The following is a 57,528-nucleotide window of genomic DNA, read 5'->3' as shown; positions in this document are numbered from 1 at the left end:
TGTATTTAAGAGATAATAGCTATATCCCGTAGTAACCGGAACACCGGCGGTAATGGCCTGGCCTGTTGAGCTGGTGTTGTAATACGTTACCGTTCCATCTACCAAGCCTTTAAACAACCTAAAATCTACACCTCCTTCATAACCAGTTGTAATTTCGGGCTTTAGGTTATTCGAAACCAACGTGCTGTTTGGTGTATAACCGGTGCCATAACCATATCCAGTTTGCGAATCGAAGGTAGATTGCAGCGAATAGGCACCACCGTTTGTGGTATTGCCCACGTTTACGTTACCTACTTTTGAAACACCGGCCCTAATCTTCATGTAATCGAGCACTTTGTTGTTTTTTAGAAAGCTAAAGGCATCAGTCGGAATAAAAGATAAATCAGCGGCTGGATAGAAAAAAGATCTGTTTGCGGGTGCCAAAACAGAAACCCAATCGTTTCTACCGGTTAAATGCAGATACAGGTATTTTTTGTAACCCACCGTTACATCGGCCCATAAACCGTACTGGCGGGTATTGTAATTGGTTTCGCCTGCCGATGGTGTTCCTGTAATATTACCCAGGTTATACAGCTCATCAACCTGTAAGCCACTGCCCGATGCGTTAAGGTATTTATAGGTATAACTTTTTAATGATGTTCCGATCAAGGCATTGAAAGAAAAATCCTTTACATCTTTTTTAATGTTGGCAAAAAAATCAGTGCTGAAATTGCTTGTGTTCAGCATCTCATCACTTACACCACTGCTTTCGTTTGTTTTGGCCGAATGATCTAGCGTATACTGGGTATAGGTATAGCCGGCAGTACTGTTTTTGTTTTTATAATAACGGTTGGTAATGGCAGCCCTGTAGGTAAAATCCAACCAATCGGCAGCTTTGTATTTTAACTCCAGCAATCCAGTTAAATAATCGTTTGTGGTATTTTGCCTGTAATTATCTATTGCCCAATAAGGGTTTTCGTAATAATCGTTATAATAATTATCCGGATTGCCCCAGCCACTTGCATCCTGCCAATTCGAATACTGCAGCAATGGAATCTGAGCCGGTGTATTTAAAAGATTATTGTACACGGTAGAAGTTGCACTGGTAATGTCGTACTTGTTCTGGGTGTAGCTGGCATTATAATTTGCGGTAAATCTTTTTGTAAAGTTCCTTGTCCCGTTAAATCTTATCGCTGCCCGGGTATACTGATCTTTTGGTGTAGTGCCAGAACCATCTAAATATTGTGCAGATAAATAAGATGAAGACTTCTCATCTGCCGCAGAAATTGAAAAATCGGTCTGGTTTGATACACCTGTATTCCAGAAATTGTATTTATCATCTGTAGCCGAATAAGTAGCATATTGTTGTGCACCGCTTTCGGTTACACGTCCAATTGGTCTGGTTGTTCCATCAAAAGCTGGTCCGTACTGTTGGTTTTCAATGGCTTCGTAAACCTGTGCACCTGATGTTGAGCCCGATCCAAAGCTATTCTGCAACAGTGGGTAAAAGCTAACCTGCTCCAAAACCGTGGTGTTGGATAGTTTAATTACCGGCGTACCTACTTTACCTTTTTTGGTCGTGATAATTAATGCACCGTTTGAGGCATCCGAACCATACAGAGCCGCGCCACTGGCACCGTTTAATACCGTAATATCGTCTATATCATCAGGATTTAAATTGCCTAAAATAGCATTTGGTACAACAGCACCATCCAATACTATTAGTGCTTGGTTATTACCCGTAATAGAACGGTTTCCCCTTAGCACCAATCGGTAGCTTGGGTTAACGCCACTACCTACGGCATTAATCTGCAAACCTGGCACTTTACCCACTAAGCCCCCTGCTATAGTTGGCGATTTACCTGCAGTTAGCGATTCGCCATCTATCCTTGTAGAGGCATATCCCTGCTCACGTGCGGTTCTTTTAATACCGCCGGCCGCTACTACAACTTCATCCAATGTATTTACATCCGATTCGAGTACAACATCAATGTTACGGGCATTTACATTCTGTTCTCTTGTTTTGTAACCGATAAAAGTATACACCAACGCCTGACTGCCAGAAGGCACTTTGATGCTGTAGGCACCGTTGGCGCCAGTGGTGACGCCATTGTTTGTTCCCTTCACTTTAACACTCACCCCCGGAATTGGCAGGCCATCTTCTTTGGCCGATACCACCCCGGTAACCGTTCTCTCTTGCGCAGAAACTTTTGTTACGAGCAAAACAATAAAGAACACCAAACACTTTAGTAGTTTTCTTTTCATTTACATTTTTAGTTTAATAAGTTAATAATGTGTTTGAAAAACCAATCGTAGCAAGAACCACAACAAACCCAAATGGCCTGTTCAAATGAAACCTGAAAAATGATTAGTTTAATTTTCACTGTATCCGGAAAAATGAGCGGTATTCCGGTCTGTTGCGAACAATTGCAGCGATTAATAATTCAGCCACTAATAAAGAAGAAAGGGAACAACTAAAATATTAAGAACCGATAGAACTATATTTTGTATCGATAAATCATTTTAACATTGTTAAATGACATTTTTTAGCAAAAAAACCGCAATATTTTGTTAAGAAGCTAAAATTTGAGTCAGTCACAAAACTTTTAATAGCAAAAAAAAGCCCCCTTAATCATATTTCTCAAACAAAAACCAAATAACTTTGCTCAACGACACTAAAGCATCATCCAAAACCGACAAAACACAAAAAAAATGGGTAAAAAACCATTACCAAACCCCTAAAAATGTACTTTATTACAATCAGTAAAACATTGCGCTTACTCTGCGGTAAATAATTAAATTCGCTGTTGTAAATCCTTTTTAAACATGAAACAAATTGCAGTTATTGGATCTGGTACCATGGGAAATGGCATTGCCCATACTTTTGCCCAGTTTAATTACCAGGTAAACCTCATTGATATTAACCAGCCTGCCCTAGATAAGGCATTAGCAACCATAGGTAAAAACCTCGACAGGCAGGTAAGCAAAGGTACCTTAACCATCGAACAAAAAGCGGTTACACTTCAAAACATAACTACTTTTACTACCATTGAGGAAGGCGTAAAAAATGCAGACCTAATTGTGGAGGCCGCTACAGAAAATGTAGAGCTGAAATTAAAAATCTTTAAAGATTTAGATCAATATGCACCAGCGCATGCTATTCTGGCTTCTAATACTTCATCTATTTCCATTACGCAAATTGCTGCTGTAACCAAACGTGGCGATAAGGTAATTGGTATGCATTTTATGAATCCCGTTCCAGTAATGAAATTGGTAGAGGTAATACGTGGTTATGCTACAAGTGATGAAACTACAAACATCATCATGTCGCTTTCGCAAAATTTAGAGAAAGTTCCGGTAGAGGTAAATGATTATCCCGGTTTTGTGGCCAACCGAATTTTAATGCCCATGATTAATGAAGCCATTTATACCTTGTACGAAGGTGTTGCCGGCGTTTATGAAATAGATACGGTAATGAAACTTGGCATGGCACACCCAATGGGTCCACTACAATTGGCCGATTTTATTGGTCTCGATGTTTGTTTGGCCATATTAAAGGTATTGCATGATGGTTTCGGCAATCCCAAATATGCCCCATGTCCGTTATTGGTAAACATGGTTGCAGCCGGTAAAAAAGGCGCTAAAACCGGCGAAGGCTTTTATCACTACACAACTGGATCGAAAGAACTGATCGTTTCGGATAAATTTAAAAAATCCTAATTTTTTTAGCATTTAATTTTATATTTGCTGTATGAATGAGAATCTTGATCCAGAAGCAAGCAACCTAACCCCAACCGATCGTGATATTGAAAGGGTTTTAAGGCCACAGGCTTTTGAAGATTTTACCGGGCAGGAAAAAGTGATGGAAAACCTGAAAATTTTTGTTCAGGCAGCAAAACTTCGCGGCGAAGCCTTAGATCATGTTCTGCTACATGGTCCTCCGGGCTTAGGTAAAACCACCCTCTCTCATATTATTGCCAACGAAATGGCTACCGGTATTAAGGTAACCTCAGGACCGGTTTTGGATAAACCAGGCGATTTAGCGGGATTGTTAACGGGTTTGGATGAAGGCGATATTCTTTTTATTGACGAAATACACCGATTATCTCCATTGGTTGAGGAATATTTATACTCAGCCATGGAAGATTTCAAGATCGATATTATGCTCGAAACAGGGCCAAATGCCCGTTCGGTACAAATTTCGCTCAATCCTTTCACCTTAGTTGGGGCAACCACGCGCTCTGGTTTATTAACTGCTCCATTGCGCGCCCGTTTCGGTATAAATGCACGTTTGGCTTATTATGATGCAAAGTTGCTCACCACTATTGTTTTGCGTTCATCAGAAATATTAAAAACGCCCATAAGCGATGAAGGCGCATACGAAATTGCCCGACGTAGCCGTGGTACACCCCGTATTGCCAATGCGCTTTTACGTAGAACAAGAGATTTTGCCCAGATTAAAGGGAACGGCAACATCGATACCGAAATTGCCCGATATGCTTTAGATGCCTTAAATGTTGATGAACATGGCTTAGATGAAATGGACAATAGAATCTTGGTGACCATTATCGACAAATTTAAGGGCGGACCTGTAGGTCTGAAAACCATTGCCACAGCTGTTGGCGAAGATGAAGGAACAATTGAGGAGGTTTACGAACCTTTCTTGATTCAGGAAGGATATATTATGCGTACTTCACGCGGCAGAGAGGTAACAGAAGCCGCCTATAAACATTTAAAGAAGATCTTTCCAGGGCAAACCGGTAAGTTGTTTTAAAATAACCCAATGCGTCATTTCGAACGGAGCACAGCCCTGAATATTCCGGGAGAGAAAGCTAATTCAGCTGCTTCGGATTTCTCCACTTCGGCCGAAATGACGTCCATATAAACAACTGATAATCAGTATAATTTTTAGCACGTAAAAATTCAGACGTCATCTCGATCCGATAGCTATCGTATGGAACGCAGTGGAATGGAGAGATCTATATCGAGACAGATTAGCTTCGCTGAGCACTTCATTGCACCCGACAACTATCAGGTCCAGTTGAAATGACGGTTACTCTAAAGATTCTACACAATACCTATCCCCGCTATCCGTAATCTGAGGAAAAAGAAAATCTATATGAACATTTGAAGCCTTTTGGTGTTCATCATATAGAAAAATCAAACAGATTATGAATATCGAATTACGTAAACTAACGCTCGAAGATTACGCAGACCTTAAAGAATCTATGCTGCAAGCTTATGATAGCATGGGCGGTTCCATCTGGCCAAAATCGAGCATTGCAAAACTTTTAAATATTTTCCCTGAAGGGCAACTCTGCATCGCTGTTGATGATAAAGTGGTGGCCTGTTCGCTTGCCATTATAGTAGATTACGATGAATATGGAGATCGGCATACTTATAAATTAATTACCGGCGATTATTCTTTCTCTACCCACAATCCAAATGGAGATACCCTTTATGGAATTGAAATCTTTGTTCACCCCGAATACCGCGGACTCCGCTTAGGCAGAAGATTATACGAAGCGAGAAAAGAGCTGTGCGAAAGTTTAAACCTTAAAAGCATAATTGCCGGGGGAAGAATTCCGGGATATCATACTTATGCTCAAGAACTGAGTCCGAGGCAGTACATCGATAAAGTAAAAGCAAAAGAAATTTACGATCCAACGCTTACTTTCCAGATCTCTAACGATTTTCACGTAAGGAAAGTGCTTAAAAATTACCTCCCAGGCGATAAAGAATCTAAAGAATATGCCACGCTTATTGAGTGGAACAATATTTATTATCAAGGTGTAGATGCCTCAGCGCGTTCTGCCATGACCATCCGATTGGGCTTAGTGCAGTGGCAAATGCGTTTATTCCCGGATATGGAATCGTTTTACGAACAGGTAGAGTTTTTTGTTGATGCAGTAAGCGGCTATAAATCAGATTTCATCATGTTTCCCGAACTGTTTAATACGCCTTTGCTCCAACCATACAACAACCTGCCAGAAATTGAAGCCATGCGCAAGCTTGCAGAAAAAACGGAAGAGATTGTTCAAAAAATGCACGAATATGCCTTGAGCTACAACGTAAACATCATTACGGGCAGCATGCCCCTACTGGACGATGGCAAACTTTATAACGCCACTTACCTTTGCCACCGCACCGGTAAAATAGATGAATACCGAAAAATACACATCACACCGAACGAGCAAAAGTATTATGGAATGATTGGTGGGGATAAGGTACAGGTTTTTGATACCGATTGTGGTAAAGTGGGCATTTTGATCTGCTACGATGTAGAATTTCCTGAATTAAGCCGTATTTATGCAGATCAGGGCATGCAGATTTTATTTGTACCCTTTTTAACCGACACCCAGAATGGTTATACGCGTGTTCGCCATTGCGCACAGGCCAGGGCTATAGAAAATGAATGTTATGTGGCCATTGCGGGCTGTGTGGGTAATTTACCCAAAGTAAATAATATGGATATCCAGTTTGCACAATCGGCGGTTTTTACCCCTTCTGATTTTGCATTTCCTACCAATGCGATAAAAGCCGAAGCCACGCCTAATACCGAAATGGTTTTAGTGGTTGATGTTGATTTACATTTATTAGATGAGTTGCACCATTACGGTACGGTAAAGGTTTTAAAAGACCGAAGAAACGACCTCTATCAGGTTAAACTGTTAAAATAGCGTTAAAAAGAAAATGCCGGTCACATCACTAACCGGCATCTTTCATTCAAATCTAAAGCTAATTATTTTCTCATGGCAAACCATACGATGAGGCCAATGATAATAAGAATTGGTAAAATCCATTTCAGCGCCTGCCCTGCACCATTCTCATCTTTTTCAGTAACGGCAGGTTTTGCGGGCCCTGGATCTTGTTTATGACTTTCATAATCTTTTTCAATAGGTTTAGGAGCTGCTCCTGTTTCCGTATGTTTTGGATCTATATTTTCCATTATTTTATACGTTAATGTCTTCTCTTTTCAAATCAAATTCGATGTTGAAGAACGATAATTAATTAATTTAGTTTCTGTATTTAGAACAACCTATTAGTGAAAATGTTTTAAATAGAAGCCTTATCTTTGCAAACTGGTGTACAACAATTCTGCAAAATATAGTCAACTGATAAAAGATGAAGCACTGCGTTTGGGCTTTTTGGCCTGTGGCATATCCAAAGCCGAATTTTTGGAGGAAGAAGCACCCCGGCTCGAAAAATGGTTAACCCAAAACCACCACGGCGAAATGAAGTACATGGAAAACTACTTTGATAAACGCCTCGATCCACGCTTATTGGTTGATGGGGCTAAATCGGTAATTTCCTTATCCTTAAACTATTACACAGAAGAAAAACAAGCAGACCCTAATGCGCCAAAAATCTCTAAATATGCATACGGCCAGGATTACCACACGGTGATCAAAGATAAGCTGAAAGAACTGACCCATTTTATCGAAACACATATTGGAGAAGTTTCGGGAAGGGCCTTTGTTGATTCGGCACCGGTTTTAGACCGCGCTTGGGCCAAAAAATCAGGAATTGGCTGGATCGGCAAAAATTCTAACCTCATCAGCAAAACCAATGGATCATTTTTCTTTCTCGCCGAATTAATTATAGACCTGGAACTGGATTACGATCACCCCTATCAGGCTGATTACTGTGGAAGCTGCACACGCTGTTTAGATGCCTGCCCTACAGATGCCATAATTGCCCCGCAGATTGTTGATGGTACTAAATGTATCTCCTATCTGACCATCGAACTCAAAAATGAAATTCCGAATGAGTTTAAAGATAAAATGGACAATTGGATGTTTGGCTGCGACATCTGTCAGGATGTTTGTCCCTGGAACCGTTTCTCCAAGCCCCACAGTGAGCGCGCTTTTAATGCGGAGAACGGATTGCTTGAATTGAATTCAAAAGACCTGACAGAAATTACAGATGATGTTTTTAAAAAGGTTTTTAAAGGATCGGCAGTTAAACGCACTAAATATGCTGGTTTAAAGCGGAATATCGATTTTCTGAAACCCAATAAATGAGAAAATTAATTACAATCTGTTTGTGGCTCCTAATGGTCACATCTGTAAATGCTCAAGTGCTTAAGCTAAAAAAAAGAAAACCCAATGCATTAACTGGTAAAGCATTTGCCTTGAGTATAAGCGATAGTACTTTAAGCTTGATGGATCGCGAGCAGCTCATTTTCAGAGAAATTAAAAATGGGAATGTACCCGATTTTTTGAGGAAGCTTGTAAAAATCGAAACCGGGTGGACCAATAATGGCCAAACCTATGCTATCTGTTATTACGTACTCCCCGATTACATGGCGATTGGTAATAACGAGGACTTTTTCTATGTACCGATGACGCCTATTTTGGCGCAAAAAGTGGCCCATCTCACCAAATGTTTATTGCCTACTAAACTTTTGGTCGACCGTATTTATGCCGAATCTAAAATTAAACTGGCTCCGCAACCGATAGCACCCACAAAAGCAATGACAACCGTACCCGTTTTTATTGCACATACTGATTCTATATTGAAACAGTTTGAATTAAAATTCCTCAACCGTCAATCTGGTGAATTGACAGCTGGAAACAAAAAAGACGTTATAATTTCGAATAAAATTTATGGAGAAAAAACGCCGAGGGTAGTTATTTATGGCTGGCACAAATTAGATGGAAAAGCAATTCAGCCCGTTTACAATAAACACACTAACACATGGGCCGATTATAGCCATGGCATTAGGTTAATCCAAAACAAAATATACGTTAACCACAAAAAGGCCTCTCTTAAAAAAGTTTTAAGAGAGGCCGTCCTTTGCCCTATTTTTAGCGATGAAGGGATAATAAATAAACCTTACTATCCTCTTTTCAAATCTTATTAATCTTCGTTCAATTATTATCTGCTGTTATAACTTATTATTGATGATTTTCTAGTTTACTGCCGTCACCCTGATCCGATAACTATCGGATATATTTCAGGGTCTATCCTGGCAGGAAAGATGCTAAAACAAGTTCAGCATGACGATCGACTTAGCCAAAAAGATTAAAAATTGTCATTACAAATAAAATATCAATAGGACTCAGGCTATTAGTTTACAGAAAAACTGTTGTCGCTTTTAACCTTATCTGGCGTATGCGGATTTCCCATCACTACTTTAGCCAATTTTTTGGTGGTTTTCACCTCAATGGCAACCTGCTTATTTCCACTTTCCCAAACACCGATTGTACTGTGGTTATGCGACGTTGTACCATCATCATAATTTAAAGCTAAATCAATTGGTAAAGGCTTGGTTCCTTTGTTTTCAATGGTAACGGTGTATCCGTTTGTAGTTTTATCTACTGCTTTTATGGCCATATCGGTAACGCCGCCTTCAAAAAACCAGGCTTTCCAAAACCAGTTTAAATTTTTACCGCTACCTTCGTTTATGCTATTAAAAAAGTCGTATGGCATTGGGTGTTTGCCGTTCCAGTTCCTAATATAGGTATGTAAAGCCTTGGTAAACAGTTCATCGCCTAAATAATCCTTAACAAACAGATAAGCTAAACCTGGTTTTGGGTAAGAATTGGTAAACGATCCAGATCCTTTCAAATCAGGGGTTAATGTCATAATCGGTGTATCGTCTTTTCCACCCGAAGATGAAGCCGTTGGCTGAACGCCATATTCATCTACGATAGTAGAATCTATCATCGGAGAGATTAACCACTCGCCAATGGTAGCCCAGCCTTCATCCATCCAACCATATTTGGTTTCGTTTATGCCCATGTAAAAGGGGAACATGGTATGAAAAATTTCATGGTCAGTAAGGGTAATGGCATCCACGCGGTTATCAACCGGGTTATCGTTCACCATCATTGGGTATTCCATCTGGTCCAGGCCATCAAATATCGTTTCGTGGTTATAAGGAAATGGCCATTTCGGAAAACTGTAGCTCATGGCATGTACAGTTTTGCGGGCAAAATCAATTACCTCGTAATAATCTTTATGTTTTGGATTAAAAACAGCATCAACACGGGTTCTTCTTTTGGTTTTAGGGTCTACCACCAAGCTGCTCGATTTCCAGAGGTAATGGTCGCTCAAAGCAAACACAAAATCAGTTACATTTTTAGCTTCAAATTTAAACGTATTGAAAGCATTGGGCTGGGTTACCTTTTTGTCAGCCAGATCTTTATCCGTAATTACATCTATGACCGCATCATTTTTTTCAGCAGATAACAGCCTAGAAACGATGTCTTTCTGAAAAACTTCTGATGGATTTTTTAGGTCGCCGGTTGCCCAAACACCAAAACCTCCAGGCACTGTAATGGATGCATTAAACTGATCGAAATCATTGTAAAACTCTTCAGCTCCGGTATATGGAAATTTATTCCAGCCATCTACATCATCGTAAACGGCTATACGTGGAAAGAAATACGCTACAAAATGCGATCCCTCATCTACTTGACCGGTACGCATATGTGATCCCTTATTTAAAGTATAACTATAATCGATAGAAAAAGAGATTGTTTTACCTGGCAGCACCGCCGTAACATCAACCGTCATATTGGTTCCGTCTATTTTAAAATTGGTAATGCTTTTTCCATTTGCAGCCAGCTGTGATATCGCTACACCCTCTCCCAAATCAGATTCGGCAAACTTCGCTTTTCTCGGTATTCCCTTTTTATAAAGATTGGGATAAAGCTTAAACCATATTTCTTTCAAAGTATCAGGACTATTGTTGGTATATGTTACCTGTACTTTACCTTTTAACAACCGGCTAGCCGGATTAAAATCGACCGCCAAATCGTATTTGGATGTATTTTGCCAGTAATTTTTACCTGGCTTTCCATTGATGTTCCTGGTTTCCTTTTGATACGTTTTGGTAAAAACAGGCTCAATTGGCAAGGTTGTTTGCGCACTGGCATAAACGCTGGCACACAATAAAAAGCTTACTATTTTAATATATTTCATTGCTTAATTTTTAACCACAGATGAACACAGATCAACACAGATTTTTATCACAAAGCTAATAGCCATTCATCATCCTCTTAATCTCAACTCTCGGTTTCCCAAAATTGATTAACAATCCACATCTTCTATTGCAGGCAACTAAATAGTTCATCAACTGTGCTTGATGAACCTCATTTAATTCTTTTATCGCTTTAATTTCAACTATAATCTCATCTTCAACAACTAGATCCGCAAAGTACTCACCAACAATTTGGTTGTCGTAAAAAACAGGTAAGGGCTGTTGTTTAATTACAGAAAAGTTTGATTTTACTATTTCTAAAAACATGGCATTTTCATAAACCTTTTCAAGAAAGCCTGAACCTAGGGTATTCGAAACAATATAAGCTGCTCCAATTATTTTCTCCGTTATAGAATTAAGCCTATCCAAATCAAACAACTATCTGTGTTTATCCTTTTTATCTGTGGTTCAAATAAATTTATTTACCAAACTTCATTTTCAGTTGTTCCAGCATATCGGTATTAATGGGTTCTGCTGGTTTTTCTGGTTTAGGTTGAGGTTTTTTCGGGTATGGCGGTTTCTGGGCTGCAGGGATACTGTTTTGAGGCCTCACTGTCTTGTTCTCATTCTTTTTGGCGTTAAATTTTGCCCACTCCTCATCCAGTTTTTTCTTGGTGTATAGCGGAAAATCGCCCTGTTTCATCCAGGCATAATAACTTGGCTCAACAGAAAATACCTGGAAGGTCGTTTTGCCCTTATGTTTACCAAAATTAAAGCACACTTCATCATCATCATTATAAACCAATCTTCCGGCAAAATCTACCGGTTTATTAATATTGGTAAAAACGTGCAGGGCATCTACATCATTCACAACCGGAACGCTCTTTACACCTTGTTTATTTTCAAATTCTGTTTCCTTGTACATTTCTAACTGCCCAAGCAATACCTTATATGTGGCTATTACATCGGCTTCTGCAGCGTGCGCATTAACCAGATCTTCCTGGCAATAAAATTTGTACGCTGCTTTTAAGGTACGCTGCTCCATTTGGTGAAATATGTTTTGCACATCAACAAACTTGCGGTCTTTCATATCAAAATCCACTTCAGCCCTTAAAAATTCTTCTAAAAGCATCGGGATATCAAATTTATTTGAGTTATACCCTGCCAAGTCGCTTTCGCCAATAAATTCGGCAATCTCTGCTGCCAAAGTTTTAAAAGTTGGTGCATCTGCAATATCTTCATCATAAATACCGTGTATTAATGAAGTTTGCAACGGGATTGGCATTTCGGGATTTACACGCCAGGTTTTAACAATTTCAGAACCATCTGGCATAGCTTTTAAAACTGCAATTTCTACAATTCTATCGGCTCCAACATTTATTCCAGTAGCTTCTAGGTCAAAAAATGCTAAAGGGCGTTTTAAATTTAATTTCATTTCGTTTGATGTGAGATTGGCGACATTAGATATGGGATCGGAATGTCAAATTCTTTTTTTTCAAAAATGCTAAAAAGGTTTCATTAGTTAGGTAAAAGCCCTTTAATTAATTATAAATTTAATTTTCAAATTATTTTAGAATATTGATCGGTACCACTAAATTGCGGCAATTTACATACGCTCTAAATGAAAAATACATTAATTTTAGTACTCTTACTTTTCTTATCCTTAACTACTAAAGCCCAGAACTTTAATTACGGTGCCATTACTTTTGATGACTATGAATTTGATAGAAAAACAATAGACAGTAATGCCAATGCCGTTGTTCTAAAAGAGTTTGGTACAGCTTCCATCCAGCGCGATGACAATACGGGCAGTTTGGAGCTGATTTTTGAGCACCACGTTAAAATCAAAATCTACAACAAAGAGGGCTTTAAAGAAGCGAATATCATTATTCCAACCTATAAAGACGATACGCGGGAAGAAACCATCAGCGATTTAAAGGCTTCTACCTTTAATTTTATCGGGAACAGTTTTATAGAAACCATAATGGATAAAAAGGCTGTTTTTACCGAAAACCGATCGAAATACACCCGTTTAACCAAATTTACCCTTCCAAACCTTAAAGAAGGTTCGGTAATAGAATACAGTTACCGTTTAAAATCGCCCAACCTTTTTAATTTCAAAACCTGGGAATTTCAGGGCGATATCCCCAAGGTAATCAGCGAATATCTGGTCTACATTCCAGGGATTTATAACTACAACGTTTCTTTGCGCGGTTTCCAAAAATTAACTGATCAAAAAGTAGAACTCAGCAAAGAATGTTTGCGCTTATCGGGTGCAGCAATAGATTGCTCGAAAATTACTTACCTCATGAAAAATATACCCGCTTTTATTGAGGAGGATAATATGACTGCGCCGAGCAACTTTAAATCAGCTATTTATTTTGAACTTTCGGATGTTCAGAACCTGAACGGCGGCAAAACTTCTTATACCAAAACCTGGAAAGATGTAGACTATGAACTTACGTCAGATAAATCACTAGGCTCGCAAATGAAAAGGAAGGATGTTTTCAAAGATCTTATTCCCGAAATAACAAAGGGCACTACCGATGATCTTGAAAAAGCAAAATCGATTTTTTATTACATCAAAAAGCAGATCAAGTGGGATAATTATTATGGTAAATATGCGCAGGATAACATTAAGAAAGCGCTCGAATCGAGATCGGGAAATGTTGCAGATATAAATTTGAGTTTAATTGCAGCGCTCTCTGCCGCAAATTTAGATGCCGAAGCGGTTATCCTATCAACACGTGATAACGGTACGGTAAATAAACTGTATCCGGTAATCAGCGATTTTAATTATTTGGTAGCCAAGGTAAATATAGGCGACAAAAGTTACCTTTTAGATGCTACAGAACCGCTTCTACCCTTTGGTTTGTTGCCACTTAGGTGTATAAACGATCAAGGCAGGGTAATCAATTTAAAAAAACCATCGTATTGGATCGATTTAAAAGCCAGTCAAAAAACGGTTACCAATTACATCCTCAGCGGAAAAATGACAACCGATGGAAAGATTTTAGGCACGCTTACCACACATTCTTTGGGTTACGCCGCCTACAATAAACGAAAAGACATTCTGCGTTATAGCTCTGCTGATGAATATGTAGAAAAATTGGACGAACGCTTAACCAAAATCAAAATCCTGGAACACCAGATTTCTAATCTGGACAGCGTAGAAAATGTATTGACAGAAAAGTACGAGGTAGAGTTTACGGTTAACGATGGGTCTAATAATAACCAGTTTTACTTTAGTCCCTTCTTTATTAATCCGATATCGAAAAACCCTTTTAACCTGAACGAAAGAACCTATCCAGTAGATTTAGGTGCAGCATCAGACGAGCGGATTACCATTCATATTGCCTTACCGGAGAAATACCAATTGTTAGAAAAACCAAAAGATATGGCCATTGCTTTGCCCAATGCCGGCGGCAGATATTTATTGCAGACCAATTTGGAAGAAGATAGAATATCGTTGAGCCAGATTTTACAGTTCAACAACGCTATTTACCAGCCAGAGGATTATCTTTTTTTAAAGGAATTTTACAGCAGGATTATCCAGAATCAAAAGACAGAATTTTTATTAAAAAAGTAAAGCAGATGAAATTTTTAGGTGCCCTTTATTTTTTACTGCTAACCTCTTTTATCGGTTTTGCCCAGGATAATTATGATACCGATCTTATTCCGGCCATTATGCGTAACCGTGCCAATGCCTGTATCCGGACCGATGAAACCACAATAGATATGCGCTCGCCGGATAATGTAATGATGAACGTTAAAAAAGCGATTACCGTTTTTAACCAGAACGGTGAAGACGAAGCGCGGTTGGTGATTTATTATGATAAAAACATCTCAATAAAAAGTATAAAAGGCGAAGTTTATAATGCTGTAGGTAAACCGGTTACCAAATTTACCCAGAACGATTTTAGCGATGTAAGTGCAGCCGATGGATTTTCGCTTTTTGTGGATAGCCGCATCAAACATTATCTCCCATCGGTAAATCAGTACCCTTATACAGTTGTTTATACTTATGAGGTGCGGAATAAACAGAACCTTATTATCCCTGATTGGACCCCAAAACCGGCAAACGACGTTTCAGTAGAAAAAAGCACCTATACTTTTATCTGTAAGCCAAACGATCTGGTTAGGATAAAAACACAAAATTACGCTGGGACACCAGAGGTGAGTACTGATGAGAAGCAGAAAAAAACAATATGGAAGGTAAGCAACGTGCCTGCTGTTAAAACAGAACCTTACAGCCCCGATCCTGAAACGTATAGCACCAACATCCAGATTGCCCCACAAGATTTTACCTATTACAACCATAAAGGTTATTACACCAATTGGCAAGAGCTGGGCAAATGGATATATGCCGATTTGCTTAAAGAGCGGACATCGCTACCTACCAGCACCATGCAAATGGTTAAGGACCTGGTAAAAACTGAGAAAACAGATAAGGATAAAGCACGCAAAATTTATCAATATTTACAGGAAAAAACCAGGTATATCAGTGTTCAGATAGGTATTGGCGGTTTTCAGCCCATTGCGGCCAGCGAAGTAGACCGTTTGGGCTATGGAGATTGCAAAGCCCTGGTAAATTACATGCAGAGCTTGCTCAGTGCTGCAGATATCGAATCTTATTATTGTGTTGTAGAAGCTGGTTCGGAGAAAAAAAGCCTCAATGCCAACTACGCCAGCATGGCACAGGGCAACCACATTATTTTGTGTATGCCTTTAAAAGGCGATACCACCTGGCTGGAGTGTACCAGTCAGAAAATTCCATTTGGCTTTTTAAGCGATTTTACCGACGACAGGATTGTACTGGCCTGTACGCCGGAAGGAGGCAAACTGTTGCATACGCCCAAGCTAACCACAGCGGCAAACCTGCAGATCCGCAATGCACAGTTAACCATCCAGGCCGATGGAAATGTTACCGGAAAAATGAATACCGTTTATTCAGGTGCGCAGTACGATAACCAAGAATCACTTATCGGGAAACCGCTTACTGAGCAGCACAAACTATTAAAAGAAGCTTACAATATCGATAATATTGATTTTGAATCGGTTAGCCTTCATCAGAATAAAGATATCGATCCTAAATTAACAGAAGAAGTAAGCATTAACATCAGAAATTATGCTCCCTTAAACGGAAACAAAATGTTTTTGCAGCTCAATGCCTTCAACATCAAAAAATCAGTACCCGAAATCAGAAATAGAACCTTACCGGTGTACATTAACCGTGGTTACACAGATGAGGATACCATTGTTTACACATTGCCCGATAATGTAGATGCCACGCTGATATTGGCTAATGATAAAACATTTAAAAGTGTTTTTGGCCAGTACATCAGTAAAACCAGCATAACGGGTAACAAACTAACTTATTACCGTAAATTCATTTTAAACGATGGCACATTTCCGGCTGAAGGATATGCTGAATTTTCTAAATTTATTAATGATGTAAATTCTGCGGATTATTTAAAACTTGCGCTTAGCTTAAAAAAATAATGCCTAGGGCAATACCAATAATCATGATGAGGTACATTAAGATTTCTGTTGATGCAAAGCGCTTGTACTTTGTCCAGAAGGAATAATCATTTTCTTGGTTGGGCATCTTGTGAATTTATGCCGCAAAAATAACTAAATAGATTTAATTTCGGGTTTGTAGGTTGTAATCTGTTTAGCCATTCCCTTAAATAATACGATATGGAAGGGCCACATGGCATACCAATATAGCCTGCCCCATAAACCCTTTGGCCTAAATGTAGCTATTTGCGATAAAAATGCCTTTCCATGAAATTCTATTAGTTTCAGCTCGAGCCAGGCCTCACCCGGTACTTTCATTTCGGCGTACAACAATAATCTTTTGCTTTTTTTATCTGCTAGCAGCACACGCCAAAAATCCAGTACATCACCTGCCTGAAGATCGGTATTGCTTGTTCTCCCCCTTCTGGTACCTACCCCGCCAAACATTTTATCCAAAAAGCCGCGAAATTGCCAAAGCCAATCCATGTAATACCAGCCCCTATTGCCGCCAATGCTCCAAATATTTTCGAAAACTTCCTCAGCTTTCCGTTCAAACGGCATTTTAACTTTATATTCCAAAGTCCCATTTTGAGGCACTTTAATCTGGTCCATAAAATTAGAATTCAGGTAACCGCGGTTTAAAGCATCTTTCCAGCTCGAAACGATAGAATTCTGATCGATTTTTTCGAAGGCCAGATGCAGTGATTCCTGGTAGGTTAAACAATTTCTTGGTACCACATCGTGAATATGGCTATCCTTACAAACCACTTCATTTTTCATGCTATCTACCAAACTTCTGGCCAACGAGTAAGGCACTGGCGTAATCATGTTCAGCCAGAGCGAAGATAATCTTGGCGTTAAAACCGGAACGGTAACAATCCACCTCTTCAGTCCACGGGCTTTGGCATAACCCAAAAGCATTTCCCGATAGGTTAAAATATCTGGTCCACCGATATCGAAAGTTTGGTTGTAGGCCTTTTCGTTATACAACACCCCAGTTAAATAAGCTAAAACATCACGGATGGCAATGGGCTGACAGCGGGTTTCTACCCACTTGGGCGTAATCATAAAAGGGATCTTTTCGGTTAAATCCCTGATGATTTCGAACGAAGCACTCCCTGAGCCGATTATTATGGCAGCCCTTAAAATGGTACAGGCTTTACCCGATGATTTAAGCTTTTCTTCCACCGCAAGGCGAGAACCTAAATGAGTAGATAAATGTTCATCGTTGGCAATGCCTGTTAAATAAATAATCTGCTTGCAATTCGTCTTCTGTATTGCTGCCGAAAAATTTTCGGAAGATGTCTTTTCCATATCCGAAAAACCGCCCTGACTGGATGACATGGAATGTACCAGATAATACGCAACATCTATATCTGCAGGGATTTCGTTTAAACTTTCTGCCTGGAGTAAATCACCAGCAATAACCTTCACCTGATCGCTTAAATCAGATGCGGATATAAACCTTCGCTTATCGCGCACCATACAAACCACCTCATGCTTTTCTTCGAGCAAAAGCGGAAGTAACCTGGTGCCGATATAGCCATTTGCCCCTGTTAGTAGAATTTTCATGATCAAGCAGTTTTAGAGATAACAGCAAATAAAAGGCTTTGTTAGGATTATCGCGCAGATTAGGTAAAAAATTCATTCCTAAAAGCTATATATCAAGGTTTTAAGTCACCTGATTGTAAAACCAGTTGTATTTCTTGTACTACAAAATTGATCTGGGCAACATTTACGTATTTCATCCGTATAAATAACTCATTATCATACTATACTGAATGAAGAGACACATCCTGGGCATTGCTACGGTTTTATTAGCGGGTATGAGCATTGTCGGAACAAGTTGGAAAGCCGTGGAGCTTCCACAAACACAGCAACAAACAGTAAAAAACATCAGTGCTGATAGCCTCTACAGCCGGTACATCCTAAATCTATACCGCACGGTACATTTAGATTCTGCAGGCTTAAACGAACAGGTTTTTGAAAAAGCGTTAACTGGTTTCTTCAACATGAAATATTCTGGTTTGCTGCACGAAAAATCGATTTTGACCATTGCCGATTTTGATCAGGAGAGCACTAAAAAACGGCTGTATATCATTGATTTAGAAAAGAAAAAGCTTTTGCTTAACACTTGGGTAGCACACGGACAAAACAGTGGTGGCGATAAACCTGCCTTCTTTTCCAACCAAATCAATTCCAATCAAAGCAGTTTGGGTTTCTATTTAACCGGCGAGGTTTATTTTGGCAAACACGGCCGTTCACTCAAATTAGATGGCATGGACCAAGGCTTTAACAATAATGCGAGAGAAAGATCCATTGTGGTACATGGTGCAGCATATGTTTCGCAGCAAACCATTAACCAATTGGGCAGATTGGGCAGAAGTCAGGGCTGCCCTGCGGTTCCCGCTAAATTGGCCAATCAGGTTATCAATACCATTTCCGATCGTACGGTACTGTTTATCAACAATTCAGACCAGTATTATAACTCCGCATTTTTAAACGAAACATTGGCCGCCAGTGTAGCTTTAAACCAGGAAGAGGTTTTAGCGGCCCAGGTTGATTAGTATTTTTTGATCTGTTTAGCATTGAGGTTTTTGGGCAGTAACCAGATGAAAAAGGGTTTACAGTTGGCGAGCAGATCCCAAACCCAGCGGTTACTGTCTACACCCTTTTCGCCACAATCTACAATCTCGGCACGTTTCAATAATTTACTTACCAAAGCTTTAATCCATTTGATCTGAACCAAACGGTTAAATGATAAGCCCAGATAATCGCAATAAACATGCACCAATATTTCTACAATTAAAGAGTTGTTGGAAATAGCCAGTGCCTTTCCAAATTGTGCCGCATAATCGGCCTTAATCGAATTTACCATCAGCTCAAAACGTGCATTGGCCTTTCCATCTATAAACCGCCAAAGCTCAGCATTGCTATACACCCTGATTAAACCAGGCTCGAGCCTAACTTTAACCTCACAATCAGCCAATTCGTAAATTCTATCCATTCAGTTGAAAATCATTTTAGGGGTTAGATCAATTAAATACCCATTTGTTAATTAAATTAATAAAAATATATAACCCTATCATTGACAATGTTATCGGCCAATTGTTTAGTCTAAATGGGGGTTAATAGCCATTGTGAGTAATTTTTTTAATCCTTTGCCGATATTTTGAGCATATTTGGGGTTTGAAAAGATAAGCCGATTAATGAAGATTGTAATTGCAGAAAAGCCCTCTGTTGGCCGAGAACTTGCCAAAGTTTTTGGAGCAACCACCAGAAAAGATGGATACATTGAAGGTAAAGGATATTCTTTTACCTGGGCATTTGGGCACCTTTTACAATTGGCACCACCACAGGATTATGGCTTTATTGGCTGGCGGAAGCAACATTTGCCCATGCTGCCCCAAAAATTTAAACTGGCCATTCGAAAAATAAAAACCAAGGATGGCTTTGTTGAAGATCCGGCCGTAAAAAAACAGCTCGAAACCATTAAAAAGCTTTTTGATGAGGCTACTGAAATTATTGTGGCAACGGATGCCGGGCGCGAAGGCGAACTGATTTTCAGGTATATTTATTATTACCTAAAATGCAAAAAACCTTTTAAGCGCCTGTGGATCTCATCACAAACCGACGAAGCCATTAAGGATGGATTTAGAAATTTAAAACCCGGGACAGATTACGATACTTTATTCAATTCGGCACATTGCCGGTCAGAATCTGACTGGTTGGTGGGCATGAATGCTACCCAGGCGTTGAGTATTTCTGCAGGTAATAGAACCGTACTTTCGCTGGGAAGGGTGCAAACCCCTACCTTGGCCATGATTTGCGCCCGTTTTTTGGAAATCAAAAATTTTGTACCGCAAACTTATTATCAGATCAGCATTCTGCTCAGCAAAGAAGAACAGGTTTTTAAAGCCATATCTACCTCGAATTATAAAGATAAGGAAGAAGTTGAGAAACTATTTGCACTGGTAGAAGATGTGGCTTCAGGATTTGCTACTGGGGGTAACATTACGGCGGTAGAAGCCAAACCAAGAAAAGAGCCGCCACCGCTTTTGCACGATTTAAGTAGTTTACAACAGGAAGCCAATAAGAAGAAAGGCTATACAGCCGATCAAACCCTTAACATTTTACAGAACCTGTACGAGAGCAAACTCGTATCTTATCCACGTACGGGCTCACGTTATATTGGCGATGATGTTTATGCGGGCGTACCCGATCTGATTGCGAAATTTACCGACCACCCTGATTTTGGCAAGCAGGCACAGTTTCTACAAACTGTTAGCTTAAATAAAAGAAGTGTAAACGCGAAGAAAGTAACCGATCACCATGCTGTTTTGCCAACAGGCGAGCAAGCCTACGGATTAAGCCCCGATAAACAAGCTGTATATGATATGGTTGTTGGGCGGATGATCGAGGCATTTCACCAGGAATGTTTAAAGGAACTCACCAAAATAACCATTCAATCGGGCATTACCTTTATTGCCAATGGAACAGTAATCCGATCTGCCGGCTGGCGTTCGGTTTTTAACGATCCTGAAGATGATAAAAAGGACGAGGATAACGCTGCCCTGCCCAAGGTAGCTGTTGGCGAGCAATTGCCAATTACCGAAAAATCCTTATTGGAAAAGCAGACCAAGCCAAAGGCCATGTACAATGAAGCTTCGTTGTTAAAGGCTCTCGAAACCTGCGGCAAGGAAATTGAAGATGAAGAGCTGCGCTACGCCATGAAAGACAGCGGATTAGGTACTCCTGCTACCCGTGCATCTATTATTGAAACCTTAATTACCAGGGAGTATATTACCCGCGAAAAACGGAACCTTGTACCAACCAATAAAGGTTTAGCCGTTTACGAAGTGGTTAAAGATAAACAGATTGCCCAGGCCGAACTTACCGGACAATGGGAAAAAAGGCTCGAAGAAATACGCTCTGGCTCTTCGGTTAAAGACTTTAAATCGGAAATTACAGAATATACCAAAATGATTACCAACGAGCTGCTTATTGCTGGCGCCAGTATTTCGGGTAAAATTAATGAAGAGAAGAAACTAGAAAAAGCTTAACCGAAAACACTGCTAATTACCTGTTCAATAGCAGTTCCCATACTTTCGTCTTTTTGAACAAAGCCAATTGCACCGGCAGCATAATACTGTTGTTCTAGCATGGCTTTATCGTTGCCGCTAAACATACACACTTTAATATGGGGCTGGATGCTTAATATTTGGCTAACTGTTTTAGGGTTGCTATCCCCTTTTGGCATATTGATATCCAACAACAGAAAATCAACCTGCTGCTGTTCAAGCAGCTTAAGTGTGTCTGGTAAATTCGCCGTTTCTAAAACAACTGGTGAAGCAAACAGCCTAGTAAAGAAACGCTTCATCAAGAGTCTCATTATCTCACTGTCATCGGCAATAAGAATTTTAGCGTTTTCGATCATTTAAAGGGATGGGATGATTAGGCCAAATATATCATTTATTCAGTTTTCTTTCCTTAATAAGCCAAAAGTAACTACATATCCATAAATTCCCAAGCACTGTGGTAGGCATTTAATGCTTCGGTATATTGAATAAATTCGGCATAGAATTTAGATTTAGATAGCGTAGAACTGTCTCCAATTACCACCAGTTTTTTCCTGGCCCTCGTCATGGCCACGTTCATTCTACGTGTATCGGCTAAAAAGCCTATGCTACCTTCAGCATTGCTACGTGTTAAACTAATGTATACCACATCACGTTCCTGCCCTTGAAAACTATCGATGGTATTTACCGAAATTTTATCCCTGTAGGCGGTCAATGTATCATTTTCCCGTATTAATGCATTTAAAATCTGTACCTGCTGCTTGTAGGGAGAAACAATCGCGATAGACGGAAATTGATTCAGCAATTGAACTGCTGGCAAATTGCTGATCAGATTGCTCAGGTGCTTAACCAAAAAAGCAGCTTCATCAGGGTTAGTGGTACTTGTACCATCCATTTTTTCATCAAAGCTACATCCTGCTGTATCGATAAAATTAATGGCTGTATCAAATTCAAAAAGTACATGATCAGCAACTGTATGGTGCGCTTTTAATTCATTATTGTAAAACACTTTCGATGAATAGCCCATAATATGCTTATTCATCCTATACTGCTCGTTTAAAAGCACCACGGCTTCTGGATGAAGGCTGGCCGTTTTTTCGAGCAAAGTATTGCTTAGGCCATTCTTGGCTGCTTCATTCGATTTTATGGTTGGCGATAACTGAAAATGATCGCCGGCCAATATCACTTTTTGTGCTTTTAAAATGGGGATCCAACAAGCTGGTTCAAGTGCTTGCCCGGCCTCATCAATTACAATGGTATTGTATTTTAAGCTTTTAACCGTGTAGTGGTTTGCACCTACCAAAGTTGCCGTAATAATCTGTGCTTTGGTAAACAGATTATCCATAATATACTGTTCCGTTTTTTCTACTTCTTTACCAATTTTATGTGCCTCATCGAACAGGGCCTTGCGCTGCTCGCGTTCTGCTTTGCCAAAACTGCGTTTGTATTTGTGGGCCATATTTTTGTATTCACTGGCCTGTTTTTTAAGTGCTTTTATGGTTTTCATTTCGGGGTGCCCGGCCATTTGATGATCTAATGTAGCCGCTTGCAACCTTTCTGATACCCTTGCTGGGTTACCCACCCTAATTACGTTTAAACCTGCAGCAGATAGCTTTTCGGTAAGCAGATCTACAGCGGTATTGCTCGGTGCTACTACCAAAATCTTCTGGTTACTGTGCTTGGCCAAAGCCTGTATGGCGTGTACAAGTGTTGTGGTTTTACCTGTTCCGGGCGGGCCATGCACAATGGCCAAATGATCTGCAGCCACGATCTTATTCACCGCCAATTGCTGAGATCCGTTTAAGGTATTGGGAATGATAAATTTCTCTTCACCACCAAAAGAAGGCTTTTCTCCTTTGGTTAAAATGCGGATCAGTTTATTTTCAGATTCGTTCTCTGCCAGATGCGTTGCCTGCTTAAGGGCATTCTGCATTTCATCGTAACTGTTGTTATCAAACAATAGATCGACCCCAAGTTTACCATCTCTCGTCCAATCGGGCAATTCATCAACCCTGAAACTGATTTTCATCCGGGTTCCGCTCTGATGCGTGATGATCCCTTCAATGCGGTCTTCCTTTGCATCGTGGTTAGAAAACAGTACAACTGATGAGCCAAACCTAAACTGATGCGAAAAATCCTGATGCGTGGTACGCTCAAGCTCTACCGTTAAGTAATCGCCCCGGCCTATCTCCGTATTCCTGATAGCAATGGGATACCAGGTCAGGCCCAATGCCCTCCTATCTGCTGCAGAAGTATTAGCGGTAACTTTTAAGTACGATTGTAAATCTTCTTCACGCTCGATATCAAGCAGGTCCTGAAGTTTTTTAAAATATTCTTTTGGCAAGATTAAAATGGTTAATTGTTTGAATTGATTAACTGGTTTTTAGTCACGATCGTAGGAAAAACTGGCCGGAATTAAATATTAATCTAGCCAATTATCCTATCTGCTAAACTACAAAACCAGTTCCTGATGTAACCTGAGCAAGGTTTCCTGTGGATCATCGCAAAAACCCGGATGTACTTTGGAGCATTGCACAACCGTGCTCCTGGTAGCGGTAAGCCACCTAAACCTCGATGCCTGATCGTACTGACCAATTGGGCCCGAACCCTTTGCCGCTATGCTTATTCTTTCAAAAGCGCAAAGATTTTCCTTCAGTTCTTCCAAGTCTATTTTATCAGAGAAGGCCTTTATTTTTGGTTCATCCAGCACAAAAATGCTCTTCAAAAACTTCTGTTTGGCACAAAATAAAATGATCCCCACATTAATAAACTCTTCACGTTCTACCCTGGGCATTACGCGGATTACAGCATACTCAAATAAGAATTTCCCTTGCATGCTGTGCTTCTTTTAAAAATGTATCAGAATGTAGTAAGCGTTCTGTTAAAAAATGTGTGTATGCTTTACGGTGCTCTTCCTTATTGGTAAAGTTTGTTTCGCCTTCTAACCAATCGTTTGGAATGAGGTTAATAACCGCTTCAATTTTTTCGGGTGTAAGTATGGCCCTAAATGCTTCATCCACGCGCTCCATCTCCGTAGCCCAAGGCAGCAGTACATGATCTTTAACCAAGAAGAAAGGTTTAGTGGCCTGTTCTTCCCAGTTTTGCCACGAATGGTGAAAATATAGAGACGCGCCATGATCAATTAACCAAAGCTCTTTATGCCAAACCAACATATTCGTGTTTCTGCAGGTACGGTCCATATTGGTTAAAAAGCAGTCTAACCACACAATCTGCGAAGCGAGTGTAGCATCAACAGTGGTAACCGTAGGATCGAAAGTTATGGCGCCCGATAAATAGTGCAAAGCCAAATTAAGGCCCACACTGGCCTTTAATAAATCCTGTATTTCCTCATCTGGCTCGGTTCTACCAAACGCTTCGTCTAAATTGGCAAATACGAGTTCGGGCACACGTAAGCCTAAAATACGGGCAATTTCTCCACCAATTAATTCGGCAATTAGCGCCCGGGGGCCTTGTCCGGCACCTCGGAATTTTAGTACATATAAAAAGTTGTCGTCGGCCTCTGCAATGGCAGGCATGGAGCCTCCTTCGCGCAGGGGCGTAACATACCTGATTACATTTACCGTTCTAAGTTGTAAATCGTTCATATAGCTGGATAGAACGACATTTTATGTTAAAACCATGTAGCATTCTAAACTTGCCACAAATTTAGAAGAATTAAAGCAATTATTCGGTCATACTTTAATCCTTAACCGTTCTAACTAAAATATGGTTGTTGGGTATAGAGGAACGATAAACGTTTTGAGGCAGATCCAATTTAATCGTGCCCCAGATAAGCATTTCCTGCAGGCGTCATTGCTGCCGCCCATTGTACAGATTCGCGGTTAATTTTAATCAGTCCCATACTTTCCAGTTCTTCATATTCATCTTCCATTCCGCCCAGTACCGAAGAACTTACCTGTTGATTGATTACCTCGAGTAGAGATATAATTTCTGATCTTTCCATAACAATTAAAGGTTAGCTTTATTTTGATTAACATAAATATACTCAAAATGTTTAATGCTTACCTAAACATTTTCAAGGCTTTAAGGTTGTACCTATAGCCCTTAGCAACGATTATGGAAACACCTATTTATTATCTTTTTATTATGGCGCTGCCTGTTGCCTGTATCGCCTGGACAATTACCAAAGAAGAGATTTTTAGGGAAGCCCGCGAGTTTTGTGTAGACCGATCAAAAAACTGTAACCAGTTATTCAAAAGAAAGTTTTTTTACGTGTTTACCTGCGAATATTGTTTTAGCCACTACGTTACGCTCCTCCTGCTCATCCTGACCAATTTCACCCTGATCTATCCTGATTGGCGCGGTTATATCATTTCTTTTTTCTCAATTGTGTGGATTGCCAATATCTACATGAGCTTGTACAACATCATCAGAATTGACCTTAAAAAGGAAAAAATCAAGGTTGCCAAGGAAGAATCGGAGCTAAAAAACGAATAGAATTAATGTTTTGATCAATTTTTAGATAGCTAGCTTATGCCATCCTCTGTAATTAACCACTTCAGCTACGATGAACATACGAAATCGTTAAAAATCACTTTTGTAACAGGCATGGTTTATCGCTATCAGGATGTTCCGGAGAAAACCTATAAAATGCTAAAGGCTTCTATATCCAAAGGAAGATATTTTAACAGGTATATCAAGGAAAAATTTAAGTTCCAAAAATTAAATGACCTGTAAACTGAACCATGCTTAAACAAGTTATCAATCAAAAATTACCAGATCTGCAATTACTATCTTTTTAGGTAAAAAAATAAAAAAATGTTTTCTTTAACCGCTAAAAAGCTAATCCACTCTGCCCGAACATTTTATTTCTAGACGACTTGATTTAACTAAGTTTTAAGTATAATCTTAAAGTAAAAGAAATGTTAAAACTATTGCAAATATCTAAACTAGTCCTATATTTGTCCTCGAGAGCGTTAATTTAGATACGGGTATATGGCTTAGGCTGTATGCCCGTTTTTTGTATTAGCGGTTGAAGCATGCTTAACCACTCTATCCAAACAGGCCCTCAACCAAGGCGTATATTCGGCTGGGTTAGTATTGATTTCGCGTTCCAGCGATTCTAAATCTATATACTTAAAAGATTCTACTTCATCGGGATTGATCACCGGCAGATCGTTTGTTACCCCAAAAAAAACATGGTCTACTTCATGTTCGGTTAAACCATTATCAAATTCAGCCTTGTAGGTAAATTTAAAGAGATAACTTAAATCGCATTCCATCCCCATTTCCTCTTTCAATCTCCTTTTAGCGGCATGTAAGTTCCCCTCGCCTATTTTGGGGTGGCTGCAGCACGTATTGGTCCACAGCCCGCCGCAATGGTATTTCTCCTTCGCACGTTGCTGCAACAACAGCTCTTTTTTGGTATTGAAAACAAAAACAGAAAAAGCACGGTGCAATAACCCCTTCTCGTGTGCCTCCATCTTCCCCATCCGCCCTTTAGGCACATCATTAGGGTCAACTAAAATAACTTGTTCTTCCATTTAAATTACATTTAACTTATTCCGGATAATGGAATCAAACATCAAACCAACTTTATGGGTGTTAGAAATCCTAATCCTTTCAGTCATAATTTTCTCGGCACTGAGCCGCTTTATTTTATTGAATAGTTTTTTATAATAAATATACGATAAGTATACCCCATTTTTAGAACTCGAAGGCAGTAGTTTAATTCCCTCCAAAGCAACGGCAAATTCGGCTTCAATTTCATGCTCAATCTGCTTTTTTTGATTATCGCAAAACAAAGCCAGGTTTACATTGGGGAAATAGTTGCGGCATAACGCTTGATGATCGGTTTTAACATCCCTCAAAAAATTTACTTTTTGAAAAGCTGAACCAAGTTTCATGGCATAAGGCTTTAACTCTTCGTAATATGAGCTACTGCCCTGGGTAAATACTTTTAAGCACATTAACCCCACCACCTCTGCCGAGCCTAAAATATATTCGTTGTACAGTTCGGGCGTATACGTTTTTTCTGATAAATCCATTTCCATACTTTTCAGGAACTGGGTAATCAATTCATGATCAATACCATAATGGTTTACCACCTGTTGAAACGAATTTAATATCGGGTTTAAACTGATTCCCAGAGCTATGGCCTCAAACGTGTCGTGTTTAAACTTATCCAGTAAAAACTGCTTATCGTATTGGTGAAAAGTATCTACAATTTCGTCGGCGAGGCGTACAAAACCGTAAATAGAATAAATTGGAGCGCGGAGTTCCTTTCCCAAGAAGTAGATACCAAAAGAAAAACTGGTGCTGTACCGCTTAGTGGTTAAACGTGAACAATCGGCAGATAATCGATCAAAAATTTCTTTCATGTAAAATGGGTTGTTGGATTGAATTTTCAAATTCGTCTAGTGTTTTAAACCAGTTGATGTGACCGATATTTTTTAGTTTACCGATAAGCTGGCTGTTTCCGGCTAGATGGATCTGAGCGGATGAGCATATTTCTGATACTTGATCTATATATTTTTGCGCTTTGCTATCTGATTGGGCCTTAACCATAAAAAACAGAACATGATTTACGTTTAAGGTGGAAAATACCCTCGAAATCGAATCTAAAGGCACTTTACTGCCCAAAAAGATCACCTTTTGATGGTAAATCCTCAACATATAATTAGCAAACAATAAGCCGATATCATGGTCTTCATTTTCGGGCAGAAAAAGAAGCCAGGTACTGGTAGGGCCTGTTTGCACAGGGATATTATTGATGTGTGTAAATAATTTCTGACGGATAATGTTCGATAAAAAATGTTCGTGTGCAGGGCAGATATCATCTTTACGCCACATTAGGCCTAAACGCACCAACAGCGGATAAATTATTTTCCGGTAACACTCAGATAGCCCCACTTCTTTGATGGCGGCATCAACAAGTTGGTTAAAGGATAATTCATCAAAAGTTAAACCATGACTTACCAATTGCGAAATATAATATTCAGCCTGTCTATCATTGGCCACATAAGAAAACTGCTCATCTAGCAGTTCATCCATTGCCTCATCAGAAAGGCTGCAGATTTTAGAAATTTTTAAGCCATTGTTATTTAAACTTACGATATTTAGCAACCGTCTTAGCTGAACATCATCGTAAAAACGCGTATTTCCCTGCGATCGCATTGGCTTTAACGCACCGTAACGCCGCTCCCAAATCCTAATGGTGTGAGAATGAATGCCCGAGAGCTGTTCAAGGTCTGAAATGGAATAAGTCATTATTTTGTTTAAATATATCTAATAAAATTTAAACAAAAAGAATGTTGTAAAGTTTTTACAAATCTTGGCTTTTGTTTCATGATGGCCTAAAAAATACTTCACTACCTTACCAAGACCGGTAATTTTAGGCACGGTATACCCTTAACCCAAATTGAAGCAAATTTAATAGTGTAATTCAAGAAATGATAAGCCTTTTTATGAATTGCTTATTTAAAGGCCTGTTCGGTAAGGAGCACGCCTTTTTCCCCGTTTCCGGTTTCTATGGTGTGCACATGCTTGTAAGAATGGCTAAAAAAATCATAACCATGTTCCATCTGTTTAATGGCTACAGTGCTTAGCGGATATTTAAAATTGGTTTGCATGCAAAGAAGGTTTCCGTTGGCCAGTAAAAGAAAGTCACAATCGTAACCTTTTTCCTGAAGTTCAATAACTTTTTTGGTAATAGATACGTTTAACCTGTTAGTTGTGCGGGTTCTGTTTTTCATGGGATGATGTGATTAGGTATTTCGGTAAGATATTTTAACTTAATTAAATATATCTATAATCTTATACGATTCAAAATATAATATATTGTTATACAACACATTAATTAATTTTTAATAACCCTTTTTCAGGTAAAACAATGCTTTTTAGAGGCGCTATGCGTAACGTTCAGACCGATTAGGTCTACAAAAAATATTAAGTAACATTTTCCACGTAATAACATCAAAGGAGACTGAGCTGATAATAATTTTTCAAATTTTAACGGGCAAGCAATAATTTTGCAACCATAATATCACGTCTATGAAATTAAAATGTATCATAATTGATGATGATCTCCATTCCATAAATGGTTTAAAATCATACATCAGTTCGCTGGCCAGTCTTGAATTGATACAGTACTATACTGATCCGGTGCTGGCGCTGAACGAAATCAGCGCGGGGCTTGCAGTGGATATTATTTTTATGGATGTAGATATGCCTTTAATTTCTGGACTTGAACTTTCCAAATCTATCCGGCATAAAACCGACAAATTAATCTTCACCACATCGCACTCCAAATATGCCTACGAAGCTTTTGAAATTTATGCCAATGCCTATCTGCTTAAACCTTATACTTTTGCCCGCTTTGCCGAAACCATAAACAAGCTTTTTCCGCAGGTACCCAGCAGCCAACAGGTTAATATTAAACATACCGACGATTACTTTTTTGTACGGAATAAAAGCGATCACAACAACTTGATAAAGGTTAGGTATTCGGATATTGTTGCGGTAGAAAGCCTCCAGAACTATGTGCGGATTTTCACCTTAAACGAAACCATTGTTTCTTACATCGCATTATCTGAAATTAAAATTATCTTGTTGGAATTTCCTAATTTTGCACAGGCACACCGCTCTTTTATCATTGCCAAAAACTATATCGAAAAAGTAGAAGGCCATACCCTCAAAATGATCAATAACCTGACCATTAACATTGGAAACAGTTACCGCGATAACATACAGGATTACATTAAAGAAAAAACCATCAAAACAAGCCGCTCTTAATTTAATTTTTTTAGTATTTTAGCTTAGCACAACGCAACGTAAACCTAGGTTTACTGCCTGTGATGTATTTTGCCGTTCCCCAGTTTATTAGCCGATAACCAAATGATTACACACGAAACAAAAAACAACACCAACTGGCCTTTATTAAACTGGCTTGCAGATAAGAAACTCCATATCATTATCTGGATTATTTTTATTTTTTACGAAGCCATTATTGTAGGGTTGATCAGTGGGAAATTTGGTAATCCGGCAGCGTACATTTTATATTACACCCTTAATATCGCTACCTTTTATGTGCATGCGCACGTAGTACTGGGCATTGGCCTCCATAATCTTAAACAAAGTGCATGGAAACTGCCATTACTCCTCTGGATCGAAATTGCCTGTTATTTGAGCATTTCAGTATTATTGGACCATCTTATCATTAACTACACACATTACACGGGCACGAGGAAAATAACATTAGACCTGATTTATTTTACGGCACCTTTATACCGTTGTGTTTATTTTATGTGCTTTGCTACAGGTTATTATTTTTTAATGCGTTACATTAAGGAAAGAAAAAAGACCGAAGACCTGGAAAAACAGCGTTTAAATAACCTTATACAACTTGCAAAATCTGAGAACGCTTTCCTAAAGGCGCAGATACAGCCCCATTTGCTCTTTAATACCTTGGATTTTATTTATCAAAATGCCAGAGAAACTTCTCCAATTGCTGCAGAAACCATCCACTCCTTATCAGAAATGATGCGATACTCGGTAGATAGCAATAAGGACAAAGAATTTATTTCTTTGGGCGAAGAAATTAACCAGGTAGAAAATCTGATCAACCTGCATCAATTGCGCAAAAATCATCAGCTTCAGCTGCGTTTCTGGTACGATGATGATATTAGGGAGGTCAAGATTATCCCGATGGTACTGATTACCCTTGTAGAAAACATCTTTAAACATGGCGAACTATTGAACAGCGATCATCCTGCAGAGGTAAATTTAACTGTGGAACAGGGCAAATTAATGATCAGAACTTCAAATTTGATTAAACATGTCGCTGATAAATCAGGACTGAATGCTGGCCTGGAGAACATCAGTAAGCGCTTAGATTACGCTTATGGTCATGATGCAGAATTTAAATATTTTAAAGACAAATACTATTTTAAAGTAACTTTATTTATAACCATTAGAAAAGAGAATCAACTTTAGTATTTTTATGTTGAATTTTAAAATTTCAGTTCAATTTCAAAAAAAAATAGTTTTATCCTTACCGAATACGTAAAAATCTGTTTGAAATGTTATTTTTTTTCTTTTTACTGGCTGAAATTGTAATTTGCGCTACCTAAACCTATAAAAATGTCAATAAGTTGCATCGCTATTGATGATGATCCGCACGCTCTGGAGAACCTGATAGCATACATGGATAAGTTGCCTGATTTAAAACTTGTTCAAACTTTTACCGAACCACTTCAGGCCCTGGCAGAAATTTCTGCCGCACAGCCTGTCGACATTATCTTTTTAGACGTAGAAATGCCAACGCTTTCAGGAATTGAACTGGCTGGGCTATTGCGCCAGCGCACCAAACACCTGGTTTTTACCACGGCGCATCCCCGCTATGCTATCGATGCCTTTAAAGTAGATGCCGATGCTTATCTGCTCAAACCTTATTCAATACTTCATTTTGCTAAAACCATAAACAACCTATATCCAACCGGTAAAAAAACGTCGACTCCGTTTTCTATTTTTGAAGAAAATTTCTTTTATATTCCCATTCAGGGCAGCAATGGCGATTTGGTAAGGATAGACCTGAACGAATTGATTGCGGTTGAAGAACTTGGTGATGATATCAAGTTTAAAACAACCAACGAATCATTTCTAAGTTTGAGGTCGAACTTTATCAAAATGCTGAAAACATTAAAAAGACATTCTGCATTTATCCAGATCAGTGCTGATGTGATCATTTCTAAACAGCACATCAAAAGCGTATTTGATAACCAGATTTTATTATCGGGAGAAAATTCCTACATGGTTTCAGAAAACTATAAAGATCTTTTTGCAAGCTTTATAAAGAACAATTTTTAAGCAAAAACAGTTAAATCAACCACTTACATTAACGCAACAGCTCCATTCTCTCCTCTCTTCCCATTATTTTTTGATTAAGCAAAACATTAAGAGCCAAATTTTGTATTAGGATAGTCTATTTAATTATTAATTGATTGTCTGTTTTGAAAAGAGTATTGGTTGTAGATGATGATCCCGATGTACTGGAAGTTTTCCAAGAAGTACTAGAAACCGAAAATTATAAAGTTTATCCTTTATTATCACCACGGTATATATTTAAAACCGTGCGGGATTTTAACCCCGACCTGATTATTCTGGATATTATGTTAAATGGTATGGATGGACGTGCTGTATTTAAAGAATTAAAGTTAAATCCAGAAACCGAATCTATCCCGGTGATCCTGGCTTCGGCCAGATACGATGAAAACTACATTGCCTCACAGAGTTTTCATCCGGATGATTACCTTGAAAAGCCATTTAACATGGCCGATCTGTTATTAAAAGTGAGTGCTTTGACCGAAAATTAAAAAATCAGATATGAAATTAAGATTATTAACTGCTTCCCTAATAGTACTGGCCATCACATCAGTTCAGGTTAAAGCGCAAACCAGGCCAGATAAATTATACTCGATGAGTGGTATTGGATTTGCCTTTCCGGTAGGCGAAACTTCCGATTATTTTAAACCTAAATTCTCTACCTCACTGGGCTTAAACCTGGGTTTGGGCGATGGAGGTTTATTTCTGTACCCTAAAGTTAGCTTACATGCCTTTACCTTTAACCAGATTACCCCTGATGCTGGCTATACCTATACCTTACAAAAAAGCAGGGCCACAACCTATTTGTTAAATGTTGCCCTTGGCTACAGAAAAATTGTAAATAAATGGGCTTTTTATGGTTTTGCAGGTGCCGGAGGTGGTTTTATATTAACGCCACAGGCTGCTGTTAATGCCAGCACCCTTCAGGTAAATATGGATAACAAAAGCAACTCACTTGGCATAGCCGAAGGCGGTGCAGGTATTGAATACAATATTGGTGGGGCAAATTTATTTGTTGAGGCCAGCTACATGTACGGTTTTAGCAAGATCCAGAACAGGGCATTTAACACGGTTCCCATTAATATAGGCATTAAACCTAACCTAAGTAAATTATTGAATAAATTAAAATAATAACATCATACAAAATAACTCAGCGGCTACGTTAAATATGTAGCCGCTTTTTTTATGCTAAAGAAATAATCAAAATTATTTCTTTACTAACTATTTTAGCATAAATTTGTATTTCAAATTATTGTAATGTTGTACGCAGTTGTAGATATCGAAACCACTGGCGGTCATGCCGCTGCCAATGGCATTACCGAGGTTGCCATTAATATTCATGATGATAATCAGATAGTAGAATCGTATAGCACACTTATTAACCCAAAACAGAGCATACCGGCTTACATAACAGCCTTAACCGGTATTGATAATGAACTGCTTAAAGATGCGCCGGCATTTGAAGATGTAGCTTTACAGATTTATCAGTTACTAAACGATAAGGTTTTTGTAGCACACAATGTAAATTTCGATTATTCCTTTTTAAAACATCATTTATCGGCCGCAGGATACGATTTACAATGCCGGAAACTCTGCACAGTTAGGCTGAGCAGAAAATTAATACCGGGCAAATCTTCTTATAGCTTGGGGAAACTTTGCACAGCCCTGCAAATACCCATACATAACCGCCACCGTGCTGCCGGAGATGCCGATGCCACCAGTATCTTGTTTAACATGCTGTTAGCTGGCGATCAGGAAGGGGTTGTTGCAGAAATGCTTAAAAAAACATCAAAAGAACAGGCATTGCCGCCGCACTTGGATAAAGCGTCGATTTTAAGACTACCGAACCAGCCCGGTGTTTATTATTTTAAAGATAGCAAGGGCAAAATTGTGTATGTGGGTAAAGCCAAAGACCTCAAAAAACGGGTAACCAGCCACTTTACCGGCAATACCCCAAACAGGCAACGTCAGGAGTTTTTACGCACCATTCATCATGTAGATCATGTAATCTGCGGTACAGAACTGATGGCGCTAATTTTAGAAGCCAATGAAATAAAACGTTTATGGCCAGAAAACAACAGGGCCATGAAGCGCTACGAGCACAAATACGATCTTTATGTTTTTGAAGATCAGAATGGTTATCTCCGTTTAGCTATTGATAAACATAAGAAAAACAACAATGCTTTACAGAGCTTTAACAGCTTATTGGAAGGTTATAACTTTTTAAACCAACTGATTGATAAGTACCAGCTCTGCGCCAAACTTTGTTACCTGCAAAAAACAGCAACAACCTGCTATGCACACGAAAACGGGCAGTGCTTTGGCGCCTGTAGCAAAATTGAAACCGTAACGGTTTATAACAAAAAATTAATGGCCGCGCTTGATGATATCCAGAATCAGCAGCCTAGTTTTGCCCTGGTAGATGAAGGCAGAAAAGCAGACGAATTTAGTTGCTTAGTGGTAGAGAAAGGGAAATTTTACGGAATGGGTTACTTTACCGATTCAAATTATCTGGCCGAGGGCCTGGCTCCGGTTAAAAACGATCTGTCTACCTATCAATCCAACAGTTATATCCTCAACCTGATTTTAAATCACGCAGAGCAGCATCCCCAAAAATTGTATAAACTCTAAAAACCAATCGCAATATGGATTCATCAATTTTTACAGCGCATTGTTTCTCTTTTGATGAAGTTACAGAACAGCCTCATTTCGAAAAAACTTCTTTTCGCGTGCATAAAAAGATCTTTGCCACGCTCGATCTTCAAAAAAACAGGGCAACATTTAAATTATCGGAAATAGACCAATCTGTTTTCTGCGATTTTTATACAGCTAACATCATAACTGCTACAGGTGCGTGGGGCAAACAAGGCTGGACGATTTTCGATCTATCTGCAGTTAATGACGATATAATAATCGATGCCCTTATACTCTCCTACTGTAATGTAGCCCCTAAAAAGCTTGCTGAAAAATACAGCAGAGATTAATTGTCTTAAATCCCCCTATATTTTTTCGTTTATAGCAAGCTAAAGTCCATTATCAGTTGGCTATCTTTACGTAAAACAAATATAGAACGTTATGACAAAATCACTTTGGATAAACCTCCCGGTAAAGGACATTAATAAATCGAAGGCATTTTTTAGCCAACTGGGCTTTACCTTAAACCTGCAATACGGTGTTCGCGAAGATTCGGCTTCTTTTCTGGTTGGAGAAAGCAATCTGGTAATTATGCTTTTCGAAAAATCTTTATACGAAGGTTTTGCGGGTATTGCCACTGCAGAGAAAAATGGCGGCGACGTGCTTTTCTCTTTTGATGCCGAAAGTCCTGCAGAAGTGAATGAACTTGCTCAGAAAGTAGTTGCCGCAGGCGGTACACTGTATGGGGAACCGGGCTACAAAGATGGCTGGATGTATGGTTGCGGTTTTGTTGATCTGGATGGCCAGCGATGGAGTATCTTATACATGGATATGAGCAAAATGCCCTTAGGCTAAAAAAACAAATAAAATTTGCGTAAGCGATTACTTACATTTATATTTGTAAGCAATTACTTACGCAATTATTTTTATGAGAAGAGATGTTTTCCAGGCCATCGCCGATCCCACCAGAAGAGAAATCATTAATCTGATTGCGCACAAAAGCTTAAATCTTAATGCCATTGCCGAAAATTTTGAGATGAGCCGGCCTGCCATTTCCCAGCACATAAAAGTTTTAACTGAATGTGGTCTGGTAGAAATTAAGCAGCAAGGTAGAGACCGTTATTGCAGTATCCAGTTTCAAAAACTTGCAGAAGTAGCCAAATGGGTTGAACAATACCGCATTTTCTGGACAGCCAAACTAGATGCGTTAGAAATCCACTTATCAAATGATCAGCACAGCGGTTCAAATACAGATAAATAAAAACTAAATCAAAATAAAGATGGAAAACGAACCAGTTATTGTAGAACGCGTATATAACGCCCCAATTGATAAAGTGTGGAGTGCTTTAACCAATAACAGCGAAATTAAACAATGGTATTTTCAGCTGGAAGAATTTAAACCCGAAATTGGTTTCAAGTTTCAGTTTAGCGGTGGGCCGGACGATGGACCGCAATATTTACATCTTTGCGAGATAACCGATATTGTGGAAGGTAAAAAACTGGCTTATACCTGGCGTTATGATGGCTACCCAGGCAATTCGGTAGTAACTTGGGAGTTATTTGAGCAGGGCGAAAAAACACGATTAAGGCTTACCCATACCGGCTTAGAAAGCTTTGCCTCAAACGGCCCCAATTTTGCTAAAACGAGCTTTAACGGCGGTTGGAACTATTTTGTTAACGATGCGCTTAAAAACTATCTGGAACCAGCGAAATAGTGTGCAAATAAGTGTTCTAGTGAAGTCAGATCTTACTCCTGACTTAGTAAATTTATAACGACATTAGATCGGGTGTAAGATATTACCATCTTACACCCCTGCTGGTATGTGTTGTCATGCTGAACGAAGTGAAGAATCTATCCATAAACCTCGGCATAGCGTTCATCATTCAAATCAAATTTCTTCCAAAGCGCTTTTTATAGCTGCGTAAATAACATCGAGGTCCTCATCGCTAATTACATAGGGAGGCAAAATGTAAATAATATTACCCAGTGGTCTCAATATAATTCCTTTATCTAAAAAGTAGGCATACAATAAATTACGCAGGTTACTTAAATAAGATGTTTCATTGCCAGTTTCCCACTCAATGGCGATAATGGTACCGGTTTGCCTAATCGATTTAACTTTGGGATGCGATTTAACCTCCTGTAAAAACCCAGCGTGCCTAGCCTCTACCCTTTTAATATTCTGCAGGGTTTCATCCTTTAATAAAATATCCAAACTGGCCAGCGATGCAACACAAGCAATTGGATTAGCGGTAAATGAATGTCCGTGATAAAGTGTTTTCAGTTTATCATCACTTAAAAAAGCTTCAAAAATTTCGTTGGTACAGGTAGTAACCCCAAGTGGCATGGTACCACCTGTTAATCCTTTACTTAAACAGATAATATCAGGTTTATTGCTTAATTTATCGCAGGCAAAATAGGTTCCTGTCCTACCAAAACCCGTCATCACCTCATCCGCAATGGTTAAAACCTGAGCTGCTTTGCAGGCAGATAAAAGCTGATCCAGGTACTGGGCTTCATACATCAACATACCCCCAGAACCTAAAATAAGTGGCTCGAAGATAAAGCAAGCAGTATCTTTAAGGTTTGAAATATGCGATACTAAATCAGAAATATTATCTTCGTTCGGCAGATCGATAAACTCAACATCAAACAACAAGCTATTAAAGGCATCGGTAAAAATACTCCGTCCACTAACCGACATGGCACCGAAAGTATCGCCATGATAAGCATTCTTAAACGCTAAAATTTTAGTTTTCGGCTTCCCTTTGTTGTCCCAGTATTGCAAACACATTTTAAGCGCAACCTCTACCGCGGTAGAACCGTTGTCGGTATAAAAAACCTTATCCTGTTTACCCGGAAGTATTGGCAAAAGCCTTTCTGCCAGTAAGACTGCAGGTTCGTGCGTAAAACCTGCAAAAATTACATGTTCAAGCACATTTAGCTGCTCTGCTACCTTTTGGGCAATGTGGGGATGCGCGTGGCCATGAATATTTACCCACCAGGACGAAACGGCATCAATATACCTTTTTCCCTGCTCATCAAAAACATAAACGCCTTCGCCCCTCACAATGGGAATATGCGGCAGGGCATTTTTCATTTGCGTATAAGGGTGCCAGATTACTTTTTGATCGCGTTCAGTTAAGTTGAGTTTAGTGTTGAGCGTTTGGATTTCGGGTGTATCTGACATAAATGATTATAATTTAACTGAATATTGATCTTTTAAGAGCTGTGCTACGGTTTTATCGGTTTTGAATGTAATCTCATCAATTGCCAGGTCTTCTATTTTAACCCACCTAAAAGCCTGCAAAATTTCTCCCTCGCCATCAAAATCATAAATTTTATCTTTGAAAGCCAATTGCAGTGGGGCTTTTTCTTTAACCAGATAGTAAACACTAATTACCTGGCTATCGTTAAAGGAAGATTTCTCGTAAAAATCGGTGGTATAAAAATGAGACAATACTTCAATATCGGCTTCACATTCTTCTACAAATTCGCGCTTTAGGCCATCAATTAAACCTTCACCCAGCTCTAAGCCGCCACCTGGAAACTTACTGAAACGGAAACCGTATTCTTCTTCATCACTTACCAAAACCTCGTTATCCGGGTTAACTAACAAACCGTAAACCCTTACATTAAAGTAGCTCATTCTCGAAATGCTTTTTATTTTTGATCACAATTTCTGGTGTCCAGATAATTTCTTTTTTAAAGGACTCCGACCTAACGGGGCATTCGCTCATGTGGCAGTAATGGCAGCACTCTGGCAAGCAGGGATCGGCATGTATAAAAAGCTCTGCCTTACGTACACCGTTCGAATTAATCAGTTCATCAATCTGAGAAATCTCCCGATGAACCTTATTCAAATCGAAATAATAGGGCAAAGTTACATGACAATCGATATGGAATTCAGGCCCATACTGTTGTGTACGCAGGTTGTGTACATCAATCCACGGGTTATGCCTGTTTTTTTGCAACACTTCCACCACTTCCTCAACCAAAGTAAAATCACTCTCGTCCATTAAGCCGCCCACCGAGCCACGGGTAAGTTTATAGCCCGAATACACAATGTAAAAACCTACCAGAACAGATAATAAGCTATCTAACCAAATAATATTTGTTAACTGGATCAGGATCAAGCCAACAACTATGGCCGCACTGGTATAAGTATCTGTTAATAAATGCTTTCCATCTGCCTGCAAAGTAACCGAATGTTGATCCTTACCTACATTAATCAGGTATAAACCTACAATCATATTGATCAGACCGGTAATACCGATAATTAGCGTACCCTGCAACAATTGCCCAACGGCATGTGGGTAAACAAGGTTATAAGATGATTTAAAAATGATGATTACCCCAGCAATCAGGATGAGTATTCCCTCAACAAAGGCAGAGAAAAACTCCACTTTACCATGGCCATAAGGATGGTTATCATCACGTGGTTGTGTGCTTAAATAAATGCTGTAAAACGCGAAACTACCAGCAATTACATTCACAATGCTTTCTGCGGCATCAGTTAAAATAGAATTGGAACCGGTAATAAAATAGGCTACAAACTTGGCCAGCATTAGCACAACACTCACAACCAACGACAATATAATTGCTTTTTTCTTTACCGACACAATGCTTTTTTCTACAAAAATACGCTTATCGACTAAATTAAATGAGAAAAAAATCTGTTTTTTAGTGCAGAATAATATTTGGTTTATATATTTGCGGTCAAAGTAATTAACCATGAGCACCTTATCGAAAAGAATCAACAGTCTATCAGAATCTGCAACCCTTAAAATGACCAAACTTGGCCGCGAATTAGCGTCTAAGGGCATCAATATCATCAGTTTAAGTGTTGGCGAACCCGATTTTAATACACCCGACCATGTAAAAAATGCTGCTAAAACAGCATTAGACGAAAATTATACCCGTTACTCGCCGGTTCCAGGATATCCTGATCTGCGCCAGGCTATCGTAAACAAACTTAAAACCGAGAATAATTTAGATTACGATATTTCTCAAATTGTTGTTTCAACAGGTGCGAAACAGTCATTATCGAATGTTATTTTAACCTTAATTGACCCTGATGATGAAGTAATTATCCCTACGCCATATTGGGTTTCTTATTCGGAAATGGTAACCCTTGCCGAAGGTAAATCTGTTTTTATTGATACAGACATTGAGAGCAATTTCAAAATTACACCTGCACAGTTGGAAGCAGCCATTACGCCTAAATCAAAACTGTTTATGTTTTCTTCGCCCTGCAACCCTACAGGTTCAGTATACAGCAAAGAAGAATTGGCTGCGCTTGTGGCGGTATTTGAAAAACACCCAAATATCTATATCCTATCAGATGAGATTTATGAGCACATCAATTTCGTTGATAAACACGAATCTATTGCACAATTCGATAGCGTTAAAGACCGTGTTATTATCGTAAATGGTTTCTCTAAAGCTTTCGCTATGACGGGCTGGAGATTAGGTTACATTGCTGCCAATAAAGAAATTGCTGCTGCAAACGATAAACTGCAAGGTCAAACTACTTCAGGCACATGCTCTATTGCACAGCGCGCAGGTATTGTGGCTTACGAGCAGGGCTTAGAAAGCGTTTTGGTAATGAAAGAAGCATTTTTACGCCGTAGAGAGCTTGTTTATAACCTATTGAATGAAATCCCGGGCGTGAAAACAAACCTGCCTGATGGTGCTTTCTACTTCTTCCCAGAAATCAGTTCTTTCTTCGGTAAAAAAGATGCGGATGGCAACGTAATTAAAGATTCGGCCGATTTAGCTTTATATTTATTAAACGTTGGTCATGTTGCAACAGTTGGTGGCGATTCTTTCGGTAACAACAACTACATCCGTTTATCGTATGCAGCATCAGATGAGAGTTTGGTAGAAGCATTAAGAAGAATAAAAGAAGCATTGGGTAAACTGGCTTAGTCAATTAACAGTTAACTTAAACATAAAAACCCCTCGTTAATTTAAACGAGGGGTTTTCTTTTTTAAAGCATTTCTTCGTAATAATTGGTGGCCTACCAACCAGTAAACACTTTTTTTTTATTTGAAAATGAAAGCCAGTATTCCATGGCTGCTACAGTCCTTCTTTCCGTTACTAGTCCGCACCCGGTGAAAAACCGGCTTTGCGGGCTATCCACTTCAATAAGGTTTATTAACCACGGCAGCTACACAGTATTCCCCTTTGCAAACTGGCAACTGATAACTCATAACTGCCAACTGAATTAACTTCTAATGGCTTCAACCGGATCCAATCTTGATGCCGAATAAGCTGGCCAAAAACCAGATATTGTACCGATAATGATCGAGATTCCTATTCCCAAAGCAATGTTGTTCAATCCCAATATAATATGGAAATCGGTAGCCGCTCCAATGGCGAGGGCGAGCAGAAACACCAGTAAAAGCCCCAGCAAGCCACCTAAAATACAAAGTGAGATCGATTCGAATATAAATTGCAGCAGGATGAAATAATTTTTAGCGCCCAGCGATTTTTGGATCCCGATAATATTAGTTCTTTCCTTAACAGATACGAACATGATGTTGGCAATACTAAATCCGCCTACCAATATAGAGAAGCCGCCAATTACCCAACCGGCAATATTCACCATTTTAAACATCGAATCGAGTTGATTGGAAATAATTGTGGTTTTATTCAGGGCAAAATCTTCTTCCTGGCCAGGCCTGATCCTGTGGATAGAGCGCATTAAACCTTTCAGTTCGCTCTCTACTTCTTCTAAACTTACATTATCCTTGCCACGAACGGTAATCTGCGGACCATAGCGCTCGCTCTGTATATCCAAAACGCCTTTAGCAAAGCTGATCGGAATATTTACGTTTTTATCGAGCGATGTGCCCAGCATATCTTCACCTTCTTTTTTAAATACCCCAACAACCGTTAACCTTCTGCCTAAAATCTGAACCTGTTTGCCCACGGCCCTATCACCATCAAACAGCCCATCGGCTATATCCGAACCCAAAAGGCATACCGGCGAACCGTTTCTGCTTTCGTTTTCGGTAAAATAGCGGCCATCCTGCAGTTCAAAATTCCAGGTTTTATTAAAATCGTGCGAAGCAGCCCATACAGAAATCCCTTCAACCGAGTTGCTTCTATATTTTATGGTTCTGTCACTGGTCGAAATTTCAAAAGTAACCCCTTGTGCATTTTCAATTCTTTCGCGCAGGGCTTCAAAATCGCGCAACGACGGCTGTGGGCGGTTCATGTATTTCCACCAAGGGTAATTATCTCCAAAGCTCCAAGGCCATTTTTGCACATAGATGGTATTTGAACCTAATTTATCTACACTTGCCTGCAGTTTACCACGAAAAGTATCTACCGCCGAAAACACGGCGATGATGGTAAAAATACCGATGGTTATGGCCAAAAGCGACAACATGGTACGTAATTTATTCTGGCGCAACGCATCAAATGCAAAACGGAAACTCTCGCCTATTAGCCTAAAGATTATCATAATTAAAAGTTAGATGCAAAGCTTGGTAAAAGGTTACAGCTTATCTTCAAAACTAGTTAATTTTTATATCTACGGTGCACTAAATCACTGTATTATTTAACTTTAAAAGAAGTAAAACATAATATACTGTAATTGCGTTTGATAAAATACGGAAAAGAAAAATTAAATTCGTATTTTTGCACCTCAAAAAATTCATCAAGAATGAAATTATCACAATTCAAATTTAACTTACCAGAATCATTAGTGGCCAATAATCCGGCAGAACAACGCGATGAAGCGCGCCTAATGGTTTTACACAAAGACAGCGGTAAAATTGAACATAAAATTTTCAAAGACGTTTTAGGTTATTTCGATGACAAAGACGTAATGATATTAAATAACACGAAGGTTTTCCCTGCCCGTTTATATGGCAACAAAGAGAAAACCGGAGCTACAATTGAAGTTTTTTTACTTCGCGAATTAAACAAGGAATTGCGTTTATGGGATGTTTTGGTAGATCCAGCCCGCAAAATCCGTGTAGGTAATAAATTATATTTCGGTGATGATGATCTATTGGTTGCCGAAGTAGTGGACAATACTACATCACGTGGCCGTACCATCCGTTTCTTATTTGAAGGTACCGACGAAGAATTCAGAAAAAACGTTGAAATTTTAGGAGAAACCCCACTTCCAAAGTACATTAAACGTAAGGCTACAGCCGAAGATAAAGAGCGTTATCAAACCATTTTTGCTAAGCACGAAGGCGCGGTGGCAGCTCCAACTGCTGGTTTGCACTTTAGCCGTGAGTTAATGAAACGTTTAGAGCTTAAAGGCATCGAGTTTGCAGAAGTAACATTACACGTTGGTTTAGGTACGTTCAGAACTGTGGAGGTTGAAGATTTAACTAAACACAAAATGGATTCTGAGCAGTTCATCATCGAACAAAAAGATGCAAACATTGTAAATAAAGCGATCGAGGATAAGAGAAAAATCTGTGCAGTGGGTACTACCTCAATGCGCGCTATCGAATCGGCTGTTTCTGCAAACAGAACCTTAAAGGCCGCTAACGATTGGACCAGTAAGTTCATCTTCCCTCCTTACGATTTCAGTATCGCAAATTCAATGATCACCAACTTCCACACGCCTGAATCTACTTTATTGATGATGGTTAGTGCATTTGGTGGTTACGAAAACGTAATGAATGCTTACGAAGTTGCAGTAAAAGAAAAATATAAATTTTACAGCTATGGCGATGCCATGCTAATTATATAAGTTTTGCGGTTGGCGTTTGGCGGTTTAGCGCTAAACGCCATACCCCAAACGCATAATTATGAAATACTACGCTATAATTGTAGCAGGCGGTTCTGGCAATCGGATGCAAACAGAAACCCCAAAACAATTTCTACTGCTCAAAAACCTTCCGGTTTTGATGCATACCATAAAAGCTTTTGCACAGAGCGATACCCAACCCAAAATTTTATTGGTTTTAAACAAAGATCAGCAGGCTTATTGGGCAAGGCTATGCGAAGAGTTTAATTTTTATGTTCCCCACCAGATTATTGATGGGGGCAGCGAACGTTTTCACTCGGTAAAAAACGCGGTATACAGCATCGCAGAAGATAGCTACGTGGCCATACACGATGCGGTCCGTCCGCTGGTTTCTAAAACACTGATTGATAACTGCTATAAAGAGGCCGAGCTGCGCGGAAACGTGATTGCAGCAGTACAATCAAGCGATAGTGTTAGGATGCTCCAGAATGGGCTTACATCGGCCTTAAAACGCAACGAAATCTATCTGGTGCAAACACCGCAGACGTTTAGCCTTGATGTACTCAAAGAAGCTTACCAGCAGGAATTTACCAGCCATTTCACGGATGATGCAAGTGTAGTAGAAGCACTTGGCCACAACATTAATATTATGGAAGGCGAAAGGAGTAATATTAAAATAACTTACCCGATTGACCTGGAGCTGGCAGAACTGTTATTGAAAAATTAACTTTACGAAAAGGGAGCTTCAAAAACGAAACTCCCTTTTTTTCCATCAATTGAATTGAAGGATGTAGAATGGCTATATTTTAAGCTGCCCTACCAATTACTTTTAGCAGGATTGCAATAACTGCGATCACCAATAAAACGTGGATTATACCGCCAACATCGCCGAAGCCGTGAAATATAAATCCGATCACCCATAGTATCACCAATACTACCGCGACTAAATACAATAAATTTCCCATAGTGTTAATTTTTTAGTAATGTAAATTATTGATGTATTAACACACAACTTTTCGCTTTTGTTTAAAAAATGTAAAGATTTAATTGATATTTATCTACCAGGGTCTATGGATTTTGATGATTAGAAAATAAAGAGCATAAAAAAACCTCCCAGTTTGATGGAAGGTTTTTCTTAATTTTTAGTATTCATCCTCATTAAAGAAGAAATCTTCTTTAGTTGGATAATCTGGCCAGATTTCCTCAATCGTTTCATAAGGCTCGCCATCATCTTCTAATGCCTGTAAGTTCTCGATTACTTCTACAGGGGCTCCAGAACGGATGCCATAATCAATTAATTCGTCTTTAGTTGCAGGCCATGGTGCGTCTTCCAAGTGCGATGCTAATTCTAATGTCCAATACATATCGTCAATTCAATTAAATTCTTGTTCTTTATTAATGCGCAAAGTATATTAAAATTTTTGAGCAAAACAAACTTATTTTTCAACTATTAAACCCTCGGAATCCAAATGTTTTCTTCAGCGTTAAAATACTTGTTCAGTTTTCGTGCCAAAACAAACAAATAATCGCTCAAACGGTTCAAATAAACCGTTACCCGCTCATCTACAAAGCTATTTTCGGCCAGCTCAACTGTCAGCCTTTCTGCCCTTCTGCATACACACCTAGCAATATGGCAGTAAGAAACTACAGTATTTCCACCAGGCAGTACAAAGTGTTTTAGCGGGGGCAGCGTTTCGTTTATCGCATCCATCTCCTCTTCTAGCAAGATCACATCCGTATCGTGCAGATCAGGTATCTTCATTTTAGACTTTTCGGGATCTGCAGCCAACGAAGCACCCACCGTAAATAAACGGTCTTGAATTTCTTTTAACAACTGTTTATCGTGTGCTTCAATATCCTGGCACATAATTAAGCCTATATACGAATTCAGCTCGTCTACAGTTCCGTAAGTTTCAATGCGCAAATGATATTTTGGAACCCGGGTACCCCCAATTAATGATGTTTGGCCCTTATCTCCGGTTTTAGTGTAAATTTTCATACCGCTTGTCCCCTCTGGAGAGGGAAATTTCTGTGAATCCCAATTCCCTTAGGGCTTAATTAATTTTTTCCCAATCGCTGCCGCTCTCTTTTAATGCCTGCAAACGTGGCGAAACATTTTTTACTTCGGTATTGGCATAGTCATTTTCAATCAAACCATCACGCATACGTACAATACGGTGTGCATGCTGGGCAATATCTTCCTCGTGCGTTACCAAAATAATGGTATTGCCTTTACTGTGTATTTCTTCCAATAGGCCCATAATCTCGATAGATGTTTTGGTATCGAGGTTACCTGTGGGCTCATCGGCAAGAATAATAGAAGGATTGTTGATTAATGCCCTTGCTACCGCCACACGCTGCCTTTGCCCACCTGATAGCTCATTCGGTTTATGATCCATACGGTTACCAAGACCAACATTTTCTAAAGCTTTAGCGGCTCTGGCATCGCGGTCTTTCTTGCTGCTGCCTGCATAAATTAAGGGCAGGGCTACATTATCCAAAGAGGTAGAACGGGGCAACAGGTTAAAGGTCTGAAAAACAAATCCGATTTCTTTGTTCCTAACCTCTGCCAGTGCATCATCCGTCATATGGCTAACATTGGTTCCGTTTAGGATATAAGTTCCGCTTGAAGGGGTATCCAAACAGCCTAAAATATTCATCAGGGTAGATTTACCTGAACCGGATGGTCCCATCAATGCTACAAATTCGCCCTTATTTATATCCAACGAAACTGATTTCAAAGCGTGAATCACTTCAGATCCAATAACATATTTACGGCCAATTTCTTTTATAGTAATGAGTGGTTTCTCCATGTTTTTTTCTTTTTAGACAAGCGTAATGGGCAAGATGTTACAAGCGGATTAAAAATTACTGGACAAATATGAATCGCAAAAGTGCTGATTTCGATCCGCTCGCTATCGGATTCGCGCGGCGGTTACTCCTATTTTTCGATAATTTTGGGTACCATAAAAAATTCGTCGCTATGTTTTGCCGAATTCTTTAAACCATCGGCAGTAGAAATTTCCTGTTTTACCACATCTTCCCGCCAAACATTTACCGATTCGTTCATGTAAACCAATGGTTTTACAGCTGATGTATCGAGTTCATTCAGTTTTTCCATGAAAGAAAGGATTTTATTCATTTCTGGGATCAGCGTATCCACTTCCTTATCATCAATATGAATCCGGGCCAGATCGGCTATTTTATAAATTGTTTTTGCGTCTAAATTCATGCTACACTAACTTACTGTCTATCAATCGGTAAACCTGCTCCTTCAAAACGTCCGAATCATTATCCTTCAATGTTGAAGTATTTATAGGTTTATGGACGTAAATATCGCAAATTCCCGGCTTACTTCCATACTTTGCGCCATCGTCCCAGTTAATTTTCCAAACATTGGTAATACTAACCGGTACCAAAGGGATATTTTTATCGATGGCCAAACGGAACGGACCATTTTTAAACTCTCCAAGCTTGGGCGGATAATGGTCATCAATTTTACCCTCCGGGAAAATAATCAAACTCATACCTTTTTCTAAGTTCTCTCCAGCTTTTTTAAATGCCCTGAATGCCGAAATTTTACTATCGCGGTTTACAGAAATATCAATCGTTTTAAAAAAAATGCCCAATATGGGATTATTCAATAGCTCATCTTTACCCATAAAATGATATCTGCCATGCCCCATAATGCAGAAAATCATGATATCTAAATTAGAGGTGTGGTTGGCGCAATAAATATAGGTTTGTTTACGATCCAGTTTCTGCTCGTAGTGATAAGAAAAAAATACGCCAGAAAAAAAGCTGCAAAGAAAGCTATTGGCTTTTCTGCAAAAGTTAAGGATGCCATAATACCGCTCACTCCGCGAAGTAACATAGTATAAAGGATAAAACAGAGCAAAAAAAAACAGTATCCAGAATAAAAACCATACCCGGTGTACCCGTCTTAAAAAGTAGATCATAGATGTACCAAAAATATAAAATAGTTCGAAATTTCAAACTAAAGTTTAAGATCGCTAAAAGCATAACATTAACCGCTAATGAAAACGCTGCCAGTGCACTGTCCTTTGCTGAGGTTGAGGTGAAGTGGCAATCAAAAAAAATCTTAACATGAAAATGAATGCGATTTGCGGATTGCTTGCATTTTATTTTTAATTTCGTGCCATTATGAAAGAAACAGTGGTGAGCGGCATCCGCTCAACAGGAAAATTACATTTAGGTAATTACTACGGCGCAGTAAAAAACTTTGTTCAGATGCAAAACGATTACAACTGCTATTTTTTTATTGCCGATTTACACTCTTTAACCACACACCCAACCCCTGCCGATCTGCATGGCAATATTAAGCATGTTTTGGTTGAGTATTTAGCAAGTGGTATAGATCCGGAAAACAGCACCATTTATATTCAAAGTGATGTACCCGAAATTGCCGAATTATACCTGTACTTAAATATGAATGCCTACATGGGCGAGCTTGAACGCAGTACTTCTTTTAAAGATAAGGTGCGTGCAAACCCTGATAATGTAAATGCAGGATTATTAACCTACCCTGTTTTGATGGCGGCTGATATCCTGATCCACAAGGCCACAAAAGTACCGGTAGGAAAAGACCAGGAACAGCATTTAGAAATGGCCCGTACTTTCGGAAACCGTTTTAACCGCTTATACAATACTGAATATTTCCCTGAGCCATATGCATTTAGCTATTCAGACAAACTGGTAAAAGTGCCAGGACTGGATGGAAAAGGAAAAATGGGCAAATCGGAAGGCGAAGCCAATGCGGTTTACCTATCTGACGATCCTGAAACCATACGCAAAAAAGTAATGCGTGCGGTAAGCGATGGTGGCCCTACGGAAGAGAACCAAGCCAAACCAGAGCCGATCCAAAACTTGTTCGATTTGATGAAAGTGGTTTCAAGTGCCGATACGCATCAGCATTTTGATGAGCTGTATAATAAAATGCAGATCCGCTATGGCGATTTTAAGAAACAGCTGGCCGAAGATATGATTATTGCCACTGCGCCAATGCGCGAGCGTATTCAGGATATTGCCAAAGATGATTCTTATTTGAGGCAGGTAGCTAAACATGGTGCATTGAAAGCCCGTGAAAGTGCTCAAAAAACCATCAGGGAAGTTCGTAGTTTAATCGGGTTTAAAAGTTTTTAATTAATATTGCGATAGGCGCTTAGCGTTTGGCGGGAAAACGCCCATCGCAGAACGCTCAACGCAAAACGAAAAAAAAGATGCACATAGCAATCGTAGGAAATATTGGGGCCGGTAAAACTACTTTAACTGGCTTATTGGCAAAAAATTACGGATGGGAAGCTTTATATGAGGCTGTAGATAATAATCCATATCTGGAAGATTTTTACAGCGATATGAAACGCTGGAGTTTTAACCTGCAGATTTATTTCTTGAACAGCCGTTTTCAGCAGATTACGGATATTGAAGTAAACAAACGCAACGTGATTCAGGATAGGACCATTTATGAGGATGCACATATTTTTGCAGAAAACCTGCACGATATGGCCTTAATGACCACCCGCGACCATGATAATTACCGTGCCATCTTCAACAATGTTACTTCTTTTATTAAACCACCTGATTTATTGGTTTATTTAAGGGCATCGGTACCTACTTTGGTAAATAACATTCAGCGCCGTGGCCGCGAGTATGAGGCAGGCATTAGAATTGATTATCTTTCGAAGCTGAACGAAAAATACGAAGCTTGGATTAAAGGTTACAATTTGGGCAAATTGCTGATTTTAGACAAAGACAAATTGGATTTCACCAATAATCCTGAAGATCTGGGAACAGTTATCCAATCTATCGAAGCTGAAATTAACGGTTTGTTTTAAGCTCAATACTAAATTAAGGTGGAAGAAAAATTTAAGCACAAAAACGCGGAAAACTGGAAGTGGGGAATTATTTATTTCAATAAATCAGATTCGCGCATAGTAGTTCCGAAGCGGTATAGATGGTTCGGATGGACATTTAACTTTGCCCATCCCGTTTCATACCTGTTATTGGTACTTATTTTGGGTGCTTTATTCTTTTTAGGAAACCGTAAATAAACCAGTATGCCTAAAATTATCGGAATTATCCCCGCACGCTACGCCTCTACCCGCTTTCCCGGAAAGCCTTTGGTTGATATTGCCGGCAAAACGATGATCCAACGCGTTTACGAGCAGGCATCAAAAGCAGATAGTTTAGCCAAAGTTGTAATTGCAACCGATGACGAGCGGATAGCTGATGAAGTTAAAAGGTTTGGTGGAGAATTTGTTTTCACCTCATCCAACCACCAAAGCGGAACCGATAGGTGTGCCGAAGTAATTGAGCAGTTGCCGGGTTTCGATATTGTAATTAACATACAGGGCGATGAACCATTTATAGAACCCGCCCAAATTAACTTATTGGCCAGTTGTTTCACTGAAGAAAAAGTACAACTGGCTACTTTAATCAAATCGATACAGAGCCAAGAAAGTGTTTACAACCCCAATAGCCCCAAAGTGGTTATTGATGTAAACGGCCGTGCCATGTATTTTAGCCGTAGTCCAATCCCTTTTATCAGAAATGGCGAGCCGGGCGTATGGGCAGAAAAGCACCAGTTCTATAAACACATTGGCATTTATGGCTACCGTACCGAATCGTTAAAGGCCATTACAAAATTACCTCCATCCTCGTTAGAAATTGCCGAAAGCCTGGAGCAGCTGCGTTGGATAGAAAATGGTTTTTACATCCAAACCAAAGTTACCGACTTAGAAACCGTAGCAATTGATACACCAGAAGATTTGCTAAAGCTGAATAAACTGTTGAAGGCCCTTAAGTTGGAATAAAAATTTTGAATGAGAGAATGGCACTTTCCAGAATCAATTAATCAATCAATCAATCAATAATTCCGTCAATCATTCAATCCTTAATTACCAACTCCATCTGTATATTACATCGGGTATAACGCATTGGTTTATCGGCAACTTTTTTAAAACCAAATACAAATATCGGTAAAACTTTCAATAGCTGAATTGCATTATCGCTAATTTTGCTATTTTCGTTACCCATATGAAAAATAAAGCGCTCCTCATTCTCTTACTCTTATTAAACCTTAGCGCCCTCGCTCAAGATCCAGCGGGTATATTGGTTAAAACAAATCTTTTGAATCTAATTGCCAAGAGACCAACAATAGCTATCGAAAAAACTTTTTCTGAACTGTACGGTTTAGAACTTGCCTACACATCTGGCGAAATCAGAAACTTCGGTTATCGTGATTATAATAGTTACGAAGGTTTTTTGCTGCGTGCGAAGAAATACATCCGCCCGATTAAGAAAAGAGAAGCCAATGCTTTTTATGGCGTATATTTTGGAAATCTCGATAAAACTGTTGTATCCCAGCGCGTTGTGGATGATACTGGTTTTTTTGGATGGGGACGCGACAGGGATTTTAAGGCTGGTTCGCTGCGTTATGGTGGAACATTTGGAGTATCATTCATCCCAGGTAAACATTTTCTTTTAGAGGGTTTAACCGGCTTAGGTTATGGCGATTATTACCATGTTCAAAATAATTTAGGCAAAAAATTACCTGGTGGTTATTTCGACTTTCAACTGTGGCTATCCATCGGCTACTCCTTTTAAATGATTAAAATTTGAAACTGAACTAAAACATAAAATTTGTAGTTTTGGATATGAGAAATATATCGCTCTTCTTGTTTATATGTATTTTTGTTCTTACAGGATGCCAATCGAACAACAAAAAAGAAGCAAATGCCATTGAGTTTAAAAATGTAAACCAAAGCATTGCCAAATCTTTTTCTGATTTAAAAACGCTTGATACTTTTAAAATTGAACTAACAGGCAGAAAACCTGAAGAAATGGTACTCACTTTTACGATCAAAAAAGCAGATGGCCAAGAGATTTACAACACCAAAATAAAGGGCACCGAATTATTGGGCAGCACCGATCCTAATGTCGATTTATCAAAAGAAAAAGATCAGATTATATTCTTAAAAACCATTGCTGATGACTTTTTTAGCGATGATAATTTTCTTGAACCTGCCGTAATGCCAGAAGATAAGGCCGACAACTATGTACCAGACAAAGCGCTTTATGAGGAATTAAAAAAATCGGGGCTAAATGGTTTTAAATACCGATTGGGTAAAGAAAACAACCTTTACATTGCCTGGAGTGAAAAAGAACAGAAAGTTAAAATTTACTACAACTGCTGTTAACTATACCTTTCCCATACAACAAAAATCATCCAAAAATTATAAAAATATATGTCAAATATAACTTTGGAGGATATTTTAGAAAGTTTAAGATCAAAGAACATCCAATTAGCATCAACGCACAACAAGCTATCCATACCTATCATTAATCGAATATATAAGAAAATGATTAAGGGTATAAAATTTGACGATATCAAAGTTTGTGAAAATCTAATTATTGATGGGCATCACCGCTATATCAGTTCTATTTTGGCCGGTATTGATCTGGGTTGCATACCATCTAACAAACTTGTGCAACGAATATATTTGAATGGGACAAAGTAGTATTTGTTGATGAAGAATGGGATACAGAATTGAAAATACAGAGAATGAACGAGTTAGATGCCGAATTTAACAATCTATCTATAGAAATAATATCGGAAATGATAAAATAAACCGTAAATTTGTATGATGTTGCTATTGTTAGATATAGATGGAGTAATGGTACCTGCTAACTCATGGAGAAGACCTGAGATTTTAGCGGATGGCTTCGTTGAATTTAGTCCTCAAGCAGTTAAGGCATTAAATAAAATTCTTCAGCATCATGATTTTGAAATTGTTTTAAGTACTTCTCATAAATTTAAGTATAGCTTAAATCAATGGCTAGCTATTTTTAACGCAAGAAATATCAATTTAAGCAGTATCAATCGGCTTCCTGATAATATCAGTTTGAGCAATAGAAAAAACGAAATTTTAAACTGGTTTACATCGCATCACGGCAATGAGGATTTCATTATCCTTGATGACGATAAGTCGCTTAATGACTTACCACCACATTTAAAGGATCGGTTGGTTCAAACCAGTGGTTCGGTGGGTTTAACTGATTATTTGGCTGATAAAGTGCTTACGCTGGCTGAAAAAAGTCACGGAGAATTAGCCTAAATTATCTTCTTAACTTAAAAGGTATCATGTACCGGCAAATGCTATAGAGATTTTTCTTAATAGCATTTGGATTGATGGACCAACACCTGTAATAAAATCAATGTTATTGGTTAAAAAAGGTTATTCAAAAGCTAAGATATAGAAGATGAAATTCATACTAAAGAATCTTTCGGAATACAGACAGGTAACACTTCAATTCACTTTAAAAAATATTACAGATTTTTTCGATAAAACTACTCAAATAGTTGTATTTTCAGCTGTTTAAATCTAAACCTCGTTAACGTTTTCCGCTCATCCCTTACATGCTCAAGCAACTCCTCTCCTTCTGCATTTGCAGTTTATTGTTTTTGTCGTCATTTGCTCAAAATGCAAGTTTAAAAGGTATCGTTGTAGATACTGTTGAGAAAAAAAACCTTCAGAACAGCTCAGTGCTGCTCATCAGAAGCAAAGATTCTATTTTGGTAAAAGATATCAGAACCAAGGCTAACGGCGAATTTGAACTATCGGGATTAAAAAAAGGCAATTATACCTTGTTGATTACCTTCCCAAAAATGGCCGATTATATCAGGGATATACAACTTTCAGATACCGCTAAATTTAACCTCGGAAAGATACCCATGGACAGCAAAGCCACGCTTTTAAACGAAGTGATAATTAAAGCACAAAAGCAGGCCATTAGCATGAAAGGAGACACCATTACGTATCAGGCCGATAGCTTTTTGGTTAAGCCCCATGCCAATGTACAAGATCTGTTAAGGCGTTTGCCAGGTATAGAAGTAGATAAAAACGGTGCCATAAAAGCTGGTGGAAAAGAGGTAAATACACTTTTGGTAGATGGTGAAGAGTTTTTTGGCGACGACCCCCTACTGGCATCGAAATACCTGAAGGCCAATGCCGTGAGCGAAGTACAGGTGTACGACAAAAAAACGAAGGAAGAAGAACTTTCGGGTATAAAAGAGGGCGATGCCAAAGAAAAGGTGATGAACATTAAGCTGAAAGAAAATGCCAAAAATGGCTATCTCAGCAGTTTGGATGCCAATACCGATCTCAACCACTTTAAAAACCTAGGCGGTATGGCCGGCATTTACAAGGGCAAATTGAAAACGGCCGTATTTGGTTCGAGTACCAACCTCAACCAGGATTCGAAAGCGAGCGAAGCCATGAGCAGGTTAAAAGGCAATGAGTATGATGTGATTGAAGTTGGCGATGACGGTAGTTCGGTAATGCTCAGTTACGGCGGAGACGATGACTATTTTTCGCCTTCCAATGGCCTGCCTGATGTGACCAATTATGGCGCGCACTTTTCAGACAAATGGAACCAGAACAAATTGAGCTTAAAACTAAATTATAAAGGTAACAGTAAAAATGTTTTAGATAAAACTACTTCAAAAAGCCAGTCGCTGCTGCCCAATGGAACCAATTTCTTTAGTTTGGGTGGTACAAATAGCGATAATAAAAGTTCTGGCCAGAACCTAAAAGGTAATGTAGAAGTTAAATTAGATTCGTCGGCTACCTTAAAGATATCTTTTGCAGTCAGCAAAAACAAAAACAGCAACGAGTACATCAGCACCAATGAAACCAAAAATGATGCGGGCCTTTTCGTGAACAACAGCAACCAGCTGAATAATGATAATGGCGACAATAGTCTTTTTAACGGGAACATTAATTATTCGAAAAAATTCGCCAAAAAAGGACGTACAATATCGATTGATGTACAGCCAGAAACCAAAAACAGCAGTAGCTTGGGCAATACCGAAAGCACAACCAATTATTACGATGCGAACGGTGCAATAAACAGGACCGAAAACCAGAACTACCTCAATGATAATTCGGGCAAAGAAAGTTCTTTTGGCACCAGGATATCGTATACGGAGCCCATTAGCAAAAAGCTTTCTTTACAAACGGCTTACAGCTTTAAAACGGTTGTATCAAACAGCCACAAACTGGTTTTCAATAAATCGCTAAACAACAGCCGGATAGATTCGTTGAGCAATAACTTCGATTTCAATAATTTCTCCAATATCGGTAAGGCAGTGCTTCAGTACCGCGCTAAAAAATTTACCGTTTCTGCAGGTGTCGCAGCTACCGAAACCACTTTCGAGCTTAACGATCTGGATAGAAACAACCAATTTAACCGCAATTACTTAAACTGGGCGCCACAAAGTAATATCCATTATAAGGTAGGCAAAAACTCCACGCTTTCGCTAAATTACAGTGGCGGTACGAGGCAGCCCGATTTAGAACAGCTACAACCCATTAGGCAGGTTAATAATCCCCTGAACCAGGTAATTGGTAATCCCAATTTAAAGCCTTCGTTCGAAAATGATTTAGGTTTCAACTTTAATACCTATCAGCAAAAGTCAGAAATCTACATGTATACTTATGTTGGTTATAATTTCACCAAAAACGCTATTGTGGGTACCAGTACAGTAGATGATTTTAATAAAACGGTAACCAGTTTTATCAATCTTAATGGCTCAAACAATCTTTACGGAAGCGCCAGTTTTAATAAAAGCTTTAGCAAACTGCATTTAAGTACTAGTTTAAGTGTAAATTATAACCGTTCTAACTCACTCTCCATACTCAACAATAAACTGAACAAAAACGTGAACAGTAGTCTGAGTTTACGTCCACGTTTTTCTTATTACAGCGATATTGTACAGTTAGAATATAATCCATCGGTTACATTTTCAAACAGTTCATCATCCATAGGCGCAATAAACAATGGCAAAAATTACAGCCACAATCACGAAATAAATGGCACCATATCGTTGCCTTACCATACCGAATTTAATACCTCCATATCTTTATCTTACCAACCGGCCAACAGCTCTTTCAGCACACCGGTTAATGTGGCCATCTGGAATGCTTATTTATCAAAAAAGATGCTGAAAGCCGAAGAACTTGAGTTTAAAATCTCAATATCTGATATTCTGGCGCAGAAAATTGGTTATGGCCGTTATGTGGGCGGTAATAACATAAGCGAAAACACCTTTAGCTTTATTCCGAGATATGTGCTAATTGGCGTAACCTATAACTTAACCGGTAACTTTATTAAAGAAGATAAAAAATAATAGCGCATGAAAAATTTAGGGCTAACATTGTTATTGATTTCGACAATTGTGCTGGTAAAAGCGCAAACTGTTTTTATAAAAAGTGCAAAAATAACTTTTGAGAAAAAGGTAAACCAAAAACAGCAGATTGCAGAAAACGATTGGATATCGGATGATGCAAAAGATAAGATGAGCAAATACCGGACATCCAATTGGGAATATGATTTTAACGACAGCTTATCGGTGTATCGGGCAAAACCCAAAGAAGCACTCAGCGATAATTCTTTCTTTTTTATTTCCGGCGATAACACGAATGAAATGTTTACCGATTTCAGCAAGAAAACCAGGGTAATCAGAAAACCCATTAACGGTGAAGATTTTATACTGAAAGACACTATTCCGCAGTTAAACTGGAAAATTATGCACGATGTGCGCAAAATTGCAGGTTACGAATGCCGCAAATCCATCGCCATCATCAATGATACGGTTTCGGTTATTGCCTTCTACAGCGATGAGATTTTATTAAGGGGCGGCCCGGAAGGTTTTACAGGTTTGCCGGGCATGATATTGGGTTTAGCGATACCCCGTTACAATACCACCTGGTTTGCAACCAAGGTTGAGGCCAAGAATGTTCCCATCTTATCAATTGCGGCTCCAACCAAAGGAAAAAGGACCGATAATGAAAAGGATTTAAAAAAAATGATCGATCTTTATACGCGTTACGACGATAAAAAGCATCCCAGAAAAATAGAAGATATCAAAAAAGAGATCTATAATTTCGTATTGTAGAGCTATCAGAATGGTAAAACATTCTATATCAACCACCTAAAACCAGCAAAAAATATTCAGTCAACTACCTAAAACCGGCGATAATTTTTCTTACCTTTGTATCCCGTACAAAAAGCAACAATATTTGCATTTGTTGTAAAAAATCACAATCATGACTAAGTATATTTTTGTTACGGGCGGTGTTACTTCCTCTTTAGGTAAGGGCATCATTTCCGCATCTTTAGCTAAACTTTTACAGGCACGTGGCTACCGTGTAACCATTCAAAAATTCGATCCGTACATCAATATCGATCCAGGAACTTTAAATCCGTACGAACATGGCGAATGCTTTGTTACCGAAGACGGAGCTGAAACCGATCTGGATCTTGGTCATTATGAGCGTTTCCTTAACGTTCCAACATCACAAGCAAATAACATTACTACAGGCCGTATTTACCAAAACGTAATCAACAAAGAACGTAAAGGCGAATATTTAGGCAAAACCGTTCAGGTTGTACCGCATATTACCGATGAAATTAAACGTAACATGCGCATTTTGGGCGAAAGCGGCGATTATGATATCGTAATTACCGAGCTGGGCGGAACTGTTGGAGATATCGAATCTTTACCATTTATTGAAGCTGTACGTCAGTTTAAATGGGAAGAAGGCAGTACCAATGCCATCGTTATCCACTTAACACTGGTACCTTATTTGGCTGCAGCGGGCGAACTTAAAACCAAGCCAACACAGCACTCTGTTAAAGCATTATTGGAATACGGAATCCAGCCAGATATATTGGTTTGCCGTACCGAACATCATCTTAGTGTTGATTTAAGAAAAAAAATTGCCCTATTCTGTAACG

General features: G+C 39.0%; 60 protein-coding genes (2 of these 60 running past the window's edge). 34 read left to right on the top strand and 26 right to left on the bottom strand.

What is annotated here, in order from left to right; genetic code table 11:
• A protein-coding gene (locus ACS5PU_RS04320) for a SusC/RagA family TonB-linked outer membrane protein (RefSeq protein ID WP_439458045.1) crosses the window boundary here: on the bottom strand, positions 1-2,244 show its 5' portion. It extends 867 nt beyond the left edge of the window; the window shows 2,244 of its 3,111 coding nt (coding positions 1-2,244); the start codon lies at positions 2,242-2,244; its stop codon lies beyond the left edge, outside the window.
• Between the two features lie 561 nt (positions 2,245-2,805).
• Here ACS5PU_RS04320 and ACS5PU_RS04315 point away from each other — a divergent pair.
• From ACS5PU_RS04315 to ACS5PU_RS04305, 3 genes are all read left to right on the top strand, one after another.
• Complete coding sequence (locus tag ACS5PU_RS04315) at positions 2,806-3,699, top strand: 3-hydroxyacyl-CoA dehydrogenase family protein (RefSeq protein ID WP_439458044.1); 894 nt, start codon at positions 2,806-2,808, stop codon at positions 3,697-3,699.
• A 31-nt stretch (positions 3,700-3,730) separates the two neighbouring features.
• Positions 3,731-4,753: a Holliday junction branch migration DNA helicase RuvB gene (gene ruvB / locus ACS5PU_RS04310; RefSeq protein WP_439458043.1), complete on the top strand. Its 1,023-nt coding sequence runs from the start codon at positions 3,731-3,733 to the stop codon at positions 4,751-4,753.
• Between the two features lie 397 nt (positions 4,754-5,150).
• A complete protein-coding gene (locus tag ACS5PU_RS04305; RefSeq protein ID WP_439458042.1) occupies positions 5,151-6,659 on the top strand; it encodes a GNAT family N-acetyltransferase in 1,509 nt (502 codons plus the stop codon).
• A gap of 62 nt (positions 6,660-6,721) precedes the next feature.
• Here the strand turns inward: ACS5PU_RS04305 and ACS5PU_RS04300 are convergent, their stop codons facing one another.
• On the bottom strand, positions 6,722-6,928 hold the full coding sequence (locus ACS5PU_RS04300; RefSeq protein WP_439458041.1) for a hypothetical protein: 207 nt from the start codon (positions 6,926-6,928) through the stop codon (positions 6,722-6,724).
• A 136-nt stretch (positions 6,929-7,064) separates the two neighbouring features.
• On the opposite strand from ACS5PU_RS04300, the gene queG reads away from it, so the two are divergent.
• The gene (gene queG / locus ACS5PU_RS04295; RefSeq protein WP_439458040.1) at positions 7,065-8,003 is read left to right on the top strand and encodes a tRNA epoxyqueuosine(34) reductase QueG; all 939 of its coding nucleotides are present in this window, start codon (positions 7,065-7,067) and stop codon (positions 8,001-8,003) included.
• 56 nt (positions 8,004-8,059) lie between these two features.
• Positions 8,060-8,845, top strand: coding sequence for a hypothetical protein (locus ACS5PU_RS04290; RefSeq protein WP_439458039.1), 786 nt, complete (start codon positions 8,060-8,062; stop codon positions 8,843-8,845).
• 206 nt (positions 8,846-9,051) lie between these two features.
• Here ACS5PU_RS04290 and ACS5PU_RS04285 read toward each other — a convergent pair whose 3' ends face one another.
• The 3 genes from ACS5PU_RS04285 to ACS5PU_RS04275 are packed head-to-tail and all read right to left on the bottom strand — an operon-like array spanning position 9,052 to position 12,344.
• Positions 9,052-10,911: a M1 family metallopeptidase gene (locus ACS5PU_RS04285; protein ID WP_439458038.1), complete on the bottom strand. Its 1,860-nt coding sequence runs from the start codon at positions 10,909-10,911 to the stop codon at positions 9,052-9,054.
• Between the two features lie 55 nt (positions 10,912-10,966).
• A complete protein-coding gene (locus ACS5PU_RS04280) occupies positions 10,967-11,347 on the bottom strand; it encodes a GxxExxY protein (protein WP_439458037.1) in 381 nt (126 codons plus the stop codon).
• 40 nt (positions 11,348-11,387) lie between these two features.
• Positions 11,388-12,344, bottom strand: coding sequence for an exonuclease domain-containing protein (locus ACS5PU_RS04275; RefSeq protein WP_439458036.1), 957 nt, complete (start codon positions 12,342-12,344; stop codon positions 11,388-11,390).
• Positions 12,345-12,530: 186 nt separating this feature from the next.
• On the opposite strand from ACS5PU_RS04275, the gene ACS5PU_RS04270 reads away from it, so the two are divergent.
• Entirely contained in the window at positions 12,531-14,498 is a 1,968-nt protein-coding gene (locus tag ACS5PU_RS04270) for a transglutaminase domain-containing protein (RefSeq protein WP_439458035.1), read from the top strand.
• A 5-nt stretch (positions 14,499-14,503) separates the two neighbouring features.
• On the top strand, positions 14,504-16,411 hold the full coding sequence (locus ACS5PU_RS04265; RefSeq protein ID WP_439458034.1) for a DUF3857 domain-containing protein: 1,908 nt from the start codon (positions 14,504-14,506) through the stop codon (positions 16,409-16,411).
• Positions 16,412-16,543: 132 nt separating this feature from the next.
• On the opposite strand, the gene ACS5PU_RS04260 is transcribed toward ACS5PU_RS04265, so the two are convergent.
• The gene (locus tag ACS5PU_RS04260) at positions 16,544-18,001 is read right to left on the bottom strand and encodes an SDR family oxidoreductase (protein ID WP_439458033.1); all 1,458 of its coding nucleotides are present in this window, start codon (positions 17,999-18,001) and stop codon (positions 16,544-16,546) included.
• Between the two features lie 209 nt (positions 18,002-18,210).
• On the opposite strand from ACS5PU_RS04260, the gene ACS5PU_RS04255 reads away from it, so the two are divergent.
• Positions 18,211-18,996, top strand: a complete 786-nt coding sequence (locus ACS5PU_RS04255; RefSeq protein WP_439458032.1) for a murein L,D-transpeptidase catalytic domain family protein — start codon at positions 18,211-18,213, stop codon at positions 18,994-18,996.
• Here the strand turns inward: ACS5PU_RS04255 and ACS5PU_RS04250 are convergent.
• A complete protein-coding gene (locus ACS5PU_RS04250; RefSeq protein ID WP_439458031.1) occupies positions 18,993-19,436 on the bottom strand; it encodes a hypothetical protein in 444 nt (147 codons plus the stop codon). The genes ACS5PU_RS04255 and ACS5PU_RS04250 overlap by 4 nt on opposite strands.
• 202 nt (positions 19,437-19,638) lie before the next feature.
• On the opposite strand from ACS5PU_RS04250, the gene ACS5PU_RS04245 reads away from it, so the two are divergent.
• Positions 19,639-21,492: a DNA topoisomerase 3 gene (locus tag ACS5PU_RS04245; protein WP_439458030.1), complete on the top strand. Its 1,854-nt coding sequence runs from the start codon at positions 19,639-19,641 to the stop codon at positions 21,490-21,492.
• On the opposite strand, the gene ACS5PU_RS04240 is transcribed toward ACS5PU_RS04245, so the two are convergent.
• The 5 genes from ACS5PU_RS04240 to ACS5PU_RS04220 all read right to left on the bottom strand — a co-directional run bounded on the left by ACS5PU_RS04240 (position 21,489) and on the right by ACS5PU_RS04220 (position 25,471).
• The gene (locus tag ACS5PU_RS04240) at positions 21,489-21,866 is read right to left on the bottom strand and encodes a response regulator (protein ID WP_439458029.1); all 378 of its coding nucleotides are present in this window, start codon (positions 21,864-21,866) and stop codon (positions 21,489-21,491) included. The two genes, ACS5PU_RS04245 and ACS5PU_RS04240, sit on opposite strands and share 4 nt — an antisense overlap.
• A 71-nt stretch (positions 21,867-21,937) precedes the next feature.
• Positions 21,938-23,851, bottom strand: coding sequence for an AAA domain-containing protein (locus tag ACS5PU_RS04235; protein WP_439458028.1), 1,914 nt, complete (start codon positions 23,849-23,851; stop codon positions 21,938-21,940).
• 108 nt (positions 23,852-23,959) lie between these two features.
• Entirely contained in the window at positions 23,960-24,343 is a 384-nt protein-coding gene (locus ACS5PU_RS04230; RefSeq protein WP_439458027.1) for a DUF3037 domain-containing protein, read from the bottom strand.
• Positions 24,321-25,112, bottom strand: coding sequence for a HipA family kinase (locus tag ACS5PU_RS04225; protein WP_439458026.1), 792 nt, complete (start codon positions 25,110-25,112; stop codon positions 24,321-24,323). Before ACS5PU_RS04225 ends, ACS5PU_RS04230 begins: the two co-directional genes overlap by 23 nt.
• Before the next feature lie 170 nt (positions 25,113-25,282).
• The gene (locus tag ACS5PU_RS04220) at positions 25,283-25,471 is read right to left on the bottom strand and encodes a hypothetical protein (RefSeq protein WP_439458025.1); all 189 of its coding nucleotides are present in this window, start codon (positions 25,469-25,471) and stop codon (positions 25,283-25,285) included.
• A 113-nt stretch (positions 25,472-25,584) separates the two neighbouring features.
• On the opposite strand from ACS5PU_RS04220, the gene ACS5PU_RS04215 reads away from it, so the two are divergent.
• Both ACS5PU_RS04215 and ACS5PU_RS04210 read left to right on the top strand, forming a co-directional pair.
• Positions 25,585-25,965 (top strand): hypothetical protein, encoded by a 381-nt coding sequence (locus tag ACS5PU_RS04215; protein WP_439458024.1) that lies wholly within the window; start codon positions 25,585-25,587, stop codon positions 25,963-25,965.
• A gap of 36 nt (positions 25,966-26,001) precedes the next feature.
• Complete coding sequence (locus ACS5PU_RS04210; protein ID WP_439458023.1) at positions 26,002-26,205, top strand: KTSC domain-containing protein; 204 nt, start codon at positions 26,002-26,004, stop codon at positions 26,203-26,205.
• Positions 26,206-26,468: 263 nt separating this feature from the next.
• Here the strand turns inward: ACS5PU_RS04210 and idi are convergent, their stop codons facing one another.
• From idi to ACS5PU_RS04190, 4 genes are all read right to left on the bottom strand, one after another.
• Positions 26,469-27,011 carry an isopentenyl-diphosphate Delta-isomerase gene (gene idi, locus ACS5PU_RS04205; RefSeq protein ID WP_439458022.1) on the bottom strand — a complete coding sequence of 181 codons (543 nt, stop codon included), beginning with the start codon at positions 27,009-27,011 and terminating at the stop codon, positions 26,469-26,471.
• Entirely contained in the window at positions 27,012-27,848 is an 837-nt protein-coding gene (locus tag ACS5PU_RS04200) for a phytoene/squalene synthase family protein (protein WP_439458021.1), read from the bottom strand.
• Positions 27,832-28,737, bottom strand: coding sequence for a MerR family transcriptional regulator (locus ACS5PU_RS04195; RefSeq protein ID WP_439458020.1), 906 nt, complete (start codon positions 28,735-28,737; stop codon positions 27,832-27,834). The genes ACS5PU_RS04200 and ACS5PU_RS04195 overlap by 17 nt, the downstream gene beginning before the upstream one ends.
• Before the next feature lie 206 nt (positions 28,738-28,943).
• Positions 28,944-29,222 carry a hypothetical protein gene (locus ACS5PU_RS04190; protein ID WP_439458019.1) on the bottom strand — a complete coding sequence of 93 codons (279 nt, stop codon included), beginning with the start codon at positions 29,220-29,222 and terminating at the stop codon, positions 28,944-28,946.
• 298 nt (positions 29,223-29,520) lie between these two features.
• On the opposite strand from ACS5PU_RS04190, the gene ACS5PU_RS04185 reads away from it, so the two are divergent.
• From ACS5PU_RS04185 to ACS5PU_RS04140, 10 genes are all read left to right on the top strand, one after another.
• Positions 29,521-30,261 carry a LytR/AlgR family response regulator transcription factor gene (locus tag ACS5PU_RS04185; protein WP_439458018.1) on the top strand — a complete coding sequence of 247 codons (741 nt, stop codon included), beginning with the start codon at positions 29,521-29,523 and terminating at the stop codon, positions 30,259-30,261.
• A 102-nt stretch (positions 30,262-30,363) separates the two neighbouring features.
• A complete protein-coding gene (locus tag ACS5PU_RS04180) occupies positions 30,364-31,461 on the top strand; it encodes a sensor histidine kinase (protein WP_439458017.1) in 1,098 nt (365 codons plus the stop codon).
• A 147-nt stretch (positions 31,462-31,608) separates the two neighbouring features.
• Positions 31,609-32,334 carry a LytR/AlgR family response regulator transcription factor gene (locus ACS5PU_RS04175; protein ID WP_439458016.1) on the top strand — a complete coding sequence of 242 codons (726 nt, stop codon included), beginning with the start codon at positions 31,609-31,611 and terminating at the stop codon, positions 32,332-32,334.
• Positions 32,335-32,477: 143 nt separating this feature from the next.
• Complete coding sequence (locus ACS5PU_RS04170) at positions 32,478-32,840, top strand: response regulator (RefSeq protein WP_439458015.1); 363 nt, start codon at positions 32,478-32,480, stop codon at positions 32,838-32,840.
• Between the two features lie 10 nt (positions 32,841-32,850).
• Entirely contained in the window at positions 32,851-33,480 is a 630-nt protein-coding gene (locus tag ACS5PU_RS04165) for a hypothetical protein (RefSeq protein ID WP_439458014.1), read from the top strand.
• A gap of 126 nt (positions 33,481-33,606) precedes the next feature.
• Positions 33,607-34,980 carry an exonuclease domain-containing protein gene (locus ACS5PU_RS04160; protein WP_439458013.1) on the top strand — a complete coding sequence of 458 codons (1,374 nt, stop codon included), beginning with the start codon at positions 33,607-33,609 and terminating at the stop codon, positions 34,978-34,980.
• 14 nt (positions 34,981-34,994) lie between these two features.
• Positions 34,995-35,333 carry an MmcQ/YjbR family DNA-binding protein gene (locus ACS5PU_RS04155; RefSeq protein ID WP_439458012.1) on the top strand — a complete coding sequence of 113 codons (339 nt, stop codon included), beginning with the start codon at positions 34,995-34,997 and terminating at the stop codon, positions 35,331-35,333.
• A gap of 91 nt (positions 35,334-35,424) precedes the next feature.
• Positions 35,425-35,838, top strand: a complete 414-nt coding sequence (locus ACS5PU_RS04150) for a VOC family protein (RefSeq protein ID WP_439458011.1) — start codon at positions 35,425-35,427, stop codon at positions 35,836-35,838.
• Positions 35,839-35,911: 73 nt separating this feature from the next.
• Positions 35,912-36,244, top strand: a complete 333-nt coding sequence (locus tag ACS5PU_RS04145) for an ArsR/SmtB family transcription factor (protein WP_439458010.1) — start codon at positions 35,912-35,914, stop codon at positions 36,242-36,244.
• A gap of 19 nt (positions 36,245-36,263) precedes the next feature.
• On the top strand, positions 36,264-36,698 hold the full coding sequence (locus tag ACS5PU_RS04140; RefSeq protein ID WP_439458009.1) for an SRPBCC family protein: 435 nt from the start codon (positions 36,264-36,266) through the stop codon (positions 36,696-36,698).
• Positions 36,699-36,872: 174 nt separating this feature from the next.
• Here ACS5PU_RS04140 and bioA read toward each other — a convergent pair whose 3' ends face one another.
• Genes bioA through ACS5PU_RS04125 form a run of 3 tightly spaced genes read right to left on the bottom strand, consistent with a single transcriptional unit; the run spans position 36,873 to position 39,606 of the window.
• The gene (bioA, locus tag ACS5PU_RS04135) at positions 36,873-38,174 is read right to left on the bottom strand and encodes an adenosylmethionine--8-amino-7-oxononanoate transaminase (protein WP_439458008.1); all 1,302 of its coding nucleotides are present in this window, start codon (positions 38,172-38,174) and stop codon (positions 36,873-36,875) included.
• A 6-nt stretch (positions 38,175-38,180) separates the two neighbouring features.
• Entirely contained in the window at positions 38,181-38,633 is a 453-nt protein-coding gene (locus ACS5PU_RS04130; RefSeq protein ID WP_439458007.1) for an NUDIX domain-containing protein, read from the bottom strand.
• Positions 38,620-39,606 (bottom strand): cation diffusion facilitator family transporter, encoded by a 987-nt coding sequence (locus ACS5PU_RS04125; RefSeq protein ID WP_439458006.1) that lies wholly within the window; start codon positions 39,604-39,606, stop codon positions 38,620-38,622. The genes ACS5PU_RS04130 and ACS5PU_RS04125 overlap by 14 nt, the downstream gene beginning before the upstream one ends.
• A 112-nt stretch (positions 39,607-39,718) precedes the next feature.
• Between ACS5PU_RS04125 and ACS5PU_RS04120 the strand changes: the two genes are divergently transcribed.
• Positions 39,719-40,915, top strand: a complete 1,197-nt coding sequence (locus tag ACS5PU_RS04120; protein WP_439458005.1) for a pyridoxal phosphate-dependent aminotransferase — start codon at positions 39,719-39,721, stop codon at positions 40,913-40,915.
• A gap of 299 nt (positions 40,916-41,214) precedes the next feature.
• On the opposite strand, the gene ACS5PU_RS04115 is transcribed toward ACS5PU_RS04120, so the two are convergent.
• Positions 41,215-42,459, bottom strand: coding sequence for an ABC transporter permease (locus tag ACS5PU_RS04115; RefSeq protein ID WP_439458004.1), 1,245 nt, complete (start codon positions 42,457-42,459; stop codon positions 41,215-41,217).
• Positions 42,460-42,660: 201 nt separating this feature from the next.
• Here ACS5PU_RS04115 and queA point away from each other — a divergent pair, with 201 nt between their 5' ends.
• Both queA and ACS5PU_RS04105 read left to right on the top strand, forming a co-directional pair.
• The gene (gene queA, locus ACS5PU_RS04110; RefSeq protein WP_344851797.1) at positions 42,661-43,710 is read left to right on the top strand and encodes a tRNA preQ1(34) S-adenosylmethionine ribosyltransferase-isomerase QueA; all 1,050 of its coding nucleotides are present in this window, start codon (positions 42,661-42,663) and stop codon (positions 43,708-43,710) included.
• Between the two features lie 58 nt (positions 43,711-43,768).
• Entirely contained in the window at positions 43,769-44,434 is a 666-nt protein-coding gene (locus ACS5PU_RS04105) for a 2-C-methyl-D-erythritol 4-phosphate cytidylyltransferase (RefSeq protein ID WP_439458003.1), read from the top strand.
• 79 nt (positions 44,435-44,513) lie between these two features.
• On the opposite strand, the gene ACS5PU_RS04100 is transcribed toward ACS5PU_RS04105, so the two are convergent.
• The 6 genes from ACS5PU_RS04100 to ACS5PU_RS04075 all read right to left on the bottom strand — a co-directional run bounded on the left by ACS5PU_RS04100 (position 44,514) and on the right by ACS5PU_RS04075 (position 47,666).
• Positions 44,514-44,672 carry a lmo0937 family membrane protein gene (locus ACS5PU_RS04100; protein ID WP_139180130.1) on the bottom strand — a complete coding sequence of 53 codons (159 nt, stop codon included), beginning with the start codon at positions 44,670-44,672 and terminating at the stop codon, positions 44,514-44,516.
• A gap of 177 nt (positions 44,673-44,849) precedes the next feature.
• Entirely contained in the window at positions 44,850-45,071 is a 222-nt protein-coding gene (locus ACS5PU_RS04095) for a DUF2795 domain-containing protein (protein WP_010603503.1), read from the bottom strand.
• Between the two features lie 86 nt (positions 45,072-45,157).
• Positions 45,158-45,706, bottom strand: coding sequence for a cob(I)yrinic acid a,c-diamide adenosyltransferase (locus tag ACS5PU_RS04090; protein ID WP_439458002.1), 549 nt, complete (start codon positions 45,704-45,706; stop codon positions 45,158-45,160).
• A 55-nt stretch (positions 45,707-45,761) separates the two neighbouring features.
• A complete protein-coding gene (locus ACS5PU_RS04085; RefSeq protein WP_439458001.1) occupies positions 45,762-46,520 on the bottom strand; it encodes an ABC transporter ATP-binding protein in 759 nt (252 codons plus the stop codon).
• 128 nt (positions 46,521-46,648) lie between these two features.
• A complete protein-coding gene (gene gatC, locus ACS5PU_RS04080) occupies positions 46,649-46,939 on the bottom strand; it encodes an Asp-tRNA(Asn)/Glu-tRNA(Gln) amidotransferase subunit GatC (RefSeq protein ID WP_439458000.1) in 291 nt (96 codons plus the stop codon).
• Position 46,940: 1 nt separating this feature from the next.
• Positions 46,941-47,666 (bottom strand): lysophospholipid acyltransferase family protein, encoded by a 726-nt coding sequence (locus ACS5PU_RS04075; RefSeq protein ID WP_439457999.1) that lies wholly within the window; start codon positions 47,664-47,666, stop codon positions 46,941-46,943.
• Positions 47,667-47,871: 205 nt separating this feature from the next.
• On the opposite strand from ACS5PU_RS04075, the gene trpS reads away from it, so the two are divergent.
• From trpS to ACS5PU_RS04025, 10 genes are all read left to right on the top strand, one after another.
• Positions 47,872-48,870: a tryptophan--tRNA ligase gene (trpS, locus tag ACS5PU_RS04070; protein WP_439457998.1), complete on the top strand. Its 999-nt coding sequence runs from the start codon at positions 47,872-47,874 to the stop codon at positions 48,868-48,870.
• A gap of 77 nt (positions 48,871-48,947) precedes the next feature.
• Positions 48,948-49,562, top strand: coding sequence for a deoxynucleoside kinase (locus ACS5PU_RS04065; RefSeq protein ID WP_439457997.1), 615 nt, complete (start codon positions 48,948-48,950; stop codon positions 49,560-49,562).
• A gap of 18 nt (positions 49,563-49,580) precedes the next feature.
• Positions 49,581-49,778, top strand: coding sequence for a DUF5808 domain-containing protein (locus ACS5PU_RS04060; RefSeq protein WP_439457996.1), 198 nt, complete (start codon positions 49,581-49,583; stop codon positions 49,776-49,778).
• A 6-nt stretch (positions 49,779-49,784) separates the two neighbouring features.
• The gene (gene kdsB, locus ACS5PU_RS04055) at positions 49,785-50,540 is read left to right on the top strand and encodes a 3-deoxy-manno-octulosonate cytidylyltransferase (RefSeq protein ID WP_439457995.1); all 756 of its coding nucleotides are present in this window, start codon (positions 49,785-49,787) and stop codon (positions 50,538-50,540) included.
• Between the two features lie 223 nt (positions 50,541-50,763).
• Entirely contained in the window at positions 50,764-51,333 is a 570-nt protein-coding gene (locus ACS5PU_RS04050) for a hypothetical protein (RefSeq protein WP_439457994.1), read from the top strand.
• 50 nt (positions 51,334-51,383) lie between these two features.
• Complete coding sequence (locus ACS5PU_RS04045; protein WP_439457993.1) at positions 51,384-51,926, top strand: hypothetical protein; 543 nt, start codon at positions 51,384-51,386, stop codon at positions 51,924-51,926.
• A 444-nt stretch (positions 51,927-52,370) separates the two neighbouring features.
• Entirely contained in the window at positions 52,371-52,844 is a 474-nt protein-coding gene (locus ACS5PU_RS04040) for an HAD domain-containing protein (protein ID WP_439457992.1), read from the top strand.
• A gap of 302 nt (positions 52,845-53,146) precedes the next feature.
• The gene (locus ACS5PU_RS04035) at positions 53,147-55,918 is read left to right on the top strand and encodes an outer membrane beta-barrel protein (protein ID WP_439457991.1); all 2,772 of its coding nucleotides are present in this window, start codon (positions 53,147-53,149) and stop codon (positions 55,916-55,918) included.
• Between the two features lie 6 nt (positions 55,919-55,924).
• Complete coding sequence (locus ACS5PU_RS04030; protein WP_439457990.1) at positions 55,925-56,686, top strand: GLPGLI family protein; 762 nt, start codon at positions 55,925-55,927, stop codon at positions 56,684-56,686.
• A gap of 151 nt (positions 56,687-56,837) precedes the next feature.
• Positions 56,838-57,528 carry the beginning of a CTP synthase gene (locus ACS5PU_RS04025; protein WP_439457989.1) on the top strand. The gene runs 926 nt beyond the window's last position, so only the first 691 of its 1,617 coding nucleotides appear in the window; the start codon lies at positions 56,838-56,840; its stop codon lies off the right edge, out of view.

The organism is Pedobacter sp. GSP4, from assembly GCF_051857575.1.
Taxonomy (GTDB): Bacteria; Bacteroidota; Bacteroidia; order Sphingobacteriales; family Sphingobacteriaceae; genus Pedobacter.
Note: the sequence above shows the minus strand (reverse complement) of the source record. Positions and strands in the feature narration are given on the sequence as shown.

Coding starts and splice junctions, on each gene's coding strand:
- queA (WP_344851797.1), top strand. CDS start 42,661: ATGAAATTATCACAATTCAAATTTAACTTACCAGAATCATTAGTGGCC.
- ACS5PU_RS04155 (WP_439458012.1), top strand. CDS start 34,995: ATGGATTCATCAATTTTTACAGCGCATTGTTTCTCTTTTGATGAAGTT.
- ACS5PU_RS04075 (WP_439457999.1), bottom strand. CDS start 47,666: ATGATCTACTTTTTAAGACGGGTACACCGGGTATGGTTTTTATTCTGG.
- trpS (WP_439457998.1), top strand. CDS start 47,872: ATGAAAGAAACAGTGGTGAGCGGCATCCGCTCAACAGGAAAATTACAT.
- ACS5PU_RS04250 (WP_439458031.1), bottom strand. CDS start 19,436: ATGGATAGAATTTACGAATTGGCTGATTGTGAGGTTAAAGTTAGGCTC.
- ACS5PU_RS04260 (WP_439458033.1), bottom strand. CDS start 18,001: ATGAAAATTCTACTAACAGGGGCAAATGGCTATATCGGCACCAGGTTA.
- ACS5PU_RS04190 (WP_439458019.1), bottom strand. CDS start 29,222: ATGAAAAACAGAACCCGCACAACTAACAGGTTAAACGTATCTATTACC.
- ACS5PU_RS04180 (WP_439458017.1), top strand. CDS start 30,364: ATGATTACACACGAAACAAAAAACAACACCAACTGGCCTTTATTAAAC.
- ACS5PU_RS04035 (WP_439457991.1), top strand. CDS start 53,147: ATGCTCAAGCAACTCCTCTCCTTCTGCATTTGCAGTTTATTGTTTTTG.
- ACS5PU_RS04255 (WP_439458032.1), top strand. CDS start 18,211: ATGAAGAGACACATCCTGGGCATTGCTACGGTTTTATTAGCGGGTATG.
- ACS5PU_RS04140 (WP_439458009.1), top strand. CDS start 36,264: ATGGAAAACGAACCAGTTATTGTAGAACGCGTATATAACGCCCCAATT.
- ACS5PU_RS04115 (WP_439458004.1), bottom strand. CDS start 42,459: ATGATAATCTTTAGGCTAATAGGCGAGAGTTTCCGTTTTGCATTTGAT.
- ACS5PU_RS04220 (WP_439458025.1), bottom strand. CDS start 25,471: ATGGAAAGATCAGAAATTATATCTCTACTCGAGGTAATCAATCAACAG.
- ACS5PU_RS04300 (WP_439458041.1), bottom strand. CDS start 6,928: ATGGAAAATATAGATCCAAAACATACGGAAACAGGAGCAGCTCCTAAA.
- gatC (WP_439458000.1), bottom strand. CDS start 46,939: ATGAATTTAGACGCAAAAACAATTTATAAAATAGCCGATCTGGCCCGG.
- ACS5PU_RS04090 (WP_439458002.1), bottom strand. CDS start 45,706: ATGAAAATTTACACTAAAACCGGAGATAAGGGCCAAACATCATTAATT.
- ACS5PU_RS04285 (WP_439458038.1), bottom strand. CDS start 10,911: ATGAAATATATTAAAATAGTAAGCTTTTTATTGTGTGCCAGCGTTTAT.
- ACS5PU_RS04145 (WP_439458010.1), top strand. CDS start 35,912: ATGAGAAGAGATGTTTTCCAGGCCATCGCCGATCCCACCAGAAGAGAA.
- idi (WP_439458022.1), bottom strand. CDS start 27,011: ATGGAAGAACAAGTTATTTTAGTTGACCCTAATGATGTGCCTAAAGGG.
- ACS5PU_RS04305 (WP_439458042.1), top strand. CDS start 5,151: ATGAATATCGAATTACGTAAACTAACGCTCGAAGATTACGCAGACCTT.
- ACS5PU_RS04230 (WP_439458027.1), bottom strand. CDS start 24,343: ATGCAAGGGAAATTCTTATTTGAGTATGCTGTAATCCGCGTAATGCCC.
- ACS5PU_RS04105 (WP_439458003.1), top strand. CDS start 43,769: ATGAAATACTACGCTATAATTGTAGCAGGCGGTTCTGGCAATCGGATG.
- ACS5PU_RS04150 (WP_439458011.1), top strand. CDS start 35,425: ATGACAAAATCACTTTGGATAAACCTCCCGGTAAAGGACATTAATAAA.
- ACS5PU_RS04315 (WP_439458044.1), top strand. CDS start 2,806: ATGAAACAAATTGCAGTTATTGGATCTGGTACCATGGGAAATGGCATT.
- ACS5PU_RS04085 (WP_439458001.1), bottom strand. CDS start 46,520: ATGGAGAAACCACTCATTACTATAAAAGAAATTGGCCGTAAATATGTT.
- ACS5PU_RS04175 (WP_439458016.1), top strand. CDS start 31,609: ATGTCAATAAGTTGCATCGCTATTGATGATGATCCGCACGCTCTGGAG.
- ACS5PU_RS04245 (WP_439458030.1), top strand. CDS start 19,639: ATGAAGATTGTAATTGCAGAAAAGCCCTCTGTTGGCCGAGAACTTGCC.
- ACS5PU_RS04095 (WP_010603503.1), bottom strand. CDS start 45,071: ATGTATTGGACATTAGAATTAGCATCGCACTTGGAAGACGCACCATGG.
- ACS5PU_RS04050 (WP_439457994.1), top strand. CDS start 50,764: ATGAAAAATAAAGCGCTCCTCATTCTCTTACTCTTATTAAACCTTAGC.
- ACS5PU_RS04045 (WP_439457993.1), top strand. CDS start 51,384: ATGAGAAATATATCGCTCTTCTTGTTTATATGTATTTTTGTTCTTACA.
- kdsB (WP_439457995.1), top strand. CDS start 49,785: ATGCCTAAAATTATCGGAATTATCCCCGCACGCTACGCCTCTACCCGC.
- bioA (WP_439458008.1), bottom strand. CDS start 38,174: ATGTCAGATACACCCGAAATCCAAACGCTCAACACTAAACTCAACTTA.
- ACS5PU_RS04065 (WP_439457997.1), top strand. CDS start 48,948: ATGCACATAGCAATCGTAGGAAATATTGGGGCCGGTAAAACTACTTTA.
- ACS5PU_RS04130 (WP_439458007.1), bottom strand. CDS start 38,633: ATGAGCTACTTTAATGTAAGGGTTTACGGTTTGTTAGTTAACCCGGAT.
- ACS5PU_RS04210 (WP_439458023.1), top strand. CDS start 26,002: ATGCCATCCTCTGTAATTAACCACTTCAGCTACGATGAACATACGAAA.
- ACS5PU_RS04160 (WP_439458013.1), top strand. CDS start 33,607: ATGTTGTACGCAGTTGTAGATATCGAAACCACTGGCGGTCATGCCGCT.
- ACS5PU_RS04030 (WP_439457990.1), top strand. CDS start 55,925: ATGAAAAATTTAGGGCTAACATTGTTATTGATTTCGACAATTGTGCTG.
- ACS5PU_RS04120 (WP_439458005.1), top strand. CDS start 39,719: ATGAGCACCTTATCGAAAAGAATCAACAGTCTATCAGAATCTGCAACC.
- ACS5PU_RS04100 (WP_139180130.1), bottom strand. CDS start 44,672: ATGGGAAATTTATTGTATTTAGTCGCGGTAGTATTGGTGATACTATGG.
- ACS5PU_RS04215 (WP_439458024.1), top strand. CDS start 25,585: ATGGAAACACCTATTTATTATCTTTTTATTATGGCGCTGCCTGTTGCC.
- ACS5PU_RS04225 (WP_439458026.1), bottom strand. CDS start 25,112: ATGAACGATTTACAACTTAGAACGGTAAATGTAATCAGGTATGTTACG.
- ACS5PU_RS04040 (WP_439457992.1), top strand. CDS start 52,371: ATGATGTTGCTATTGTTAGATATAGATGGAGTAATGGTACCTGCTAAC.
- ruvB (WP_439458043.1), top strand. CDS start 3,731: ATGAATGAGAATCTTGATCCAGAAGCAAGCAACCTAACCCCAACCGAT.
- ACS5PU_RS04275 (WP_439458036.1), bottom strand. CDS start 12,344: ATGAAATTAAATTTAAAACGCCCTTTAGCATTTTTTGACCTAGAAGCT.
- ACS5PU_RS04265 (WP_439458034.1), top strand. CDS start 14,504: ATGAAATTTTTAGGTGCCCTTTATTTTTTACTGCTAACCTCTTTTATC.
- ACS5PU_RS04195 (WP_439458020.1), bottom strand. CDS start 28,737: ATGACTTATTCCATTTCAGACCTTGAACAGCTCTCGGGCATTCATTCT.
- ACS5PU_RS04270 (WP_439458035.1), top strand. CDS start 12,531: ATGAAAAATACATTAATTTTAGTACTCTTACTTTTCTTATCCTTAACT.
- ACS5PU_RS04240 (WP_439458029.1), bottom strand. CDS start 21,866: ATGATCGAAAACGCTAAAATTCTTATTGCCGATGACAGTGAGATAATG.
- ACS5PU_RS04165 (WP_439458014.1), top strand. CDS start 32,851: ATGAAATTAAGATTATTAACTGCTTCCCTAATAGTACTGGCCATCACA.
- ACS5PU_RS04200 (WP_439458021.1), bottom strand. CDS start 27,848: ATGAAAGAAATTTTTGATCGATTATCTGCCGATTGTTCACGTTTAACC.
- ACS5PU_RS04185 (WP_439458018.1), top strand. CDS start 29,521: ATGAAATTAAAATGTATCATAATTGATGATGATCTCCATTCCATAAAT.